This window comes from Pseudomonas sp. RW409, from assembly GCF_003184125.1.
In the GTDB taxonomy this organism is placed as follows: domain Bacteria; phylum Pseudomonadota; class Gammaproteobacteria; order Pseudomonadales; family Pseudomonadaceae; genus Aquipseudomonas; species Aquipseudomonas chlororaphis_I.
Genome location: NZ_QHHP01000041.1, coordinates 1082106 through 1138062 on the forward strand (window position 1 = coordinate 1082106; position 55957 = coordinate 1138062).

General features: G+C 62.6%; 56 protein-coding genes (1 of these 56 running past the window's edge). 20 read left to right on the forward strand and 36 right to left on the reverse strand.

The window, feature by feature from the left end; genetic code table 11:
* Nucleotides 1-52 precede the first annotated feature (52 nt).
* The 3 genes from cysN to DK261_RS25405 form a co-directional block, all read right to left on the reverse strand.
* The gene (gene cysN, locus DK261_RS25395) at nucleotides 53-1951 is read right to left on the reverse strand and encodes a sulfate adenylyltransferase subunit CysN (RefSeq protein WP_009047011.1); all 1899 of its coding nucleotides are present in this window, start codon (nucleotides 1949-1951) and stop codon (nucleotides 53-55) included.
* 12 nt (nucleotides 1952-1963) lie between these two features.
* Entirely contained in the window at nucleotides 1964-2881 is a 918-nt protein-coding gene (gene cysD / locus DK261_RS25400; protein ID WP_007929849.1) for a sulfate adenylyltransferase subunit CysD, read from the reverse strand.
* 226 nt (nucleotides 2882-3107) lie between these two features.
* Complete coding sequence (locus DK261_RS25405) at nucleotides 3108-3866, reverse strand: Nif3-like dinuclear metal center hexameric protein (protein ID WP_110176749.1); 759 nt, start codon at nucleotides 3864-3866, stop codon at nucleotides 3108-3110.
* Between the two features lie 102 nt (nucleotides 3867-3968).
* Between DK261_RS25405 and algW the strand changes: the two genes are divergently transcribed.
* Nucleotides 3969-5123, forward strand: coding sequence for a Do family serine endopeptidase AlgW (algW, locus tag DK261_RS25410; RefSeq protein ID WP_025806436.1), 1155 nt, complete (start codon nucleotides 3969-3971; stop codon nucleotides 5121-5123).
* A gap of 53 nt (nucleotides 5124-5176) precedes the next feature.
* Here algW and hisC read toward each other — a convergent pair whose 3' ends face one another.
* The 10 genes from hisC to DK261_RS25460 all read right to left on the reverse strand — a co-directional run bounded on the left by hisC (nucleotide 5177) and on the right by DK261_RS25460 (nucleotide 13141).
* A complete protein-coding gene (gene hisC / locus DK261_RS25415; protein ID WP_038630616.1) occupies nucleotides 5177-6229 on the reverse strand; it encodes a histidinol-phosphate transaminase in 1053 nt (350 codons plus the stop codon).
* Nucleotides 6230-6231: 2 nt separating this feature from the next.
* A complete protein-coding gene (gene hisD / locus DK261_RS25420; RefSeq protein WP_025806434.1) occupies nucleotides 6232-7560 on the reverse strand; it encodes a histidinol dehydrogenase in 1329 nt (442 codons plus the stop codon).
* A 123-nt stretch (nucleotides 7561-7683) separates the two neighbouring features.
* A complete protein-coding gene (hisG, locus tag DK261_RS25425; RefSeq protein ID WP_007929858.1) occupies nucleotides 7684-8319 on the reverse strand; it encodes an ATP phosphoribosyltransferase in 636 nt (211 codons plus the stop codon).
* A 127-nt stretch (nucleotides 8320-8446) separates the two neighbouring features.
* Nucleotides 8447-9712: a UDP-N-acetylglucosamine 1-carboxyvinyltransferase gene (gene murA, locus DK261_RS25430; RefSeq protein ID WP_007929859.1), complete on the reverse strand. Its 1266-nt coding sequence runs from the start codon at nucleotides 9710-9712 to the stop codon at nucleotides 8447-8449.
* A gap of 22 nt (nucleotides 9713-9734) precedes the next feature.
* Nucleotides 9735-9986 (reverse strand): BolA family protein, encoded by a 252-nt coding sequence (locus DK261_RS25435; RefSeq protein ID WP_007929860.1) that lies wholly within the window; start codon nucleotides 9984-9986, stop codon nucleotides 9735-9737.
* Between the two features lie 115 nt (nucleotides 9987-10101).
* Nucleotides 10102-10407: a lipid asymmetry maintenance protein MlaB gene (locus tag DK261_RS25440; protein ID WP_009047007.1), complete on the reverse strand. Its 306-nt coding sequence runs from the start codon at nucleotides 10405-10407 to the stop codon at nucleotides 10102-10104.
* Entirely contained in the window at nucleotides 10404-11057 is a 654-nt protein-coding gene (locus tag DK261_RS25445; protein ID WP_009047006.1) for a phospholipid-binding protein MlaC, read from the reverse strand. The genes DK261_RS25440 and DK261_RS25445 overlap by 4 nt, the downstream gene beginning before the upstream one ends.
* A gap of 10 nt (nucleotides 11058-11067) precedes the next feature.
* Complete coding sequence (mlaD, locus tag DK261_RS25450; protein WP_007929863.1) at nucleotides 11068-11535, reverse strand: outer membrane lipid asymmetry maintenance protein MlaD; 468 nt, start codon at nucleotides 11533-11535, stop codon at nucleotides 11068-11070.
* Nucleotides 11535-12332, reverse strand: a complete 798-nt coding sequence (mlaE, locus tag DK261_RS25455) for a lipid asymmetry maintenance ABC transporter permease subunit MlaE (protein ID WP_009047005.1) — start codon at nucleotides 12330-12332, stop codon at nucleotides 11535-11537. Before mlaE ends, mlaD begins: the two co-directional genes overlap by 1 nt.
* Nucleotides 12332-13141 carry an ATP-binding cassette domain-containing protein gene (locus DK261_RS25460; RefSeq protein WP_009042197.1) on the reverse strand — a complete coding sequence of 270 codons (810 nt, stop codon included), beginning with the start codon at nucleotides 13139-13141 and terminating at the stop codon, nucleotides 12332-12334. Before DK261_RS25460 ends, mlaE begins: the two co-directional genes overlap by 1 nt.
* Before the next feature lie 275 nt (nucleotides 13142-13416).
* Here DK261_RS25460 and DK261_RS25465 point away from each other — a divergent pair, with 275 nt between their 5' ends.
* The 10 genes from DK261_RS25465 (at nucleotide 13417) to DK261_RS25510 (ending at nucleotide 20440) form a co-directional block, all read left to right on the forward strand.
* Nucleotides 13417-14391 carry a KpsF/GutQ family sugar-phosphate isomerase gene (locus tag DK261_RS25465; protein ID WP_009047004.1) on the forward strand — a complete coding sequence of 325 codons (975 nt, stop codon included), beginning with the start codon at nucleotides 13417-13419 and terminating at the stop codon, nucleotides 14389-14391.
* Nucleotides 14391-14915, forward strand: coding sequence for an HAD family hydrolase (locus DK261_RS25470; RefSeq protein WP_007929867.1), 525 nt, complete (start codon nucleotides 14391-14393; stop codon nucleotides 14913-14915). Before DK261_RS25465 ends, DK261_RS25470 begins: the two co-directional genes overlap by 1 nt.
* 8 nt (nucleotides 14916-14923) lie before the next feature.
* Entirely contained in the window at nucleotides 14924-15496 is a 573-nt protein-coding gene (lptC, locus tag DK261_RS25475) for an LPS export ABC transporter periplasmic protein LptC (RefSeq protein WP_009047003.1), read from the forward strand.
* On the forward strand, nucleotides 15483-16028 hold the full coding sequence (lptA, locus tag DK261_RS25480; RefSeq protein WP_007929869.1) for a lipopolysaccharide transport periplasmic protein LptA: 546 nt from the start codon (nucleotides 15483-15485) through the stop codon (nucleotides 16026-16028). Before lptC ends, lptA begins: the two co-directional genes overlap by 14 nt.
* Entirely contained in the window at nucleotides 16028-16753 is a 726-nt protein-coding gene (gene lptB / locus DK261_RS25485) for an LPS export ABC transporter ATP-binding protein (RefSeq protein WP_007929870.1), read from the forward strand. The genes lptA and lptB overlap by 1 nt, the downstream gene beginning before the upstream one ends.
* Before the next feature lie 182 nt (nucleotides 16754-16935).
* Complete coding sequence (locus tag DK261_RS25490) at nucleotides 16936-18429, forward strand: RNA polymerase factor sigma-54 (RefSeq protein WP_009042194.1); 1494 nt, start codon at nucleotides 16936-16938, stop codon at nucleotides 18427-18429.
* A gap of 79 nt (nucleotides 18430-18508) precedes the next feature.
* Nucleotides 18509-18814, forward strand: coding sequence for a ribosome hibernation-promoting factor, HPF/YfiA family (gene hpf, locus DK261_RS25495; protein ID WP_007929872.1), 306 nt, complete (start codon nucleotides 18509-18511; stop codon nucleotides 18812-18814).
* A 12-nt stretch (nucleotides 18815-18826) separates the two neighbouring features.
* A complete protein-coding gene (gene ptsN / locus DK261_RS25500; protein WP_007929873.1) occupies nucleotides 18827-19291 on the forward strand; it encodes a PTS IIA-like nitrogen regulatory protein PtsN in 465 nt (154 codons plus the stop codon).
* Nucleotides 19292-19293: 2 nt separating this feature from the next.
* Nucleotides 19294-20151, forward strand: coding sequence for an RNase adapter RapZ (gene rapZ / locus DK261_RS25505; protein WP_009042193.1), 858 nt, complete (start codon nucleotides 19294-19296; stop codon nucleotides 20149-20151).
* A gap of 16 nt (nucleotides 20152-20167) precedes the next feature.
* Nucleotides 20168-20440 (forward strand): HPr family phosphocarrier protein, encoded by a 273-nt coding sequence (locus DK261_RS25510; RefSeq protein WP_009046999.1) that lies wholly within the window; start codon nucleotides 20168-20170, stop codon nucleotides 20438-20440.
* A 30-nt stretch (nucleotides 20441-20470) separates the two neighbouring features.
* On the opposite strand, the gene DK261_RS25515 is transcribed toward DK261_RS25510, so the two are convergent.
* From DK261_RS25515 to pmbA, 6 genes are all read right to left on the reverse strand, one after another.
* A complete protein-coding gene (locus tag DK261_RS25515; RefSeq protein ID WP_096373084.1) occupies nucleotides 20471-21364 on the reverse strand; it encodes a ZIP family metal transporter in 894 nt (297 codons plus the stop codon).
* A gap of 32 nt (nucleotides 21365-21396) precedes the next feature.
* Nucleotides 21397-22008 carry a superoxide dismutase gene (locus DK261_RS25520; RefSeq protein ID WP_053268219.1) on the reverse strand — a complete coding sequence of 204 codons (612 nt, stop codon included), beginning with the start codon at nucleotides 22006-22008 and terminating at the stop codon, nucleotides 21397-21399.
* A 1-nt stretch (nucleotide 22009) separates the two neighbouring features.
* Nucleotides 22010-22459, reverse strand: coding sequence for a hypothetical protein (locus DK261_RS25525; RefSeq protein WP_009046996.1), 450 nt, complete (start codon nucleotides 22457-22459; stop codon nucleotides 22010-22012).
* A gap of 27 nt (nucleotides 22460-22486) precedes the next feature.
* On the reverse strand, nucleotides 22487-23863 hold the full coding sequence (locus DK261_RS25530; protein WP_053268218.1) for an aspartate ammonia-lyase: 1377 nt from the start codon (nucleotides 23861-23863) through the stop codon (nucleotides 22487-22489).
* Complete coding sequence (locus DK261_RS25535; RefSeq protein ID WP_053268217.1) at nucleotides 23856-24251, reverse strand: hypothetical protein; 396 nt, start codon at nucleotides 24249-24251, stop codon at nucleotides 23856-23858. The genes DK261_RS25530 and DK261_RS25535 overlap by 8 nt, the downstream gene beginning before the upstream one ends.
* Before the next feature lie 176 nt (nucleotides 24252-24427).
* Nucleotides 24428-25774: a metalloprotease PmbA gene (gene pmbA, locus DK261_RS25540; protein WP_009046994.1), complete on the reverse strand. Its 1347-nt coding sequence runs from the start codon at nucleotides 25772-25774 to the stop codon at nucleotides 24428-24430.
* Between the two features lie 108 nt (nucleotides 25775-25882).
* On the opposite strand from pmbA, the gene yjgA reads away from it, so the two are divergent.
* Nucleotides 25883-26404 carry a ribosome biogenesis factor YjgA gene (gene yjgA, locus DK261_RS25545; protein WP_009046993.1) on the forward strand — a complete coding sequence of 174 codons (522 nt, stop codon included), beginning with the start codon at nucleotides 25883-25885 and terminating at the stop codon, nucleotides 26402-26404.
* A 48-nt stretch (nucleotides 26405-26452) separates the two neighbouring features.
* Here yjgA and tldD read toward each other — a convergent pair whose 3' ends face one another.
* The 8 genes from tldD to mreB all read right to left on the reverse strand — a co-directional run bounded on the left by tldD (nucleotide 26453) and on the right by mreB (nucleotide 37629).
* Nucleotides 26453-27895: a metalloprotease TldD gene (gene tldD / locus DK261_RS25550; RefSeq protein ID WP_007929903.1), complete on the reverse strand. Its 1443-nt coding sequence runs from the start codon at nucleotides 27893-27895 to the stop codon at nucleotides 26453-26455.
* 27 nt (nucleotides 27896-27922) lie between these two features.
* The gene (locus DK261_RS25555) at nucleotides 27923-28762 is read right to left on the reverse strand and encodes a carbon-nitrogen hydrolase family protein (RefSeq protein ID WP_110176751.1); all 840 of its coding nucleotides are present in this window, start codon (nucleotides 28760-28762) and stop codon (nucleotides 27923-27925) included.
* A gap of 58 nt (nucleotides 28763-28820) precedes the next feature.
* Nucleotides 28821-32624 (reverse strand): YhdP family protein, encoded by a 3804-nt coding sequence (locus DK261_RS25560; protein WP_110176753.1) that lies wholly within the window; start codon nucleotides 32622-32624, stop codon nucleotides 28821-28823.
* A gap of 73 nt (nucleotides 32625-32697) precedes the next feature.
* Nucleotides 32698-34155 (reverse strand): ribonuclease G, encoded by a 1458-nt coding sequence (gene rng, locus DK261_RS25565; RefSeq protein WP_007929907.1) that lies wholly within the window; start codon nucleotides 34153-34155, stop codon nucleotides 32698-32700.
* Nucleotides 34156-34212: 57 nt separating this feature from the next.
* A complete protein-coding gene (locus tag DK261_RS25570) occupies nucleotides 34213-34812 on the reverse strand; it encodes a nucleoside triphosphate pyrophosphatase (protein ID WP_053268213.1) in 600 nt (199 codons plus the stop codon).
* A 43-nt stretch (nucleotides 34813-34855) separates the two neighbouring features.
* Entirely contained in the window at nucleotides 34856-35332 is a 477-nt protein-coding gene (mreD, locus tag DK261_RS25575) for a rod shape-determining protein MreD (RefSeq protein ID WP_009042183.1), read from the reverse strand.
* Nucleotides 35332-36450: a rod shape-determining protein MreC gene (gene mreC / locus DK261_RS25580; RefSeq protein ID WP_080684153.1), complete on the reverse strand. Its 1119-nt coding sequence runs from the start codon at nucleotides 36448-36450 to the stop codon at nucleotides 35332-35334. The genes mreD and mreC overlap by 1 nt, the downstream gene beginning before the upstream one ends.
* 141 nt (nucleotides 36451-36591) lie before the next feature.
* Nucleotides 36592-37629 (reverse strand): rod shape-determining protein MreB, encoded by a 1038-nt coding sequence (gene mreB / locus DK261_RS25585; RefSeq protein ID WP_002555108.1) that lies wholly within the window; start codon nucleotides 37627-37629, stop codon nucleotides 36592-36594.
* A 210-nt stretch (nucleotides 37630-37839) separates the two neighbouring features.
* On the opposite strand from mreB, the gene gatC reads away from it, so the two are divergent.
* The 6 genes from gatC to DK261_RS25615 all read left to right on the forward strand — a co-directional run bounded on the left by gatC (nucleotide 37840) and on the right by DK261_RS25615 (nucleotide 43187).
* Nucleotides 37840-38127, forward strand: a complete 288-nt coding sequence (gene gatC / locus DK261_RS25590; protein WP_009042181.1) for an Asp-tRNA(Asn)/Glu-tRNA(Gln) amidotransferase subunit GatC — start codon at nucleotides 37840-37842, stop codon at nucleotides 38125-38127.
* A 16-nt stretch (nucleotides 38128-38143) separates the two neighbouring features.
* Nucleotides 38144-39595 carry an Asp-tRNA(Asn)/Glu-tRNA(Gln) amidotransferase subunit GatA gene (gene gatA / locus DK261_RS25595; RefSeq protein ID WP_016701702.1) on the forward strand — a complete coding sequence of 484 codons (1452 nt, stop codon included), beginning with the start codon at nucleotides 38144-38146 and terminating at the stop codon, nucleotides 39593-39595.
* 149 nt (nucleotides 39596-39744) lie between these two features.
* The gene (gene gatB / locus DK261_RS25600; protein ID WP_016701701.1) at nucleotides 39745-41190 is read left to right on the forward strand and encodes an Asp-tRNA(Asn)/Glu-tRNA(Gln) amidotransferase subunit GatB; all 1446 of its coding nucleotides are present in this window, start codon (nucleotides 39745-39747) and stop codon (nucleotides 41188-41190) included.
* Nucleotides 41191-41323: 133 nt separating this feature from the next.
* Entirely contained in the window at nucleotides 41324-41695 is a 372-nt protein-coding gene (locus DK261_RS25605) for a septal ring lytic transglycosylase RlpA family protein (RefSeq protein ID WP_016701700.1), read from the forward strand.
* A 59-nt stretch (nucleotides 41696-41754) separates the two neighbouring features.
* Nucleotides 41755-42810: a calcium/sodium antiporter gene (locus DK261_RS25610; RefSeq protein WP_016701699.1), complete on the forward strand. Its 1056-nt coding sequence runs from the start codon at nucleotides 41755-41757 to the stop codon at nucleotides 42808-42810.
* On the forward strand, nucleotides 42807-43187 hold the full coding sequence (locus DK261_RS25615) for a carboxymuconolactone decarboxylase family protein (RefSeq protein WP_009046984.1): 381 nt from the start codon (nucleotides 42807-42809) through the stop codon (nucleotides 43185-43187). Before DK261_RS25610 ends, DK261_RS25615 begins: the two co-directional genes overlap by 4 nt.
* A 93-nt stretch (nucleotides 43188-43280) precedes the next feature.
* Here the strand turns inward: DK261_RS25615 and DK261_RS25620 are convergent, their stop codons facing one another.
* From DK261_RS25620 to kdgD, 5 genes are all read right to left on the reverse strand, one after another.
* Complete coding sequence (locus DK261_RS25620) at nucleotides 43281-44222, reverse strand: AEC family transporter (RefSeq protein ID WP_009046983.1); 942 nt, start codon at nucleotides 44220-44222, stop codon at nucleotides 43281-43283.
* Between the two features lie 299 nt (nucleotides 44223-44521).
* Nucleotides 44522-46075 carry a galactarate dehydratase gene (garD, locus tag DK261_RS25625; protein WP_038630606.1) on the reverse strand — a complete coding sequence of 518 codons (1554 nt, stop codon included), beginning with the start codon at nucleotides 46073-46075 and terminating at the stop codon, nucleotides 44522-44524.
* Nucleotides 46076-46087: 12 nt separating this feature from the next.
* Nucleotides 46088-47452: an MFS transporter gene (locus DK261_RS25630; RefSeq protein ID WP_028681665.1), complete on the reverse strand. Its 1365-nt coding sequence runs from the start codon at nucleotides 47450-47452 to the stop codon at nucleotides 46088-46090.
* 98 nt (nucleotides 47453-47550) lie between these two features.
* Entirely contained in the window at nucleotides 47551-48996 is a 1446-nt protein-coding gene (locus DK261_RS25635; RefSeq protein WP_016701697.1) for an aldehyde dehydrogenase family protein, read from the reverse strand.
* A 67-nt stretch (nucleotides 48997-49063) separates the two neighbouring features.
* Complete coding sequence (kdgD, locus tag DK261_RS25640) at nucleotides 49064-49975, reverse strand: 5-dehydro-4-deoxyglucarate dehydratase (protein ID WP_009046979.1); 912 nt, start codon at nucleotides 49973-49975, stop codon at nucleotides 49064-49066.
* 236 nt (nucleotides 49976-50211) lie between these two features.
* Between kdgD and DK261_RS25645 the strand changes: the two genes are divergently transcribed.
* On the forward strand, nucleotides 50212-51849 hold the full coding sequence (locus tag DK261_RS25645; RefSeq protein WP_110176755.1) for a phospholipase: 1638 nt from the start codon (nucleotides 50212-50214) through the stop codon (nucleotides 51847-51849).
* A gap of 13 nt (nucleotides 51850-51862) precedes the next feature.
* Nucleotides 51863-52054, forward strand: a complete 192-nt coding sequence (locus tag DK261_RS25650) for a hypothetical protein (protein WP_009046977.1) — start codon at nucleotides 51863-51865, stop codon at nucleotides 52052-52054.
* A gap of 223 nt (nucleotides 52055-52277) precedes the next feature.
* Here the strand turns inward: DK261_RS25650 and DK261_RS25655 are convergent, their stop codons facing one another.
* The 4 genes from DK261_RS25655 to DK261_RS25670 form a co-directional block, all read right to left on the reverse strand.
* Nucleotides 52278-53027: a FadR/GntR family transcriptional regulator gene (locus tag DK261_RS25655; RefSeq protein ID WP_009042168.1), complete on the reverse strand. Its 750-nt coding sequence runs from the start codon at nucleotides 53025-53027 to the stop codon at nucleotides 52278-52280.
* Nucleotides 53028-53094: 67 nt separating this feature from the next.
* The gene (locus DK261_RS25660; protein ID WP_110176995.1) at nucleotides 53095-54822 is read right to left on the reverse strand and encodes an ABC transporter ATP-binding protein/permease; all 1728 of its coding nucleotides are present in this window, start codon (nucleotides 54820-54822) and stop codon (nucleotides 53095-53097) included.
* A 97-nt stretch (nucleotides 54823-54919) separates the two neighbouring features.
* Nucleotides 54920-55480 carry a response regulator transcription factor gene (locus tag DK261_RS25665; RefSeq protein WP_009046975.1) on the reverse strand — a complete coding sequence of 187 codons (561 nt, stop codon included), beginning with the start codon at nucleotides 55478-55480 and terminating at the stop codon, nucleotides 54920-54922.
* Nucleotides 55473-55957: the 3' portion of an ATP-binding protein gene (locus DK261_RS25670; protein ID WP_009046974.1), read on the reverse strand. 778 nt of this gene lie beyond the right edge of the window; the window shows 485 of its 1263 coding nt (coding positions 779-1263); its start codon lies beyond the right edge, outside the window — the gene reads right to left on this strand; its stop codon occupies nucleotides 55473-55475. The genes DK261_RS25665 and DK261_RS25670 overlap by 8 nt, the downstream gene beginning before the upstream one ends.

Consider the following 55957-nt stretch of genomic DNA (forward strand, 5'->3'; position numbering starts at 1 on the left):
AAAAGCCCGCCGTCGATCACTCGACGGCGGGCTTTTTATTGGACGCTAAGGCTTAGATCGCGCCGCGCTTGCGCAGCAGTTCCAGCACTTGCTTGACGCCTTCTTCCAGCGACACGGACTGGGTGTCGATCACCAGATCGGCATCCAGCGGCACGTCGTACGGGAAGGACTCGCCCGGGATGTTATCCCCACCCGCGGCGTACAGGCCCTGCGGATCACGCTCGGCGCAGACCGCCGGCGAAGCCTGGACGTAGACCGTCAGCAGACGCTCCTTGCCGATCAGCTCCCTGGCCTGTTCACGACCTTCCGCACTCGGTGCGACGAATGCCGCCAGGGTCAGCAGGCCGGCTTCGTTGAACTGACGCGCCACGTGCGCGGCACGCCGCCAGTTCTCGGTGCGCCCGGCGCGATCCTGGGGCAGGCCCTTGTTCAGGTCGTGACGCAGGTTCTGGCCGTCGAGGACGAACACCGCACGACCCATGTCGAACAGCTTGCGCTCGACCGCATAGGCCAGGGTGCTCTTGCCGGCGCCGGACAGGCCGCTGAACAGCACGGTGGCCGGTTGCTGGCCGAAGCGCTGGGCGCGCTCCTCGGTGGCGACATGGGCCAGCTTGCCATGGTGCGTGGCGCTGCCATGCACCACAGGCTGGGCGACGATCATGCCGGCGCCGACGGTGCCGTTGGTCAAGCGGTCGATGACGATGAAGGCACCGGTGGTGCGGTTGCTGTCGTAACCGTCGAGGGCGATCGGCGCATCGAGGGCGATCTTGACCTTGCCGATCTCGTTCAGCTGCAGAGCGCTGGCCGGACCTTCTTCAAGGGTGTTCACGTCGACTCTGTTGACGATGCTGGCGATGGAGCCCGGCACGTAACTGGTGGCGCGCTTGATGTCGTATTTCTTGCCCGGCAGCATCGGCTCTTCGGCCATCCATACCAGCATGGCTTCGAAGCTGTCGGTCACCGGCGGTACGTTGTCGGCATGCACCAGCAGGTCGCCACGGGAGATGTCGATCTCGTCTTCCATGGTCAGGGTCACGGCCTGGCCCGGGCCGGCATGCTCCAGCTCGCCTTCGAAGGTGACGATGGATTTCACTCGGCTGCTCTTGCCCGACGGCAGCACCACGACTTCGTCGCCCTTGTGCACGATGCCGCTGGCCAGGGTCCCGGCGAAACCACGGAAGTTCAGGTTCGGACGGTTGACGTACTGCACCGGGAAACGCAGGTCGGTGAAGTTGCGATCGCCCGCCACTTCCACGGTCTCGAGGATTTCCATCAGCGACTGGCCGGTGTACCACGGCGAGCGCTCGGACTTGTTCACCACGTTGTCGCCCTTGAGGGCCGACATCGGCACGAAGTGCAGGCTGGTGGGCTTCATCTTCAAGCCTTCGGCGAACTTCAGGTAGTCGGCCTTGATCGACTCGAACACGCCCTGGTCGAAGTCCTTGAGGTCCATCTTGTTGATGGCCACGACTATGTGCTTGATGCCCAGCAGGGAGGCGATGAAGCTGTGGCGACGGGTCTGGGTCTGCACGCCGTAGCGGGCATCCACCAGGATGATCGCCAGGTCACAGGTGGAAGCACCGGTGGCCATGTTGCGGGTGTACTGCTCATGGCCGGGGGTGTCGGCGATGATGAATTTGCGCTTGGCGGTGGAGAAGTAGCGATAGGCGACATCGATGGTGATGCCCTGCTCACGCTCGGCCTGCAGGCCGTCGACCAGCAACGCCAGGTCGATGTCGTCACCGGTGGTGCCGACTTTTTTCGAGTCGCGGGTAATGGCTTCCAGATGGTCTTCGTAGATCATCTTCGAGTCGTGCAGCAGGCGCCCGATCAGGGTGCTCTTGCCGTCGTCGACGTTACCGCAAGTCAGGAAGCGCAGCAGTTCTTTGCGTTCGTGCTGGGCCAGGTAGGCGAGGATGTCCTCGCTGATCAATTCGGATTGATGCGACATGTTAGACCCTACTTAGAAATAGCCCTGACGTTTCTTGTCTTCCATGGAACCGGCGCCATCGTGATCGATGACCCGGCCCTGGCGCTCGGAAGTTCGCGTCAGGAGCATTTCCTGAATGATGTCCGTCAGGCTTTCGGCCTCGGACTCCACCGCGCCCGTCAACGGGTAGCAGCCAAGGGTACGGAAACGCACCTTCTTCTTGACGATGCGGGCCTTCTCCTCGTCGGAGAGGTGCTCGAGGATGCGCTCGTCGTCGATCATGATCAGGGTGCCGTTCTTCTCGATCACTTCGCGCTCGGCGGCGAAGTACAGCGGCACGATCGGGATGCCTTCGAGGTAGATGTATTGCCAGATGTCCAGCTCGGTCCAGTTCGACAGCGGGAAGACGCGGATCGACTCGCCCTTGTTGACCTTGCCGTTGTAGACGTTCCACAGCTCGGGGCGCTGGTTCTTCGGGTCCCAGCGATGCTTGCTGTCGCGGAACGAGTACACGCGCTCCTTGGCGCGGGACTTCTCTTCGTCACGCCGGGCACCGCCGAACGCCGCATCGAAACCGTACTTGTCCAGCGCCTGCTTGAGGCCCTCGGTTTTCATGATGTCGGTGTGCTTGGCACTGCCGTGGGTGAAGGGGTTGATGCCCTGCGCAACGCCTTCCGGGTTGACGTGGGTGATCAGTTCCAGGCCCAGCTCCTCGACCATGCGATCGCGGAACTTGTACATCTCCTGGAATTTCCACTGGGTGTCGACGTGCATCACCGGAAACGGCAGCTTGCCCGGGAAGAACGCCTTGCGCGCCAGGTGCAGCATCACGGCGGAGTCTTTACCGATGGAGTACAGCATCACCGGGTTGTCGAACTCGGCGGCCACCTCGCGGATGATGTGGATGCTTTCCGCCTCCAGCTGTTTCAGATGCGTCAGTTTGTCGACCATGGCTACTCACGAAAGCTTTCTTATGGACGGCCTGCGGGCCGTGTTCGAGCGGGGCATGCTAGCACAGCGACCTCTTCTAATCAGGACGCCAGCTAGATCGAAACGGTATATGAATATACCCGCCTGTTTGCTGTGTTTACGCCTCTCTGTAGCCGCTGTCGCAGGCGTGCTCTGAAGGCCCTGGGGGCTTTGTTGCAGCCTGCGGCAGCGGCTACAGGACAAGGCTTTATATAGGGTTCGGGCAGTCGATGAACAAGTGCTCGAGGGCGAAGCGGCGGGCCAGGTAATCCCCCAGCGCCTGCACGCCGTAACGCTCGGTGGCGTGGTGACCGGCGGCGATAAAACTGATGTCGTTTTCCCGGGCGCTGTGGAAGGTCTGCTCCGAGGCCTCGCCGCTCAGGTACAGATCGACGCCGGCCTGCACCGCCTGGTCGATGTAGCCCTGGCCGCCGCCGGTGCACCAGCCGACACGCCGGATCATCTTGCTGCCTTCGACCACCAGCGGCTCGCGCCCCATCACCTCCTGGACCTTGCGCGCGAAGTCCCGCACGGTCATGGGCTCGGCAAGGGAACCGACCAGTCCGACGATCTTCAGGTTGTCCGGGTCCAGCGGGCCTTCCACAGTAATATCCAGTTGCCGCGCCAGTTGCACGTTGTTGCCGACGTCCGGGTGCAGGTCCAGCGGCAGGTGATAAGCCAGCAGGCTGATATCGTGCTTGAGCAGGGTTTTCAGCCGACGCTGCTTCATGCCGGTGATGCAAGGGTTCTCGCCTTTCCAGAAATAGCCGTGATGCACCAGCACCAGATCGGCATTGGCCTCCACCGCGGCATCGAGCAATGCCTGGCTGGCCGTGACGCCGCTGACGATGCGCAGCACCTGTGGACGACCTTCGACCTGCAGGCCATTGGGGCAGTAATCGGCAATTCGCGAACTGCCCAGGTAGCGGTCCGCCTCCTCTACCAGAGTGCTCAGGGCAACGGCCATAAAAGACTCCTAAATATCCCGTTCAGAGGCGCGCGCGGCCTCGTATAATGCGCGACATTATGGGCCGTCCCGGGCGGCCTGCAACCTCTCAGGACTTGCTCAATGCTCAAGGCTCTGCGTTTTTTTGGCTGGCCGCTGTTGGCCGGCGTGCTTATCGCGTTGCTGATAATTCAGCGTTACCCGCAATGGGTCGGCCTGCCCAGCCTGGACGTCAACCTGCAGCAAGCCCCGCAAACCAAGGCGCTTCGACAAGGCCCGGTGTCCTATGCCGATGCCGTGGCAATCGCCGCGCCGGCGGTGGTCAACCTGTACACCACCAAGGTCATCAACAAACCGGCGCACCCGTTGTTCGAGGACCCGCAGTTCCGCCGTTTCTTCGGCGACAACCTGCCCAAGCAGCAGCGCATGGAGTCGAGCCTGGGTTCCGGAGTGATCATGAGCCCCGAAGGTTATCTGCTGACCAACAACCACGTGACCTCCGGCGCCGAGCAGATTGTGGTGGCGCTCAAGGACGGTCGTGAAACCCTGGCCCACGTAATCGGCAGCGACCCGGAAACCGACCTGGCGGTCCTCAAGATCGACCTGAAGAACCTGCCCTCGATCACCGTCGGGCGCTCCGACAGCATCCGCATCGGTGACGTGACCCTGGCCATCGGCAACCCGTTCGGGGTCGGCCAGACCGTGACCATGGGCATCATCAGCGCCACCGGACGCAATCAGCTGGGCCTGAACAACTACGAAGACTTCATCCAGACCGACGCGGCGATCAACCCGGGCAACTCCGGCGGCGCGCTGGTGGATGCCAACGGCAACCTGACCGGGATCAACACGGCGATCTTCTCCAAGTCCGGCGGCTCCCAGGGCATTGGCTTCGCCATCCCGATCAAGCTGGCCATGGAGGTGATGAAGTCGATCATCGAGCACGGCCAGGTGATTCGTGGCTGGCTGGGCATCGAGGTGCAGCCGCTGACCCAGGAACTGGCCGAATCGTTCGGCTTGTCCGGGCGTCCGGGCATCGTGGTGGCGGGGATTTTCCGCGACGGTCCGGCGCAAAAGGCCGGCATGCAGTTGGGTGACGTGATTCTCAGCATCGATGGCGAACCGGCCGGCGATGGCCGTCGCTCGATGAACCAGGTGGCGCGGATCAAACCCAGCGACAAGGTCAGCATCCAGGTGATGCGCAACGGCAAGGAGCTCAAGCTCACCGCCGAAATCGGCCTGCGCCCGCCACCGGCGCCGGTCAAGGAAAAAGAGTAAAAGCATCGCCAGCCAGCTCGCTCCAACAGGAGAGAGCTGGCTGGCGATAGGGCTTACAGCTCGCCCAGGCCGTCGATCAGGGCCTGGTTCTGCTCCGGCGTGCCGATACTGATCCGCAGGAACTGGGCAATCCGCTCCTGCTTGAAGTGCCGGACAATCACCCCCTGCTCCCGCAGCTTGGCCGCCAGGCCCGCCGCATCGTGTTGCGGATGACGGGCGAAAATGAAGTTGGCGGCCGACGGCAGCACTTCAAAGCCCTTGGCACGCAGCTGCGCCACCACCTGCTCGCGGCTATCGATCACCAGCTGGCAGGTCTTGGCGAAGTACTCGCGATCCTCGAATGCCGCCGCAGCGCCGACGATCGCCAGGCGATCCAGCGGGTAGGAGTTGAAGCTGTTCTTGATCCGCTCCAGCGCCTCGATCAAGTCCGGGTGCCCCACCGCCAGGCCGACCCGCAGGCCCGCCAGCGAACGGGACTTGGACAGGGTCTGGGTCACCAGCAGGTTCGGGTAACGGTCCACCAAGCTGATGGCGGTTTCACCGCCGAAGTCGATGTACGCCTCGTCCACCACCACGACCGAATCCGGGCTGGCCTTGAGGATCTGCTCGACGGCCTCCAGGGCCAGCAGGCAGCCGGTCGGCGCGTTCGGGTTGGGGAAGATGATCCCGCCGTTCGGCCTGGCGTAATCGGCTGGGCGGATCTGGAACTGCTCGTCCAGCGGCACCGCGTCGAAGTCGATGCCATACAGGCCGCAATACACTGGATAGAAGCTGTAGCTGATGTCCGGGAACAGCAGCGGCTGGTCGTGCTGCAACAAGCCGTGGAAGATGTGCGCCAGCACTTCGTCGGAACCGTTGCCGAGGAACACCTGGCTGCTCTGTATCCCGTAATACCGGGCCACCGCCTGCTTGAGCAGGTCGCTGTTGGGGTCGGGGTACAGGCGCAGGTTATCGTTCAGTTCACCCTGCATCGCGGCCAGCGCCTTGGGCGAAGGGCCGTAAGGGTTTTCGTTGGTGTTGAGCTTGACCAGCTTGGTCAGCTTCGGCTGTTCGCCCGGCACATAGGGCACCAAGCCCTTGACGAACGGACTCCAGAATTTACTCATGCTTATTGCCCCTGTTCCTGGTCAGCGATGATCCGGTATTCCGCACTGCGGGCGTGGGCGCTCAGCGACTCGCCACGGGCCAGCACCGAGGCGGTCTTGCCCAGTTCGGAAGCGCCCTGCTCCGAGCAGAAAATGATCGACGAACGTTTCTGGAAGTCATACACCCCCAGCGGCGAAGAGAAGCGCGCCGTGCCGGAAGTCGGCAACACGTGGTTCGGACCCGCACAGTAGTCACCCAGGGCCTCGGAGGTGTGACGACCCATGAAGATCGCACCGGCGTGACGGATCTGCGGCAACCAGGCCTGCGGATCGGCGACGGACAGTTCGAGGTGCTCCGGAGCGATGCGGTTGGCCACTTCGATGGCCTGTTGCATGTCGCGCACCTGGATCAGGGCGCCACGGCCGTTGATCGACGTGTTGATGATTTCCGCGCGCTCCATGGTCGGCAGCAGCTTGGCGATGCTGGCGGCGACCTGATCGAGGAACGCCGCGTCCGGGCTGACCAGGATCGCCTGGGCGTCTTCGTCGTGCTCGGCCTGGGAGAACAGGTCCATGGCGATCCAGTCCGGATCGGTCTGGCCGTCGCACACCACCAGGATCTCCGAAGGACCGGCGATCATGTCGATGCCGACCTGGCCGAATACGTGACGCTTGGCGGTGGCCACATAGATGTTGCCCGGGCCGACCACCTTGTCCACCTGCGGCACGCTCTCGGTGCCATAGGCCAGGGCGGCTACGGCCTGGGCGCCACCGATGGTGAACACCCGGTCGACGCCAGCGATACAGGCCGCGGCCAGCACCAGTTCGTTAACCTCGCCGCGCGGGGTCGGCACCACCATCACCACTTCGGTGACGCCCGCCACTTTGGCCGGGATGGCATTCATCAACACCGAGGATGGATAAGACGCCTTGCCGCCCGGCACATACAGGCCGGCGCGATCCAGCGGCGTGACCTTCTGGCCCAGCACCGTGCCGTCGGCTTCGGTGTAGCTCCAGGAGTCCTGTTTCTGTTTTTCGTGGTAGCTGCGCACCCGCGCCGCGGCTTTTTCCAGGGCTTCGCGCTGGGCCACGGTGATCCGGGTCAGGGCCAGTTCCAGGCGCTCGCGCGGCAGGATCAGGTCGGCCATGGACGCCACTTGCAGGCCGTCGAAACGCTGGGTGAATTCCACCAGCGCCGCGTCGCCGCGCTCGCGCACCGCCTTGATGATGTCCAGCACCCGCTGATTGACCGAGTCGTCAGACACACTTTCCCAGCTCAGCAGATGATCCAGATGATGCGCGAAATCCGGGTCAGCAGCGTTGAGTCGGCGAATTGCAGTGGGAGCGGTCATAGCGAGGGCCTCATTGAATGGCTAATGCTCAGGCACCCTAAGCTACCAGTCCATTCGCGCGGGCACCTGAGAAAATTGGCTATGACACGGATAGACGGGCGCGGCTCGCGCCGCGCGAGTGAATCAACCGCGGTGTCGCGACTCCACTGCTTTGCGCAGGGTGTCGATCAGTGCCTGGATGCGGGCGTGCTGCATTTTCATGGAGGCCTTGTTGACCACCAGACGGGAACTGATCATGGAAATCAGCTCCTGGGGCTCCAGGCCGTTGGCCCGCAGGGTGTTGCCGGTGTCGACCACGTCGATGATCTTGTCGGCCAGACCGATCAGCGGCGCCAGCTCCATCGAGCCGTACAGCTTGATGATGTCGACCTGGCGGCCCTGCTCGGCGTAGTAACGCTTGGCAACGTTGACGAACTTGGTGGCGACGCGCAGGCGGCCCTTGGGCTCGACCGCGCCGATGGCACCGGCGGTCATCAGCTTGCACTGGGCGATCTGCAGGTCCAGCGGCTCGTACAGGCCCTGGCCGCCGTATTCCATCAGCACATCTTTACCGGCGACGCCGAGGTCGGCGGCACCATGTTCGACATAGGTCGGCACGTCGGTGGCGCGCACGATCAGCAAGCGCACGTCGGCCTGGGTCGTGGGGATGATCAGCTTGCGGCTCTTGTCCGGATTCTCGGTGGGCACGATGCCGGCTTCAGCCAGAAGCGGCAAGGTGTCATCAAGGATGCGGCCCTTGGACAGTGCGATGGTCAACATGGGAAACGTAAGTCCTTATCAGGATACTCATGCCCGGTCGCAAACAGCGCCAGACACGCATCGAGCCTGAACACAGGCTCGACTTGGAACGAAACCTTGGGGCACGTCCCTGTGCCCATCACGCAAACTAGCCCGGTACGCGGCGGATCTTGGCGCCGAGCATCTGCAGCTTCTCTTCGATGCACTCGTAACCACGGTCGATGTGGTAGATGCGATCGATCAGGGTGTCGCCTTCGGCCATCAGGGCCGAGATCACCAGGCTGGCCGAAGCCCGCAGGTCGGTGGCCATGACAGGGGCACCCTTGAGGATTTCGGTGCCGGTGACGATGGCGGTGTTGCCTTCGACCTGGATCTTCGCGCCCATGCGGTGCAGTTCGTAGACGTGCATGAAGCGGTTTTCGAAGATGGTCTCGATCACTGCGCCCGTGCCTTCGGCAATGGCGTTGAGCGAGATGAACTGGGCCTGCATGTCCGTCGGGAACGCCGGGTACGGCGCGGTGCGCACGTTGACCGCCTTCGGACGCTTGCCGTGCATGTTCAGCTCGATCCAGTCCTCGCCGGTGGTGACTTCGGCGCCGGATTCCTTGAGTTTCTCCAGGACGGCTTCGAGGATGGTCGGATCGGTGTCCTTGACTTTCACGCGACCGCCGGTCACGGCGGCGGCGACCAGGTAGGTGCCGGTTTCGATACGGTCAGGCATGACCTTGTAGGTCGCCGAGTGCAGGCGCTCGACACCGTCGATGGTGATGGTGTCGGTACCAGCGCCGGAAACCTTGGCGCCCATGGCGTTGAGGAAGTTCGCCAGGTCGACCACTTCAGGTTCACGGGCGGCGTTCTGCAGCACGCTGCGGCCTTTGGCCAGGGCAGCGGCCATCATGATGTTCTCGGTACCGGTCACACTCACGGTATCGAAGAAGAAGTGCGCACCGCGCAGGCCGCCTTCAGGCGCCTTGGCCTTGATGTAGCCGCCTTCGACGTCGATCACCGCACCCATGGCTTCGAGGCCACGGATGTGCAGGTCGACCGGACGCGAACCAATGGCGCAACCGCCAGGCAGCGCGACTTCGGCTTCGCCGAAACGGGCAACCATCGGGCCCAGCACCAGGATCGAGGCACGCATGGTCTTGACCAGCTCGTACGGCGCGACCAGGGTCTTGATGGTGCGCGGGTCGATTTCGACGCTGAGCTTCTCGTCGATCACCGGCTCAATGCCCATGCGACCGAACAGCTCGATCATGGTGGTGATGTCGTGCAGGTGCGGCAGGTTGGCGACCGTGACCGGGCCATCGCACAGCAGGGTTGCAGCCAGAATCGGCAGGGCAGAGTTCTTTGCCCCGGAAATGCGGATCTCGCCATCAAGACGAACGCCGCCGGTAATAATCAATTTATCCATAAGAATCTCGACGCCCTTGGGCTCAGGTGCGCTCGGCCCAGGCCGCGCTGCTGAAAAATTTCATAGTGACCGCATGGATGCTGCCATCGGCGATCCACGGGTTCAAATGGGCATAGATGCTCTGCTGACGCTTGACCGGACTCAAGGCCACCAGTTCGTCACTGATCACGTTCAGCTGAAAGTTGCAGCCTTCGCCCTCAACTTCTACCTGAACGGATGAAAGAGTCTCGGACAGCTTTCCTTCAAGGAAGCTCTTCACTTCGTTGGCCTGCATGCTCAACCTCAATCGGCGCCCTGTGCGCGCGGGTCGGACATCATACAAAAAAGCCCCGCGCCTGCGAACCCCGCATAGCAGGACTCTGACGGGGGGCTTGCTTGTCGATGGGTTACTAAGGCTGCGCCAGCAGCTCGGTCAAACCGGAAACCTCGGCGATTTCGCGCATGTCGTCAGGCAATGCACGAATGCTGACGGCCTTGCCGGCTGCCGCGGCATCGCGCATGAAGGCCAGCAGCAACGACAAGCCGACGCTGCTGGACTTCTCCACCGCCGAACAGTCGAGCACCAGCGCCGCCGCGGTGCTCGAGGCGATCAGGGCCTGCCCCTGCTTGCGCAGGCCCGGGCCGGAGCGATAGTCCAGCACACCGCTGATCAGCAATTCGCCGGCTTCACCCAGACGGACGGCCGACTCACTCATTGCGTGACCTTCTCAGGCGAGTTTTCGGTCGCTTCCTTGGCCTTGGCCACTTCGCCGGCCCAGTTGTTGATGGTCTTGTCCAGGTCGTTGCCGTTGCGCTGCATGGCATCGGCGAACTGATCGCGGAACAGCTTGCCGATATTGATGCCATTGATGATCACGTTGCGCAGCTTCCACTCGCCGTTGATCTTCTCCAGCGTGTACGACACAGGATAGATCGCGCCGTTACTGCCCTTGACCGTCATGCCGACGCTGGTACGGTCGCCCGACTCGTCCCTGGCAGGATCAACGACGATGCCCTGGTTGTTGTACTCCAGCAAGGCGTTGCCATAGAACTGGAACAGGCCCTTCTTGAAGTTTTCCTCAAAGGTGCGCATCTGTTCCGGCGTGGCTTTGCGCGAGTACTTGACCGTCATGATGCTTTTGGAAATACCTTCGGCATCCACGACCGGGCCCACGATGCTGTTCAGCGCCGCATAAAAGTCTTGCGGGTCCTGCTTGTACTTTTCTTTGTTGGCGGCCAGGTCGGCCAGCAGACGGTTGGTGGTGTCCTGTACCAGATCATGCGCGGAAGGCGCCGCCACGGCGTGAGCCATCAACGGCAATGCCGCCAGTAATACCAACAGGCTACGTCGCAAGGTAGAGATCATGAAAAAATCCTCATTTGGCGTCTTTGCTAACGGTATTGAGCAGGAATTTACCGATCAGGTCCTCAAGCACCAGTGAAGACTGGGTGTCGTGGATGGTCCCACCATCCTTGAGCAACGTGTCTTCGCCGCCGACGCTGATACCAATGTATTTCTCGCCGAGCAGCCCAGCGGTCAGGATAGATGCAGTCGAGTCGGTCGGCAGGTTATCTACGCGCTTTTCCAACTGCAGCGTGACCCGACCGGTGAAACTGTCGCGGTCCAGATCGATAGCCGTGACCTTGCCGATGGTCACACCGGCCATGGTCACCTTAGCTCTGACCGTCAAACCGGCGATATTGTCGAAATATGCGTAAAGTTTATAAGTATCGGTGCTCGAGGTCGGGGACAAGCCACTGACCCGCAAGGCAAGCAACAGCAAAGCCAGGATGCCAGCCAGCAGGAAAAGGCCGACACCGATTTCCAGGGTGCGGTTTTGCATCAGAAATCTCCAAACATCAAGGCGGTCAGAATAAAGTCCAGGCCGAGTACAGCCAACGAGGCGTACACAACGGTCTTGGTAGTGGCACGACTGATCCCCTCTGAAGTGGGCTCGCAGTCATAGCCTTGGAATACGGCGATCCAGGTCACGACAAAGGCGAAAACGATGCTCTTGATGATGCCATTGAGCACGTCCTCATTGAACGTCACGCTGTTTTGCATGTTCGACCAGTAGGAACCTTCATAGACCCCCAGCCAGTCGACGGCCACCCACGAACCGCCCCAGATGCCCACCACGCTGAAGATAATCGCCAGCAACGGCAGGGAAATGAAACCGGCCCACAGACGTGGCGCGACAATGTATTTGAGCGGGTCGACACCGATCATCTCCAGGCTGGAGAGCTGTTCGGTGGCTTTCATGTTGCCGATTTCCGCGGTCAGCGCCGAGCCGGCCCGGCCCGCGAAGAGCAATGCCGTGACCACCGGCCCCAGTTCACGCAGCAGGGTCAGGGCGACCATCTGCCCCACCGCCTGCTCCGAACCGTAGCTGGACAGGATATTGAAGCCCTGCAGCGCCAGTACCATGCCGATGAATATCCCGGAGACCACGATGATCACCAGCGACATCACCCCCACCGAATGCAACTGCTTGACCAACAGGCCGAAGCTGCCGCCGATACTGCCGCGACCGAACAACACATGAAACAGCATCAGGCTCGAACGCCCGAGCACCGCGAGAACGTCTATGCCCGAGTGACCGAACAGACGAATTCGCTCCAATAAAGATACTTTGCGCATCAGCGCTTCCCCAGAAGATCTGCGCGGTAATCCGGCGCTGGAAAGTGAAAGGGTACCGGACCGTCGGGATCGCCTTTCATGAACTGGCGGATCCGCGGGTTATCGGAATCCATCAACTCGTCGGGCGTGCCCTGCCCCAGCACCTGGCCATCGCCCACCACATAGATGTAGTCGGCGATGCTCGCGGTTTCCGCCAGATCATGGGAAACCACGATACTGGTGATACCCAGCGCATCGTTGAGCAGACGGATCAGGCGCACCAGCACGCCCATGGCAATGGGGTCCTGGCCTACGAACGGCTCGTCGTACATGAGGATCTGCGGGTCCAGGGCGATGGCCCGGGCCAGGGCCACACGACGCTTCATGCCGCCGGACAGCTCGTCGGGCATCAGGTCGATGGCACCGCGCAACCCGACCGCCTGCAACTTGAGCAGGACGATATCGCGGATCATTTCATCCGGCAGCTGGGTATGAACGCGCAGCGGAAAGGCGACGTTCTCGAACACATCGAGATCGGTGAACAGCGCGCCGCTCTGGAACAGCACGCCCATCTGCTTGCGGGCGTCGAACAGATCGCCGCGCGACAATTTGGGCAGGTTCTGGCCGTTGACCCAGACTTCACCGCTGCTGGGACGCAATTGCGCGCCCATCAACCGCAGGAGCGTGGTCTTGCCGCAACCGGAAGGCCCCATGATGCCGGTGACCTTGCCCCGCGGAATACGGATATCGACATTATTGAAGATGCTGCGCGCACCGCGCTTGAAGGACAGTCCCTTCAGCTCGACCGCGTAGGCGTTATCGGCACTCATCTAAACTCCTTGCGATGCAGCCTCTCACTCGGACGCTTGGCTCCCTGCCGGGAGTACATGCACCCAGGGCAGGCCGAACTGGCGGCGAACTATATCACTGCTGATACGGAGCCCCCAAGGCCGAAGCCATCCGTGTTCAGGATCACGACAGGCTAAAACGGGCTTCACAGAGCAATTCCAGCCTATAGAAGGACAAAGGCTGACGAACTTGCGTGAGGGAATCGATCATTACCGCTATAATCGCCGCCTTTTCATCAGGCTATACGATTTCTGACATGAGCCAATCCAGCGACCTGATTCAATCGGCACAACGCACCATCCGCCTCGAGATAGAAGCCGTACAAGGCTTGCTGCCACATATCGACGCAGATTTCGTACGCGCTTGCGAGATGATTCTGGCCAGCAAAGGCCGCGTAGTAGTGGTCGGCATGGGCAAGTCCGGGCATATCGGCAACAAGATCGCCGCCACCCTGGCCAGCACCGGCACCACCGCGTTTTTTGTCCATCCGGCCGAAGCCAGCCATGGCGACATGGGCATGATTACCCGGGACGACGTGATCCTGGCCCTGTCCAACTCCGGCTCGACCAATGAAATCGTGACCTTGTTGCCGCTGATCAAGCGCCTGGGCATCCAGCTGATCAGCATCACCGGCAACCCTGATTCGGCGCTAGCCAAGGCCGCCGAGGTCAACCTCAACGTCCAGGTCAAGCAAGAGGCCTGCCCGCTGAACCTGGCCCCGACCTCTTCGACCACCGCCGCCCTGGTCATGGGCGACGCCCTGGCCGTGGCGCTGCTGGAAGCCCGCGGCTTCACCGCCGAAGACTTCGCCTTCTCCCATCCGGGCGGCGCGCTGGGCCGGCGCCTGCTGCTGAAAGTCGAGAACGTCATGCATGCCGGCGAGCAGCTGCCGCAGGTCCAGCGTGGCACGCTGCTCAAGGACGCCCTGATGGAAATGACCCGCAAGGGCCTGGGCATGACCGTCATTGTCGAGGCCGACGGCCGCCTGGCAGGGGTCTTCACCGACGGCGACCTGCGCCGCACCCTGGACCGCACCATCGACATTCACCACACCACCATCGATGAAGTCATGACCGTTCACGGCAAGACCGCCCGCGCCGAAATGCTCGCGGCCGAAGCCCTGAAAATCATGGAAGACAATCGAATCAACGCACTGGTCGTAGTGGACAAGGACGATCGCCCGATCGGCGCCTTCAACCTGTCCGACCTGCTGCGCGCGGGAGTCATGTAATGAGCACGGATCTGCTGCAACGCGGCAAGAACATCAAGCTGGCGGTATTCGACGTGGATGGCGTACTGACCGACGGTCGCCTGTACTTCCTTGAAGACGGCAGCGAGTTCAAGACCTTCAACACCCTCGATGGCCAGGGTATCAAGATGCTGATGGCCACGGGCGTGCAGACGGCAATCATCAGCGGTCGCAAGACGCCGGTGGTCGAGCGCCGGGCGAAAAACCTGGGGATTCCCCATCTGTTTCAGGGTCGCGAAGACAAACTGGTGGTGCTGGACGGGCTTCTTGCCCAACTGGGCCTAAGCTATGAGCAGGTCGCCTACCTGGGCGACGACCTGCCGGACCTGCCGGTAATCCGCCGGGTCGGCCTGGGCATGGCCGTCGCCAATGCCGCCAGCTTTGTCCGTGAACACGCCCATGGCGTCACCCAGGCCCGTGGCGGCGAAGGTGCCGCCCGCGAGTTCTGCGAGTTGATCCTGCGCGCCCAAGGCAGCCTTGAAGCGGCCCACGCCGCCTACTTATAGAGCCTCCCATGCTGAGCAAAAAGATTCGCAACATCCTGATCTTCGGCATCATCACCGTGCTGTTCCTGGCGGTGGGGTACTGGAACATCAGCCCGGAACGCTTCCTCGACAAGCCGGTCGCGCAGGTCGACGAAAGCGCCATCGACTACTACGCCATCAACGCCCGTAGCGTGCAGTACCTGCCCGACGGCAAGCTGCAGTACGAAATGACGTCCGACAAGGTCGAACACCTCAAGGCCACCGAGGTGACACTGTTGACCAAGCCGGACCTGCAGATGTATCGCGGCACCGCCTTCCCCTGGCACGTCCAGAGCGAGCACGGCGAAGTCAACCCGGATGGCACCCAGGTCGAGCTGATCGATTCGGTACGGGTTTCGCGCACCGACGAGAAAAATCGCAACCTGCTGATCACCACGACCCGCATGACAGTATTCCCGCAGAAGCAATATGCGCAGACCGATCAAGACGTTAGAATCGACGGCGCCGGCGGCGTGACGACTGGCAAGGGAATGAAAGCGTATTTGAAAGACGGCAGGATGAACCTGCTATCGAACGTAAGAGGACAGTATGAGGCTCGTTAAAACCCTCCCTATTTTGCTCGGTCTGGGCGCAGCACTGGGAAGCGTGAGCGCCTGGGCTCTGCCGAACGATAGCCAGCAACCAATCCGCATCCAGGCCGACGACGCTCAACTGGACGACAAGAATGGCGTAGCCACCTACAGGGGCGACGTGATCATCACCCAGGGCTCGATGAAGGTCACCGGCAATACCGTGACCATCACCCGCACCCAGACCGGTGACATCGACGTGGTGACTTCGGTGGGCAACCTGGCCTACTTCGAGCAGATCCAAACCCAGGGCGATACCAAGCCGGTCCAGGGCTATGGCGTGACCATCCAGTATCACGCTGCGCAGAACCGCGTCGTGCTGATCGACCGCGCCAAGGTCGTCGACAAGGACGGCAACATCACCCAGGGCGAGAAAATCGTCTACGACACCAACAAGAAGCTGGCCAGCGCCGGTCGCGCTACCGGCAGCAAGGTCACCGAGTCGCGCCCACGGATCGACATGGTCATCCAGCCGAAAAAGAAAACTGACGAAAAGGCCCAGTAATGGCAACTCTGAAAGCTCAGCACCTGGCCAAGAGCTACAAGAGCCGCCAGGTCGTGCGTGACGTCAGCCTGTCCATCGACAGCGGCCAGATCGTCGGCCTGCTCGGCCCCAACGGCGCCGGCAAGACCACTTGCTTCTACATGATCGTCGGCCTGGTCCAGGCCGATCAGGGTCGCATCCTGATCGACGACCTGGATGTCAGCCACCAGCCGATGCACGGCCGTGCCCGCGCCGGGATCGGCTACCTGCCGCAGGAAGCCTCGATCTTCCGCAAGCTCTCGGTGGCCGACAACATCATGGCTATCCTCGAAACCCGCAAGGAGCTCGACAAGGCCGGTCGTCGCCAGGAACTGGAAAGCCTGCTGCAGGAATTCCACATCAACCACATTCGCGACAACCTGGGCATGAGCCTTTCCGGCGGTGAACGTCGCCGCGTGGAAATCGCTCGCGCACTGGCCACCGCCCCCAAGTTCATCCTGCTCGACGAACCCTTCGCTGGCGTGGACCCGATCTCGGTAGGCGACATCAAGCAGATCATTCATCACCTGAAGGCCAAGGGCATCGGCGTGCTCATCACCGACCACAACGTCCGTGAAACCCTGGATATCTGCGAAACCGCCTACATCGTCAACGACGGTCAGCTGATCGCCGAAGGCGACGCCGAAACCATCCTCGCCAACGAGCTGGTCAAGGAAGTTTACCTGGGCCATGAGTTCCGCCTGTAAGCCCTGAGGTGTTTGGCTGGTCGCCAGAGCGCCCGCCCCAATAAAACCCTGCTGTTTTTATTGTTACAGCGCTCTAGGCAAACACTTCAGTTTCAGGCATATAATTTGCTTATGTTTGGCGCTCACGCGCCCTGTAGTGGATGGCGCATGTGCGCCGGCGAATAAGGTGTTAAGCCCCTGCCATGAAACCATCGCTAGTCCTCAGAATGGGCCAGCAGCTGACGATGACACCGCAGCTGCAACAGGCCATCCGCCTGCTCCAATTGTCGACCCTGGACCTGCAACAGGAAATCCAGGAGGCCCTGGAGTCCAACCCGATGCTCGAGCGCCAGGAAGAAGGCGACGACTTCGATAACACCGATCCGCTGGCCGACAACGCTGAGCAGAAACCCAATACCGATATCCAGGAACCCTCCTACCAGGAAACCGCCCCGACGGTGGACAACCTCGAGGACGGTGAATGGAACGAACGCATTCCCAACGACCTGCCGGTCGACACCGCCTGGGAAGACGTCTACCAGACCAGCGCCAGCAGCCTGCCCAGCAACGATGACGACGAGTGGGACTTCACCACCCGCACTTCGGCCGGCGAAAGCCTGCAGAGCCATCTGCTCTGGCAGTTGAACCTGGCGCCCATGTCCGACACCGATCGCCTGATCGCCGTGACCCTGATCGACTGCATCAACAATCAGGGCTATCTGGACGAAACCCTCGAGGAAATCCTCGAAGCCTTCGATCCGGAGCTGGACATCGAACTCGACGAAATCGAGGCCGTCCTGCACCGCATCCAGCAATTCGAGCCCGCCGGCATCGGCGCCCGCAACCTGGGTGAGTGCCTGCTACTGCAACTGCGCCAGCTGCCCGCCAAGACCCCTTGGCTGACTGAAGCCAAACGCCTGGTCAGCGACTTCATCGATCTGCTCGGCAGCCGCGACTACAGCCAGCTGATGCGGCGCATGAAGCTCAAGGAAGACGAACTGCGCCAGGTCATCGAACTGGTGCAGAGCCTCAACCCACGACCGGGCTCGCAAATCGAATCCACCGAAGCCGAATACGTGGTCCCCGACGTCATCGTGCGCAAGGACAACGAACGCTGGCTGGTGGAGCTGAACCAGGAGTCCGTGCCGCGCCTGCGCGTCAACCCGCAATACGCCGGTTTCGTGCGACGCGCCGACACCAGCGCTGACAACACCTTCATGCGCAACCAACTGCAGGAAGCCCGTTGGTTCATCAAGAGCCTGCAGAGCCGTAACGAAACCCTGATGAAAGTCGCCACCCAGATCGTCGAGCATCAGCGCGGCTTCCTCGAGTACGGCGACGAGGCGATGAAACCGCTGGTCCTGCATGACATCGCCGAAGCGGTGGGCATGCACGAGTCGACGATTTCACGGGTGACCACGCAAAAATTCATGCATACCCCACGGGGCATTTATGAACTGAAATACTTTTTCTCCAGCCACGTAAGTACCTCCGAAGGCGGTGAATGCTCGTCCACGGCGATCCGCGCGATCATCAAAAAACTGGTCGCCGCGGAAAATCAGAAAAAGCCGTTGAGTGACAGCAAGATCGCTGGTTTACTGGAAGCACAAGGCATTCAGGTAGCCCGTCGTACCGTCGCCAAGTACCGCGAATCCCTGGGGATCGCGCCTTCCAGCGAACGGAAGCGGTTGATGTAACCGCCGGGCTCGCCACAGCGTTCCAGTGGCAGGTCAATCGACCTGCCGCTTTATGCACTGGCAACGAAGGAGAAGCTGTATGCAAGTCAACATCAGTGGACACCAACTGGAAGTGACCGAACCTCTGCGCGCTTACATCGGCGAAAAACTCGACCGACTGGAGCGGCACTTTGACAAGATTACCAATGTGCAGGTAACGCTGGCCGTCGAGAAACTGAAGCAGAAAATCGAGGCCACGCTGCACATCCATGGTGGGGAAGTCGTCGCCAATGCAGAACATGACGACATGTATGCCGCAATCGACTTGCTCACGGACAAGCTTGACCGCCAACTGAAAAAGCATAAGGAAAAGCAACTCCACCTTCTCCAAGGCACGGGTCGCTAACACTCCCCTCCCATGATCCGACTTGAAAGCATCCTGACCCCCGGCCGTTCCCTGGTGAACGTGCCGGGCGGCAGTAAAAAACGCGCCCTCGAACAAATTGCCAACCTGATCAGCCGCGAAGTGCCTGATCTGGAGATGCAAGATGTCTTCGAAAGCCTGATTGCCCGTGAAAAACTGGGGTCTACCGGTTTTGGCAACGGCATCGCCATTCCACACTGCCGCCTCAAAGGCTGTGAGTCGCCCATCAGTGCCCTGATGCACCTGGACGCCCCCATCGATTTCGACGCCATCGACGGCGCACCGGTCGACCTGCTGTTCGTACTGCTGGTCCCGGAAGCCGCCACCGATGCGCACCTGGAACTGCTCCGGCAGATTGCCAGCATGCTGGACCGCAAAGAGGTGCGCGACAAGCTGCGCAGCGCCACCAGCAATGAAGCCTTGTACAAGGTTGTCCTGGACGAACAGAACGGTCAGTAATCATGCGTTTGATCATCGTCAGCGGCCGGTCCGGCTCGGGTAAAAGCACCGCCCTCGATGTACTCGAGGACAATGGCTATTACTGCATCGACAACCTGCCGGCCGGGCTGTTGCCCGAATTGGCCGAGCGAGCGCTGATCCATACCGAGCTGACGCAGCCACTGGTCGCCGTGTCGATCGACGCACGCAACCTGCCAAGCCACCTGTCGCGCTTCCCCGAACTACTCGAGGAAGTGCGCAGCCGGCATATCCAGTGCGATGTGGTGTACCTGGACGCTGACGAAGAAACCCTGCTCAAGCGCTTTTCCGAAACCCGTCGCCGCCACCCCTTGAGCAGCAACAATCGCTCGCTGGCCGAGGCGATTCAAGACGAAAGCCACCTGCTGGGTCCGATTGCCGACCTCGCCGACCTCAAGGTCAACACCACCAACCTGAACCTGTACCAACTGCGCGATACCATCAAGTTGCGCCTGTTGAACCAGCCGGAACCGGGCACCGCCTTCCTGGTGGAGTCTTTCGGATTCAAGCGTGGCATGCCGGTCGACGCCGACCTGGTGTTCGATGTGCGCTGCCTGCCCAACCCGTACTGGAAGCCCGAGTTGCGCGCCCAGTCCGGGCTCGACCAGCCGGTTGCCGAATACCTGGCCGCCCAGCCGGACGTCGAGGAAATGTTCCAGGACATCTCCAGCTACCTGCTGAAATGGTTGCCACGCTTTGCCGCCAGCAACCGCGCCTACGTCACTATTGCCATTGGCTGTACGGGCGGCCACCATCGCTCGGTCTACCTGACCGAACGCTTGGGCCAAGTCCTGCAAAAGTCCCTGAAGAACGTCCAGGTTCGCCACCGCGACCTTAGCTGAAAGGATCTACCCCGCGATGCCTGCTCTGGAAATTGAAATCATCAACAAACTGGGTCTGCATGCCCGTGCCTCGGCAAAGTTCGTCGGCGTGGCCGGTCAGTTTCCTTGCCAGATCCGTGCAGGGAGAACGCCGGAGTCGATGGTCGACGGCAAGAGCATCATGGCGATGATGATGCTGGCCGCCGGCAAAGGCACCAAGATTCATCTGAAGACCGAAGGCGAACAGGAGCAGGAGGCGCTGGAAGCGCTGGTGGCACTGATCAATAACTTCTTCGACGAAGGCGAGTAAGGTCGGCGGGGCAAGCCCGCCGAAAGGCACTCAGGCGAGTGCCGTATCCATGACCATCATCAGGCAAAAGCCGACACACAAGCCCAGGCTCGCCAGCTTTTCATGACCGTTGCGTCGTGATTCGGGGATCACTTCGTGGGTCACCACCAGCAGCATGGCCCCCGCCGCCAACGCCAACCCGAGCGGCAACAGCATCTCGGCCAGGCTCACCAGCCACGCACAAAGCAAGGCGAACACTGGCTCCACCAGGCCCGAAGCGGCACCGATCAGGAATGCCTTGACCCGGGACATGCCGGCGCCAGCCAGCACCAGAGCAATCACCAGGCCTTCCGGTACATCCTGCAAGGCGATGCCCATGGCCAGGCTATCCGCCTCCGGCATACCGCCACCCGCGGAAACGCCCACGGCCATTCCCTCGGGAATGTTGTGGGCGATGATGGCAAACACAAACAGCCAGATTCGCGGCGGGATGACCGGGTGCTCAAGGGTGCCCACCAGTTTCTCCGGGCTGCCCCCCGACACCTTGCGATCCACTAGAAACAACCCTAAGGCACCGAGCATGATGCCGAAGCTGATCAGGCCGCTCGAAGCCCAGGGCGACAACCCGAGTTTTTCCGCCGCGGCGATCCCGGGCACGATCAGCGAAAAGGCCGTGGCCGCCAGCATCACCCCGGCGCCGAATCCCAACAGGGTGTCACTCAGCGCCAGCGGCATCTTGCGAATGACCAGCACCGGCACTGCCCCCAGCGCGGTTCCCAGGGCACACACCGCCCCGCCCTGCAACGCACGCAACAAGCGCGGTTCCAGCTCCAGCCAGGACAAGCCCTGGGCAACCAGCAATGCAGTACCCGCCAACAGCAACAGCGAACCGAACGCGTAACGAAACATCCGCCCGCTGCTGATCGTCAGTGTTTCAGTGCCCATAGTCAGCCTTAGGTCTTTTTATCGGTGGGGGCTCAAACCAGTGCGGCCTGATAGCGCTGGGCTACTTCAGGCCAATTGATCACGTTGTAGAACGCATTGATGTATTCCGGCCGCCGGTTCTGGTAACGCAGGTAATAAGCGTGCTCCCACACGTCCAGACCGAGAATCGGGGTATTGCCATTCATCAACGGGCTGTCCTGGTTACCGCTGCTCTCGACCACCAGGGTCTTTTGCGGGGTCACGCTGAGCCAAGCCCAACCGCTGCCGAAACGGGTGAGCGCGGCCTTGGTGAAGACTTCCTTGAAGCGCTCGAAACCACCCAACTGCTCATCGATTGCCTTGGCCAGCGCACCGTCCGGCTTGCCTCCGCCAGTTGGCGCCATCACTGCCCAGAACAACGAATGGTTGGCATGGCCACCGCCCTGGTTGATGACCGCCGCCCGCAGCTTCTCCGGCAACTGCTGGACCCCGGCCACCAGTCTTTCCACCGACCAGTCGGCCCATTCGGTGCCTTCCACGGCCGCGTTGAGGTTGTTGATATAGGTCTGGTGATGCTTGGTGTAGTGAATCTCCATGGTCTGCGCGTCGATGTGCGGTTCCAGGGCGTCGTAGGCGTAGGGCAATGCAGGCAAGGTAAAGGACATATCAATGTGCTCCGTAATGAGGGGCATTCGGGGTCGCGGCGCCGGAAGTCGATTGCGCGACATTGCGCTCCAGAAGGCGATGCGTACGGGGGTATTCACCGTACTCACTGATGAAGTTGAGCAACTCGACGTAGGTCTTGCTGCTCTGGCGCAACGCAGCTTCCCGCAGCGCTGGCGCCAGACGGTTGTCCTGCATGGTCTGCAACAGCCGCTGATGGATGGCGCAGAGGTATTCCGCGCTCTCCTCCGGCTGGTTCAGGCGCAGGTGCAGGTCCGCCAGGTTGTGATGGGAGATGACACAGGCCGCGACCGCTTCATCGGCATCGCTCCAGCGCTCGAACAACACCTGCGCCAGGGCCAGGGCCTGCAAGTAATACTCACGGGCGTCCACCAAGTCGCCCTGCATGAAGAAACGGTTTGCCCTTTCGATCGTGCGTTTCCAGTGCTCCATGGTGAACCTCCAAAGCAATGTCGGGATTTACACGCCGCCCGCGGTGAGTTTTTCCGGGTCGAGCAGAATCTCCAGCTGGCGGCGTGACAGATCAGTGTGTTCAAGGGCGACGTCGATTACCGGGCGCCCCTGCTTGTAGGCGGTCTTGGCGATTTCAGCGGCCTTCTGGTAACCGATGATCGGGTTGAGCGCCGTGACCAGGATCGGGTTGCGCGACAGCGCCTCCTTGAGCTTGGGCTCGTTGACCTTGAAGCTGGCAATCGCCTTGTCCGCCAGCAGGCGGCTGGAGTTGGCCAGCAGCTCGATGCTGCTCAACAGGTTCTGGGCGATGATCGGCAGCATGACGTTCAGCTCGAAGTTGCCCGACTGCCCCGCCACCGTGATCGTGGTGTCGTTGCCGATCACCTGGGCCGCCACCATCGCCGTGGCTTCCGGAATCACCGGGTTGACCTTGCCCGGCATGATCGAGGAACCCGGTTGCAACCCTTCCAGCTCGATCTCGCCGAGGCCGGCCAGAGGCCCGGAGTTCATCCAGCGCAGGTCGTTGGCGATCTTCATCAAGGTGACCGCGATGGCCTTGAGCTGGCCCGAGACCGCCACCGCGGTGTCCTGGGAACCGATCAGGGCAAACAGGTTCTTGCCCGGCGTGAACTGCACCTGGGTCAGGCTGCTCAGTTGCCGGCTGAAACCCACGGCGAACTGCGGGTGGGCGTTGATCCCGGTGCCCACCGCGGTACCGCCCTGGGCCAGGGATTGCAGGCTCGGCAGCAGATCCTGCAGATGACCGATATTGGCCTTGAGCTGCTGCGCCCACCCTTCCAGCACCTGGCTCATGCGCACTGGCATCGCGTCCATCAGGTGAGTGCGACCGGTCTTGATGAACGGATGGACCTCGACCGCCTTGCGTTCGATGACCTGTACCAGATGCACCAGCGCCGGCAGCAGTTGTTCATGCAAGCCCAGCGCGGCGCTGACGTGAATAGTGGTCGGGATGATGTCGTTGCTGCTCTGCCCGCAGTTCACATGGTCGTTGGGGTTGACCGGCTCGCCGAGCAGACGGCTGGCCAGGGTGGCGATGACTTCGTTGGCGTTCATGTTGGAACTGGTGCCGGACCCGGTCTGGAAGATATCCACCGGGAAGTGCTGCATGAAATCGCCTTCCAGCAGGCCCTGGGCGGCATCGACTATGGCCTTGCCCTGGGATTCGCTCAGTTGTTTGAGTTCGACGTTGGCCTTGGCCGCGGCCGCCTTGGCCAGGATCAGCGCGCGGATGAACTGCGCCGGCATGCGCTGGTGGCTGATGGGAAAGTTATCCACTGCACGCTGGGTCTGTGCGCCATACAGCGCCTGCTCCGGAACATGCAGCTCGCCCATGCTGTCGCGTTCGATACGGGTATTACTCATCGGGAAATCCTTGCACCAGTTCGATAAGGGGAATGGATGGCAGCAACGAGCAGGTCGCCAGTTGCCAGGCATGGCTTTGCCAGCGCTTGAGCCGGCATTTGCAGAAAGACAGGCGTTCCAGGTCACGCAACGGACGCCAGGCCTGGTCCAGGCACTGGCTGCGCCAATGCCAGGGCAGCGCGATATCGGTAGCGGTATCGAGCAACAGGCGGAATGAGGTTTCGGCGATCAGCCAGGGCGAGGTGGCGGTGCAACACGCCAGGTAGCGCCCTTCGGCCAGGTAATGCTCGATCAGGCGCGGCTCGTCCGGATCGAGGGCACAACGGATCTGGCGGCTCATCCAGCGCCAGCTTTCGAGGTAAGGCTGCTCGTGCAAGGCAGAACTCATGACCTGGGCTCATTCGATAATGAGATTTATTATTATATGATATTGAGAATCAAAACAAGCTCGAGACCAAGCGAGCCCTGCACAGGTGGCTAGGGTTGGTCAGTGTTCAAAAGCCGGGCAATAAAAAAGCGCGCGCCCCCGGACGGGACGCGCGCTTTCGTTGCCGCTGCTGCGATTTAGCTGCCGGCGACCGTCATGCGTTCGATCAATACCGAACCGGTGCGGATGTTGCTGCGCAGCTCCAGATCGTTACCCACGGCGATGATCTGCTTGAACATGTCGCGCATGTTGCCGGCAATGGTCACTTCCTGGACAGCGAACTGGATTTCTCCATTTTCGACCCAGAAACCGGCCGCGCCCCGAGAGTAATCGCCGGTGACCATGTTCAGCCCGTGGCCCATCAGCTCGGTGACCAGCAGGCCCCGGCCCATGCGGCGCAGCAAGGCCGCCTGGTCTTCCTCGCCATGGGTCACGAACAGGTTGTGCACGCCACCGGCATTAGCGGTGCTAGGCAGGCCGAGCTTGCGCCCGGAATAAGTCCCCAGCACGTAGGACACCAGTTCGCCGTTCTCGACGAAAGGCTTGGCGTAGGTAGCCAGGCCATCGCCATCGAAGGCCGAACTGCCCAGGGCGCGCATCAAGTGCGGACGCTCATCGATGGTCAGCCACTCGGGGAACAGCCGCTGTCCCAGCGCGCCCTCGAGGAAGGACGACTTGCGGTACAGGTTGCCGCCGGAAATCGCCCCCAGGAAACTGCCGAACAATCCACCAGCCAGTTCCGCGGAAAACAGCACCGGCACTTCGCAGGTCGGTACCGGGCGCGCGCCCAGGCGGCTCGCGGCCCGTTGCGCGGCGCGCTGGCCGATGGTCACCGGGTCCGTCAGCAGATGGCCCTGGCGATTGACGTCATACCAGTAGTCACGCTGCATCTGGCCGTCGGCCTCGGCGATCATCACGCAGCTCAAGCTGTGTCGGGTCGAGGCGTAACCGCCGATAAAACCGTGGCTGTTGCCGTACACACGGCAGCCCTGGTGGGTGCTCAGGGTAGTGCCGTCGGCGTTCTTGATCCGGCTGTCGGCGGCAAAGGCCGCGGCTTCACAGGCCAGTGCCCGTTCGATGGCTTGCTCCGGGGTAATGTCCCAAGCGTGAAACAGGTCGAAGTCCGGCACGTCCCGGGCCATCAGCGCGGCATCGGCCAGCCCCGAGCTTTCGTCTTCCGAGGTGTGCTTGGCGATGGCCAGGGCCGCGGCAACGGTTTCGCGAATCGCCTCGGGACCACTGGCCGAAGTGCTGGCCGAGCCCTTGCGCTGACCGACGTAGAGCGTGATGCCAAAACCCTGGTCGCGATTGAATTCGACGGTTTCCACTTCCCGCTGGCGAACCGAAGTCGACAGGCCCTGCTCCAGAGAAACCGCCACTTCGCAGGCACTGGCGCCCTGGCGCTTGGCCTCGGCGATGATCTGCTCGACTTGTTCCTGCAGTGCCGGCAAAGCCTGCGGGCCGACGCTTTGTGCTGCACTCATGGTTTTCTCCACTCAAATTCTGCTTTCGGTTAAGGCCTTCGAGCGACCGGGCCGGACAAGCGGCCCCCGACTGGTTATCATGGCGGCGTTTCTTTGCGGACTGCCACCATGGTTGATTCTTACGACGACTCCCTCGATGGGGAGAAAAGCAAATCCCAGGTCAAACGCGAGCTGCATGCTCTGGTTGACCTCGGCGAGCGCCTTACAACACTCAAGCCCGACTTGCTGAACAAACTGCCGTTGACCGACGCCCTGCGCCGGGCCTTGGCGGATGCGCCCAAGCATGTCGCCCATATCGCGCGTAAACGCCACCTGCAATTCATCGGCAAGCTGATGCGCGATCAGGACACCAGCGCGATCCTGGTGCTGCTGGACCAACTCGACGCCTCGACTCGCCAGTACAACGAACGTTTCCATGGCCTGGAGCGCTGGCGCGATCGCTTGATCGCCGGCGATGACGCGGTCCTGGAGAAGTTCGTCGCTGACTATCCGGAAGCGGATCGTCAGCAGTTGCGCTCCCTGATTCGTCAGGCCCAGCATGAGGTGGCCCATAACAAGCCGCCTGCCTCCAGCCGTAAAATCTTCAAATACATCCGCGAGCTGGACGAGACTCAACGCGGCCTGCGCTGAGCCTCGATTCGGGTGGGTTGCCCTGCAACTCACCCGCCGCTTCACGCCTCAAGCGCCCGTGCCACCCACGGTGATCGCATCGATCTTCAAGGTCGGCTGGCCGACACCCACCGGCACCGACTGCCCATCCTTGCCACATGTCCCCACGCCACTGTCCAGCGCCAGGTCGTTACCGACCATCGACACCCGGCTCATGGCTTCCGGCCCGTTGCCGATCAGGGTCGCGCCTTTGACCGGCGCGGTGATCTTGCCGTCTTCGATCAGATACGCCTCACTGGTGGAGAACACGAACTTGCCACTGGTGATGTCCACCTGACCGCCACCCAGGTTGGCGCAGTAGATGCCTTTTTTCACCGAGGCGATGATTTCCGCCGGATCGCTTTCGCCACCCAGCATGTAGGTGTTGGTCATGCGCGGCATCGGCAGGTGCGCATAGGATTCGCGGCGACCGTTGCCGGTGCGGGCCACGCCCATCAGGCGGGCATTGAGCTTGTCCTGCATGTAGCCCTTGAGCACACCGTTCTCGATCAGGGTGGTGCATTCGGTCGGGGTGCCTTCGTCGTCGATACTCAACGAGCCACGCCGCCCGGCCAGGGTGCCATCGTCGACGATGGTGCAGAGTTTCGAGGCCACCATCTCGCCCATGCGCCCACTGTAGGCCGAGCTGCCCTTGCGGTTGAAATCGCCTTCCAGGCCGTGACCCACCGCTTCGTGCAACAGCACGCCGGACCAACCGGAACCCAGTACCACCGGCAGAGTGCCAGCTGGCGCAGGGATGGCTTCCAGGTTGACCAGGGCCTGACGCAAAGCCTCACGGGCGTAACCCATGGCGCGGTCCTCACTGAGGAAATAACGGTAATCGGTGCGCCCGCCGCCGCCATGACCGCCACGCTCGCGGCGGCCGTTCTGCTCGACGATTACGCTGACGTTGAAGCGCACCAAAGGCCGCACATCCGCCGCCAGGCCACCGTCGGTGGAAGCGACGAGAATGCGTTCCCAGACCCCGGCCATGCTGACGCTGACCTGCTGGATACGTGGGTCGAGGGCACGGGTCGCGGCGTCGACACGCTTGAGCAGCTCGACCTTTTCCGCGCGGCTGATGACTTCCAGGGGGTTGTCCGGCGCATACAGCTGGGCCACGTCCTGGGTGGTAAAGGCCTGCACGGTGCCGTTCTGCCCGGCACGGGAAATCGAGCGCGCGGCCCGGGCAGCCAGGCCGAGCGCTTCGAGGGTGATGGCATTGCTGTAGGCAAAACCGGTTTTCTCACCCGACTGCGCCCGCACGCCAACGCCCTGGTCCAGATTGAAGCTGCCTTCCTTGACGATGCCGTCTTCCAGCGACCAGGACTCGGAAATCTGCCCCTGAAAATACAGGTCGGCGGCATCGATGCCCGGGCCGGCCAGATCGCCGAGCACGCCCTGCAGGCTTTCCAGGGTCACGCCGCCGGGCGCCAGAAGGTGTTCACTGACTGAAGATAACAACCCGCTCATATGCTTTACGCCTTAAATTCGTCGTTCTTAAGCAAGTCGCTGCGCGCCTTGCGAGAAAAAGCGCCGGTGACTGGCCACCGGCATGCGCGCCCGGATGGACGCCTGTTCGCTGCTGTCGCGCTCGGCCAGCAGCACGGCCTCGCCTTGATTCTGTTGCGCCAGCACCCGGCCCCAGGGGTCGACGATGGCCGCATGGCCGAAGGTCTCCCGGGGTCCCGGATGAATGCCGCCCTGCGCCGCCGCCAGCAGGTAACACTGGGTTTCGATGGCCCGGGCACGGATCAGTACGTCCCAATGCGCCGCGCCGGTCACGGCGGTGAACGCCGAAGGGGCGCTGATCAGTTCCGCCCCGGCGGCTCGCAATTCGCTGTACAGCTCGGGGAAACGCAGGTCGTAGCACACGGTCAGGCCAACCCGGCCCACCGGCGTATCCGCCACCACCACCTGCTCTCCATGAGCATAGTCATCCGACTCCCGGTAACGGCCGCGATTGTCGGCCACGTCCACGTCGAACAGATGCAGCTTGTCGTAGCGCGCCACTTGCTCGCCGTGCTCGTCGATCAACAGCGAACAGGCACGGGCCTTGGCCTCCGGCTGGTCCACCGGGGGCAGCGGCAAGGTGCCGGCCACTATCCATAACTTGAGGTCGCGGGCGGTCTGTTTCAACCAGGGCAGGATCGGACCTTCGCCCCGGGCCTCGGCACGACCGATGGCCGCTGCGTCGCGACGCCCCATGGCGGCGAAGTTCTCTGGCAGTACGGCCAGCCGCGCACCGCCGGCAGCCGCCTGTTCCAGCAGGCTGCGCACCTGCTGCAAATTGGCCAGCACGTCGCTCTGGCTGACCATTTGAATCACCGCAAGAGACATGGCGCACTCCAGGTTGGATATGTGGCCATGCTACTCCATAGGCCCGGGCCGCGGTTTTTCAAAAAGGCTTGTCGAAGGTGATTTTCGGGTCCTTCCAGGGCCCCTTGACGCTGTACTGGACGCTGGCGAAGCGCGACACCCGGTCGCCGATCAGCTTGTCGATCAGGAACAGCGCCCCGCCGACCGCCGGCGCACCGACGATCAGCGCGGCGATCGGCAGGTTGTTGGTCACCGGCAGCGTCACCAGCAGCTTCGAGTCCACCTGGTCGGCCACCAGGTCCAGGGTGCCATTGAGCTCCAGGTTGCTCGACGGCCCGGTCAGGGTGATGGGTTCGCGGGTCACGTAGACACCGTTGCTGGCCACCAGCAAACCCTTGACCCGGTCGTAGCTCAGGCCCTTGCCGAACAGGTCGGAGAAGTCCAGGCGCAGGCGCCGGCCGATGGAGTTGAAGTTCAGCAGGCCGAAGACCCGCAGGGCCTGCGCCCCGCCTTCGACTTCCACGAACTGGCCTTTGCGCAGGGTCGCATCCAGGCTGCCCGAGAACCGCTTGAGCCCGACCCAGGCCGGCGACCCGGGCCAGCGCCCGTCCACATCCATATGGAATTCTTCGCTGGTCACGGTCGGCGCAAAGCCCCAGCCCTTGAGCACGTCCGCCAGGTTCTTGCCGCCCAGGCGGCCCTTGTACCAGCTGGTGGCCGCGCCGGGTTCGCCTTCCCAGCCGCCGGCGCCTTGCAGGACCATGCCCTTGAGGCCCAGGTCGAGGCTGTTGAAGGCCATGCCCTTGGCGGTCGGGCGCACTTTCAGCGACCAGGCGCCGATCAGGTCGTTGCCCTGGTACAGCTGATTGATCGAGAGATCCAGCGCCGGGACTTTCTTCGGGTCGACCGAGGCCAGCGGGTCCGGTGCGTTCTCGTCGGCCTGCACCGTCGGATCGGCGGCTGGCAGGCGCACGTACTGCAGATTGACCGCCATCGGCGCGGCCTTGGCATCGGGAATCGCCACGTTGCCCTTGGCCTGCTGGCTGTCGAGCTGCAGGGCCCAGGAGGATGGCTTGCGCGTCAACTGCACACGGGCCTCATCCAGGGTTGTGCCAAAACCGCTGAGCTTGCCGACCCGGAAGTCGGCGCCACTGAGCAGTTGCTTGGCGCTACCGCCCGCGTCCTGCCCGGCATAGCGATCGACCAGCGCCTTCCACGGCTCCACATCCAGTTCCGACAGCACACCGCGCACCCGCAGGCCCTTGCCCCCCGGCAACACGGCGTCGCCCTCGCCGAGGAACAACTCGCCACGGCCATCGGCAAAATTGCCGCTCGGCGCAGCGAAGGTAAAGTTGGCCAGATCGCCGTAATCGAACCAGTAACGCCGCTCGGCGCCCTGCAAGGTCATGCGCAATACACTGTCACGCCCCTGGCTGGCCGCTATGCCGAAAGGCGCGGGCAAGTCGACGGCAACCCCCTTGAGGCTGGAACTGACCATCAGTTGGCTGTCCGCACCGTCGAGGTTGAGCTGCAGCTGGTAGGGAATATCGCCGGAAACCGGCAACGGCTGGTTGTATTTCAGCCACTCCGTGAGCTTATTGACCGACACCTGGCCCTTGGCGACAACCCGGGTATCGAGCTTGCCGGGACGGCCATCGGCAAAGATCTGCGCGGTCACCGGGCGCTCGAAGGCCTGGGCGCTGATGCCCTGGCCGCTCAAGCCTTTGCTGCTGTCGAAACGGAAATCGCCCTTGAGCTGGCTCAACTCCAACTCCGGTTCGCTCAACTTGAGCCGTGCCTTGTTGGTCTTGAAGTCCACCAGCACCTTCGGCTCTTCGCCCTTGACCAGCGGGATATCCAGCTTCAGCTTGCCCTGCAGGTCGCCCTCGCCCTGCCAGCCGGCAAAAGTCGGGCCCGTGCCGATCGGCGCTTCCTGAAGAATTTTCAGACCATCACCCAGGCCGCCGGCGAACTCGCCGTCGATGAACATATGGGGGCTTTGCCCCGCGGGTACATGGGGAATATTGACGTAGACGTCGCTCACCTGGGTGTCGAGCAACTGGCCCTTGCTGGCCAGGATGCGCACACCGCTGTCCTCGATGAACACATCGCCGCTGACCTTGCCGATATGCGGCCAGCCCGGCTGGAAGGCCAGCTCGGCATCGTGCACCTTGAAGAACAGGCTGATGCTGCGCGCGGTGTCGGCCGCGCCATGGTTCAGCGAACCCTGGTACTGGAAGAAACCTTCATCCACCGCGCCCTTGAGGATCGCCGTGCGCAGCCATTCGTCCAGGGCCGGGCTGAGCACTTCGGGCAGGTACTTGGCAGTATAACGACCGTCGCCATCGACCAGGCCGACCCGCAGGTCCATATAGTCTTCCTGGGTGTGGTCGAAATGCAGGCGGATCAGGAAGTCGCCGGCGATCTTGCCCTCCTCGCCCAGGACCTTGAGGTACGGCGCGATCAGGGTGAAACCCTGCTGGTCGAGCTTCCAGGTCAGCCGGGCATTGGCCTGGAGGTACTGCCAGGGCTTGGCGAAGATCGGGTCCAGGTGCAAGGCAAAGTCCTTGCTGTCCATGCGCAACTCGCCCTGCCCCAGGTCGCCGCTGATGCTGCCGCTGACGTTACGGGCCGCCGGCGCGCCGTGATAGGCGTTGAACCCGACCTGTTCCAGGTTGGCAGCAAAACTCAGGCGCTGATCGCCGCTGACCTGCGGCCGGAAGTCGAACAGGATGTTGCGCAGCGCGCCCGTGACCTTGAGGTTGTCGATGATGGTCGCGACCTTTTCCGGCAACGGCGCCCAGGCATCCAGGACCGGCGTGAGCGGCGTCAGGTCGAGGCGGTCGGCCTGCAAGTGCCAGAGCTCTTCGGCACTGTTGACGGTACCGGTCTGTTGCAACTGCAGGCGGGACTCCCAGCGCGTCTCGCCGATGTTCATGGCCAGCGAGTCGAAGGCGACGCTGAGGCCCTGGTCGTTGCGCTGGAAATAGGCATTGAGCGCCAGGTTCTTCACGGTGATTGGTTTGCGCTCGTCATAGGCCCCGCTGACCTGCGGTGCATTCAGGCGCGCGACCAGGCTCTGCAATAAACCATCGCCCCAGCTGAGCCAGAAATCGCCACCGGCCTTGAGCTCGGAGAACTTCCACTGCTGGGTCACGTGCGGCGGCAGCCATTTCGCCCAGTCGCTTTGTGGCAGGCTCAGGTAAGCGTCGACCTGCCCTTCGCGCCAGGCGCTGGCGCGGATTCGCGTGCGCAAGCTGACCGCCAGAGGCTGGCCGTCCGGCAGGGTCAGGCGCGCATCCAGGCGTTGACGGCTGGGGCCGGCACGCAGATTGAGGCCAACGTAGGTCAAGGCGATCGCGGGATGGTCGAGCGGTTGCAGGGTCACCTGACTGTCGAGCACCGACAGCTCACTGACCATCTGCATGCGGTTGAGCAACTGCTCGGGGTCGATAGGCTGGTTATCCCGCACTGGCAGGCCTTCGAGCGCCCAGCGCCCATCCAGACCTTCCTTCAGGCTCAGGTTGAGGCCACTGAACTCAAGATGCTTGATCCGCAGCTGGCGCGCCAGGGCGCTGCCGGGCAGATCGGGCGCCACCCGCACCTGATCCAGGCGCAAGGCATTGGCGCCCTCGCCGACTATCACGTCGCGGGCCAGCAGGATCGGCGAAAAACCGCTCCAGCTGCCTTCCAGCCGGCCGACCTGCACCGGCATGCCCAGGGCTTCCTGAGCCTTGGCCTGGACCTCGGCCTGATATTCAGCCACCAGCGGGGTCAGTTCCCGACCCAGGCTGACGTACAAGGCCGTCAGCACCAGCAGCAATGCACAAAGCCCCAGCCCCCAGCGGGTCAGAGCAGCGAGAAAGCGCATCAGACGCTCCATGTCAGTTGGCCCCCGTGGCAAGAGTCATGCACAACGAGGCCAGCTGTATCCGGTAAATGTAAGGTACGCGGACTCAGAGCAGCACCACGTCGTATTGTTCCTGGGAATACATGGTTTCGACCTGAAAACGGATGGTCCGGCCGATAAAAGCCTCCAGTTCCGCGACGTTACCCGACTCTTCGTCGAGCAGCCGGTCGACCACTTTCTGGTTCGCCAGGACCCGATAACCTTCGGCCTGATAGGCCCGCGCCTCCCGCAGGATTTCCCGGAAGATTTCGTAGCAGATGGTCTCCGGGGTTTTCAGCTTGCCGCGGCCCTGGCAGCTGCTGCAGGGTTCGCACAGCACCTGCTCCAGGCTCTCCCGGGTACGCTTGCGGGTCATCTGCACCAGGCCCAGCTCGGTGATGCCGATGATGTTGGTCTTGGCATGATCGCGCTCCAGCTGTTTTTCCAGGGTGCGCAGCACCTGGCGCTGGTGTTCTTCATCCTCCATGTCGATGAAGTCGATGATGATGATCCCGCCCAGATTGCGCAGGCGCAGCTGGCGGGCAATGGCGGTCGCCGCTTCGAGATTGGTCTTGAAGATGGTTTCTTCGAGGTTGCGGTGACCGACGAAAGCCCCGGTGTTGACGTCGATGGTGCTCATGGCTTCCGCCGGGTCGACCACCAGGTAACCACCGGACTTGAGCGGCACCTTGCGCTCCAGGGCTTTCTGGATTTCGTCTTCGACGCCATACAGGTCGAAGATCGGCCGCTCGCCCGGATAGTGTTCCAGGCGATCGGCGATTTCCGGCATCAGTTCGGCGACGAACTGCGTGGTTTTCTGGAAGGTTTCCCGGGAGTCGATGCGGATCTTCTCGATCTTCGGGCTGACCAGGTCGCGCAGCGTCCGCAGGGCCAGGCCCAGGTCTTCGTAAATGACGCTGGGGGCGCCGATGGTCTTGATCTGCGCGCCGATCTGGTCCCACAGGCGGCGCAGGTAACGGATGTCCATCATGATTTCGTCGGCGCCCGCGCCCTCGGCGGCGGTACGCAGGATAAAACCACCGGCTTCCTTGATGCCTTCCTGGGCCACGCAATCGCTGACCACCTGTTTCAGGCGCTCACGCTCCGCTTCGTCCTCGATCTTCAGCGAGATGCCGACATGGGCGGTGCGCGGCATGTACACCAGGTAACGCGAAGGGATCGACAACTGGGTAGTCAGGCGCGCGCCCTTGGAGCCGATCGGGTCCTTGGTCACCTGCACCACCAGGCTCTGCCCTTCATGGACCAGGGCGCCGATGCTTTCCACCGCCGGCCCTTCGCGCAGGGAGATTTCCGATGCATGAATGAACGCCGCGCGATCCAGGCCGATATCGACGAACGCTGCCTGCATGCCGGGCAGAACCCGAACCACCTTGCCTTTATAGATATTGCCGACAATTCCGCGACGCTGGGTACGCTCGACATGGACTTCTTGCAGCACACCGTTTTCGACCACCGCCACGCGCGACTCCATCGGCGTGATGTTGATCAGAATCTCTTCACTCATGGCAGGGTCTCGTTCAGGCATATTCACTATGGATGGCCGCATCAGCAGGTACGGCGCTTAGCGCACTGCAAGGTTTTGCCAACAGGGTATGCCGAAATGGCCAAGTAGTTCTGCGGTTTCGCATACCGGCAAGCCGACGACAGCGGAATAACTGCCATTGAGCCCTGCCACGAATATCGCCGCAAGTCCCTGGATGCCATAGCCGCCGGCCTTGTCACAGGGCTCGCCGCTGGCCCAGTAGCGGGCTGCCTCGTCATCGCCGATCGCCCGGAAGCGCACCAGGCTGCGCACCACCCGCGACTCGCAGCGCTGGCCATCGAGCACGGCAATGGCGGTCAGCACTTCATGTTCGCGATCCGACAGGGCCATGAGCATCGACTGCGCATCGGCCTGGTCCAGGGGCTTGCCAAGAATTCGCCCATCCAGGACCACCGCGGTGTCGGCGCCCAGGACACAGGCCGCAGACGGGTCATCGGCGATCAGCGCATACCCGGCCGCCGCCTTGTCGCGCGCCAGGCGCTCGACATAGGCCACCGGGCTTTCATCGGGGAAAGGAGTTTCGTCGATATCCGCGCTGATGGCGGTAAAAGGCACGCCGATCTGCGTGAGCAGTTCCCGTCGACGGGGCGAGCCTGAGGCGAGGTAAAGCGATTTCATCAAGACATCTCCCTGTCGAGGTACGGGCAAATGCCTGACCGAATCAGTTGATTTTGAAACGTCGGCGCAACCCGCGCAAACCGAAGCTGACCCAAGGCCAGAGCAAGGCACTGACCAATGCCGGCAGAACCAGCGCAAGGGTCGGTTGACGGTTGCCGGTCAAGGCGCTGAGCCACAGCTGGACCAGTTGCGCCAGGCCGAAGATCACCAGGATCACCAGGCTTTGCTGCCACATCGGGAACATGCGCAAGCGTTGTTGCAACGACAGCACCAGGAAAGTGATCAGGGTCAGGATCAGCGCGTTCTGCCCCAGCAATGTGCCGTACAGCACATCCTCGGCCAGCCCCAGGCACCAGGCCGTGACCATGCCGACCTTATGCGGCAGGGCCAGGGCCCAGAACGCCAGCAGCAAGGCCAGCCAGAGCGGGCGCAGGATTTCCATGAATTGCGGCAAGGGGGACACGCTGAGCAGCATGCCGATGGCGAAGGTCAGCCAGACCATCCAGCCGTTTCGGGACATTATTCTCTTCCTCCCGTGGAGGCCGGGGCCGCGGCAGGCGGCTTGGGCGCGGCGGATCTGGTGACGGCTGGCTTGACCGGAGCCGGATGGGCCACGGGCTTGACCGGGGTCGCGGCGGCGGGTGTCGCGGGGGCAACGGCTGGAGCAGCCGGAGCAGCTGGAGCGGTCGCGGCCGCTGGCGTCGCGGGCACGACAGGCTTGGGCACCGTGGCCGGAATCACTGGCGTGACAGCACCGCCCTGCTGATCCTGCGCTTCCTGAGCCTGGGCGGCATCGTTGGCACGCTCTTCGGCGGTGCGGTTATCGCTGAACACCAGCAGCAGGTAACGGCTGCGGTTCAAGGCGGCCGTCGGCACGGCGCGCACTATGGCAAATGGCTGGCCGGAGTCATGGATCACCTCCTTGACCGTTGCCACCGGGTAACCCGCCGGGAAACGCTGGCCCAGGCCGGAGCTGACCAGCAGGTCGCCTTCCTTGATGTCCGCGGTGTCGGCCACATGACGCAGCTCAAGGCGCTCCGGGTTGCCGGTGCCGCTGGCAATCGCCCGCAGACCGTTGCGGTTTACCTGGACTGGAATGCTGTGGGTGGTGTCGGTGAGCAGCAACACGCGGGAGGTGTAAGGCATCAGCTCGACCACCTGCCCCATCAGGCCGCGGGCATCGAGCACCGGTTGCCCGAGCACCACGCCGTCGCGCTCACCCTTGTTGATGATGATGCGATGGGTGAAGGGGTTGGGGTCCATGCCGATCAGCTCGGCCACTTCGACCTTCTCATTGACCAGCGCGGAAGAGTTGAGCAACTCGCGCAGGCGAACGTTCTGCTCGGTCAAGGCGGCGAGCTTTTGCATGCGGCCCTGGAGCAACAGGTTTTCGGTCTGGAGTTTTTCGTTTTCGGCGACCAGCTCGGTGCGGCTGCCAAACTGACTGGCCACGCCCTGCCATAGCCGTTGCGGCAGGTCGGTGATCCAGTAGGACTGCATCAGCACCAGCGACATTTGGCTACGCACTGGCTTGAGCAGTGTGAAGCGGGCATCGACCACCATCAGCGCGACCGATAGCACGACCAGCACCAACAGGCGTACGCCCAATGAGGGGCCTTTGGCGAAAAGCGGTTTAATAAGCCGCTCCTCCCAGGCAAATGTTCTCTTTATTCATACGGCTTCAAACCGGCCTGGAGCAGAATGACAGAAGATAAACGCCAACAGGCAGCACTGCAAAGTGCTGCCTGCGAGCGGAACACATGGATGCACCCGGCGCGATTATTCGCTGGAGAGCAGGTCCATGGTGTGTTTGTCCATCATTTCCAATGCACGGCCACCGCCGCGGGCTACGCAGGTCAGCGGGTCTTCGGCGACGATCACCGGCAGACCGGTTTCCTGGGCCAGCAACTTGTCCAGGTCGCGCAGCAGGGCGCCACCACCGGTCAGCACCAGGCCACGCTCGGCGATGTCCGAAGCCAGTTCCGGAGGCGATTGCTCCAGCGCGCTTTTCACGGCCTGAACGATGGTTGCCAGGGACTCTTGCAGAGCTTCCAGCACTTCATTGGAGTTCAGGGTGAATGCGCGTGGCACGCCTTCGGCCAGGTTACGGCCACGAACGTCGACTTCACGGACTTCGCCGCCCGGGTAGGCAGTACCGATTTCCTGCTTGATGCGCTCGGCGGTGGATTCGCCGATCAGGCTGCCGTAGTTGCGACGCACGTAGGTGATGATCGCTTCGTCGAAACGGTCGCCGCCGACACGTACGGATTCGGCGTACACCACACCGTTCAGGGAGATCAGGGCGATCTCGGTGGTACCGCCACCGATATCCACGACCATCGAACCGCGGGCTTCTTCGACCGGCAGGCCGGCACCGATCGCGGCCGCCATCGGCTCCTCGATCAGGAACACTTCACGGGCACCGGCACCGAGGGCCGATTCACGGATGGCACGACGCTCAACCTGGGTGGACTTGCATGGAACGCAGATCAGCACACGAGGGCTGGGCTGCAGAAAACTGTTTTCGTGAACCTTGTTGATAAAGTATTGCAGCATCTTTTCGCAGACACTGAAGTCGGCGATCACGCCGTCCTTCATCGGACGAATGGCAGCAATGTTGCCCGGAGTACGACCGAGCATGCGCTTGGCTTCGGTACCGACAGCCACGACACTTTTCTGATTACCGTGGGTCCGAATGGCCACAACCGATGGTTCATTCAGGACAATACCGCGCTCGCGCACGTAAATAAGGGTGTTGGCAGTGCCCAGGTCAATGGAAAGATCGCTGGAAAACATGCCACGCAGTTTCTTGAACATGGGAAAGGGACCCTAGGCAACGCGTGGGTAAAAAAGTGCGGCAAACTCTAACAACGACAGGGATTTTGGGCAAGGCGCCAATATGTTAAATTGACTGCTTTTCTGTGCACCAACCCCCACAATCGCGGCCTTATGACCGTAGAAATGCGGTAGTGTTCCGACAATCTAACACACGGACGAGATCCGTTCTGTTTTCCACTGGAGAATCCCATGGCGCTTGAACGCTCCGACGTGGAAAAAATCGCTCATCTGGCCAGCCTTGGCCTCAATGAAGCCGATCTTCCACACATCACCTCCGACCTGAACAGCATTCTCGGGCTGGTGGATGCAATGCAGGCAGTCGATACCGACGGTATCGAGCCCCTGGCCCACCCGCTGGAAGCCAGCCAGCGCCTGCGCGCAGACGTTGTGACCGAGTCCAATCATCGCGAGGCCTATCAGTCCATCGCACCAGCGGTCGAAAACGGCCTGTACCTGGTTCCGAAAGTCATCGACTAAAGGGAAAGAGCCTGCAATGCATCACATGACCCTGGCCGAGATCGCCCGCGGACTCGCCGACAAGAAGTTTTCCTCCGAAGAGCTGACCAAGACCCTGCTGGCGCGTATCACCCAGCTCGACCCGCAGCTCAACAGCTTCATCAGCCTCACCGAAGATCTCGCGCTGCAGCAGGCCAAGGCCGCTGACGCCCGTCGCGCGAACGGTGAGAGCGGCGCCCTGCTCGGCGCGCCGATAGCCCACAAGGACCTGTTCTGCACCCAGGGCATCCGCACCAGCTGCGGCTCGAAGATGCTCGACAACTTCAAGGCGCCCTACGACGCCACCGTGGTCGCCAAACTGGCCGCCGCCGGAACCGTGACCCTGGGCAAGACCAACATGGACGAATTCGCCATGGGCTCGGGCAACGAGACCAGTTATTACGGCGCGGCGAAAAACCCATGGAACCTGGAACGCGTTCCGGGCGGTTCGTCCGGCGGTTCGGCCGCCGCAGTGGCCGCGCGCCTGTTGCCTGCCGCCACCGGCACCGACACCGGCGGCTCGATCCGCCAGCCGGCGGCACTGACCAACCTCACCGGCCTGAAGCCGACCTACGGTCGCGTTTCGCGCTGGGGCATGATCGCCTACGCCTCCAGCCTCGATCAGGGCGGCCCGCTGGCGCGCACCGCCGAAGACTGCGCGATCCTGCTGCAAGGTATGGCTGGCTTCGACCCGCAGGACTCCACCAGCATCGACGAGCCGGTTCCGGACTACAGCGCCAGCCTCAACGGCTCGCTGCAGGGCCTGCGCGTCGGTGTACCCAAGGAATACTTCAGCGCCGGCCTCGACCCGCGCATCGCCGAGCTGATCCACAACAGCGTCAAGGAGCTGGAAAAGCTCGGCGCCGTGATCAAGGAAATCAGCCTGCCGAACATGCAGCACGCGATCCCGGCGTACTACGTGATCGCTCCGGCGGAGGCCTCCTCCAACCTGTCGCGCTTCGACGGCGTGCGGTTCGGCTATCGCTGCGAAGATCCGAAGAACCTCACCGACCTGTACAAGCGCTCCCGCGGAGAAGGTTTCGGCAGCGAAGTGCAGCGCCGGATCATGGTCGGTGCCTACGCCCTGTCGGCCGGCTACTACGACGCCTACTACCTGAAGGCGCAGAAGATCCGTCGCCTGATCAAGAACGACTTCATGGCTGCCTTTAATGAAGTCGACATCATCCTTGGCCCGACCACGCCGAACCCGGCCTGGAAAATCGGCGACAAGAGCAGCGACCCGGTCGCTGCGTATCTGGAAGACGTTTACACCATCACCGCCAACCTCGCGGGTCTGCCGGGCTTGTCCATGCCCGCCGGCTTCGTCGACGGCTTGCCGGTCGGCGTGCAACTGCTCGCCCCGTATTTCCAGGAAGGCCGTCTGTTGAACGTTGCCCACCAGTATCAGTTGAACACTGACTGGCACACCCGCACCCCACAGGGTTTTTGAAACGGCTGCGCTCGGTAATGCTGCGTTGAAAACTGGCTCGTAATGCTCATTGACTGACGTCAACTCCGCTTACTCGCCAGTTTTCGCCTTGCCTTACCTTCGCTCGCGGCGCTTCAAAATCCCCTGTTATGACTTCTGAGGAGAAACACATGCAATGGGAAGTCGTGATCGGGCTGGAGATTCACACCCAGCTCACCACCAAATCGAAGATTTTCTCCGGTAGCTCCACCGCCTTCGGTGCCGAGCCCAACACCCAGGCCAGCCTGGTAGACCTGGGCATGCCCGGCGTGCTGCCGGTGCTGAACCAGGAAGCGGTGCGCATGGCGGTCATGTTCGGCCTGGCCATCGACGCCGAGATCGGCCAGCACAACGTGTTCGCCCGCAAGAACTACTTCTACCCCGACCTGCCCAAGGGCTACCAGATCAGCCAGATGGAACTGCCGATCGTCGGCAAGGGCCACCTGGACATCCCGCTGGAAGACGGCACGGTCAAACGCGTCGGCATCACCCGCGCGCACCTGGAAGAAGACGCCGGCAAGAGCCTGCACGAAGAGTTCAACGGCGCCAGCGGCATCGACCTGAACCGCGCCGGCACCCCGCTGCTGGAAATCGTTTCCGAGCCGGACATGCGCAGCGCCAAGGAGGCCGTGGCCTACGTCAAGTCGATCCACGCCCTGGTGCGCTACCTGGGGATCTGCGACGGCAACATGGCCGAAGGCTCCCTGCGCTGCGACTGCAACGTCTCGGTACGCCCGAAAGGCCAGGCCGAGTTCGGCACTCGCTGCGAGATCAAGAACGTCAACTCGTTCCGCTTCATCGAGAAAGCCATCAACTCGGAAGTCCAGCGCCAGATCGAGCTGATCGAGGACGGCGGCAAGGTCATCCAGCAGACCCGCCTGTACGACCCGAACAAGGACGAAACCCGTCCGATGCGCAGCAAGGAAGAAGCCAACGACTACCGTTACTTCCCCGACCCGGACCTGCTGCCAGTGGTCATCGAGGACTCGTTCCTCGACCAGGTACGCGCCACCCTGCCGGAACTGCCGCCGCAGAAACGCGAGCGTTTCCAGGAGCAGTTCGGCCTGTCGGTCTATGACGCCAGCGTACTGGCCTCGAGCCGTGAGCAGGCGGACTACTTCGAGCAAGTAGTGAAGATCGCCGGTGACGCCAAGCTGGCGGCCAACTGGGTCATGGTCGAGCTGGGCAGTCTGTTGAACAAGCAAGGCCTGGAAATCGACGAGGCGCCAGTCTCGGCCGAACAACTGGGCGGCATGCTGCTGCGCATCAAGGACAACACCATCTCCGGCAAGATCGCCAAGACCGTGTTCGAAGCCATGGCCAATGGCGAAGGCCAGGCCGACGAGATCATCGACAAGCGCGGCTTGAAACAGGTCACCGACACCGGCGCCATCTCCGCCGTATTGGACGAAATGCTGGCGGCCAACGCCGAGCAGGTCGAACAGTATCGCGCCGCCGATGAAGCCAAGCGCGGCAAGATGTTCGGCTTCTTCGTCGGCCAGGCGATGAAGGCCTCCAAAGGCAAGGCCAACCCGCAACAGGTCAACGAACTGCTGAAAAGCAAACTCGAAGGCTGATAGCGGCGTGGATGGCGGGCATTCGATAGTGCGCCGCCCTGTGCAGGAGCGAACTTGCTGGCGATACGTTGTCTCAGACACAACGCTATCGCGAGCAAGTCCGCTCCTGTATCTGCATTTAGGGCTCCCTTTTATGAAGTCGCTACTGGCTGCCTGTTCCCTGCTCTTTCTCCTGGCCGGCTGCGCCAGCCATGTCGTCGACCCGCGGGGTTACGACAAGACCGGCGTCGCCTCCTATTACGGTGCCAAGCATCACGGCAAACGCACCGCCAGCGGCGAACCCTTCAACCAGCACGGCATGACCGCCGCGCACCGCGAGCTGCCATTCGGCACCCGCGTCAAAGTCACCAACCTCAATAACGACAAGAGTGTCGTGGTCCGGATCAACGACCGTGGCCCGCATACCCGTGGCCGCCTGATCGATTTGTCGCGTGCCGCCGCGCAACAGTTGGGTATGATCAGAAGCGGCACCGCCAAGGTGCGCGTGCAAGCCATCAGCGACTGACCCACGGAGCCCTGATCATTTTCGGATTAACCGATTTACCGCTGCTCAGCGTCCTTCAATTGTTCAGCGGCCTGGTCCTGCTGGTCGCCGGCGCCGAGTTGCTGGTACGCGGCGCGGTCCGCCTCGCCGCCCGCCTGCGTGTACGGGCACTGATCATCGGCCTGAGCATCGTCGCCTTCGGCAGCAGCGCGCCACAGATGGCCGTCAGCCTGCAAGCCACCCTCGCCGAAAACACCGACATCGCCGTCGGCAGCGTGATCGGCAGCGGCATCTTCAACATCCTGGTAACCCTCGGCCTGTCCGCCCTGATCATTCCGCTGCGGGTATCGCGCCAGCTGGTGCGGCTGGATATCCCGTTGATGATCCTCGCCAGCCTGCTGGTGTTCACCCTGGCCTACAACGAAGAACTGACGCCCCTCGACGGCCTGATCCTGCTGGCGACCCTGATCCTCTACCTCGGGTTGCTGCTGCGCCAGTCGCGGCACTCGGCGCGCCCGCCTTCCCAGCAAGCCCCCGACGTGCCCCGCGCGCACTGGCTGAGCAGCCTGCTGTGGATGATCGGCGGCCTGCTCCTGTTGGTGTTCGCCGGCCACCTATTGGTCGAAGCGGCGGTGGAAGTCGCCACCGACCTGGGGCTGTCCGAACGCATCATCGGCCTGACCATAGTCGCCGTCGGCACGTCCCTGCCGGCCCTGGCCACCTCGCTGATCGCAGCCTTGCGTGGCCAGCGCGACATTGCCGTGGGCAACGTCATCGGCAGCAACCTGTTCAATCTGCTGGGGGTCCTGGGTTTCACCGCCCTGGTGGCACCGACGCCCCTGTCGGTATCGCCCAACGCCGTGGACTTCGACCTGCCGGTGATGCTCGGCGTCGCCGTGCTGTGCCTGCCGGTGTTCTATTCGGGTTATCGGGTCACTCGCGCCGAAGGCCTGCTGTTTCTCGGCCTGTACCTGGCCTATGGGCTGCACGTGGTGTCCTTCACCACCGGCATGCCGCTGGCCGGCAAGCTGGAAGACCTGATGCTGTTTTTCGTCCTGCCAGTGCTGGTGGCGTTCCTGCTGTTCAGTTCGCTGCGGGCCTGGCGCCGCCAACATAAAAAAGGGGAAGCGCAATGACCGAGAATAAAAAGCAGGGCGTGGAAATGCGCCGCCAGGTGATGGGCGATGCCTTTGTCGAACGCGCCCTGGGCAACGCCACCGAGTTCAGCCAGCCGCTGCAGGACTTCGTCAACGAGCATGCCTGGGGCAGTGTCTGGAACCGCGAAGGCCTGCCGCTGAAAACCCGCAGCCTGATCACCCTCGCCGCCCTGACCGCGCTCAAGTGCCCGCAGGAACTCAAGGGCCATGTCCGCGGCGCCCTGAATAACGGCTGCACGGTGGAAGAGATTCGCGAGGCGCTGCTGCATTGCGCGGTGTACGCCGGCGTACCGGCGGCGATCGACGCGTTCCGCGCCGCCCAGGAAGTGATCGACACTTACCAGAAACCCGAGTGATCGGTAGGAGCGAGGCTTGCCCGCGATAGCGACCTGCCTGACACACCGTTATCGCGGGCAATCGAGCGTCGACCGACCGCTCCTACAAGAGCACTAGATCCACCCGCCCCACTGCAGCAGGAAGATCCCGATATTGGTGGTCACCGCCGCCATCAGCGTGGTGATGACGATGATCGCTGCCGCCAGTTCATGATTGCCATTGGCTGCCCGGGCCATGACAAAGCTCGCCGCAGCGGTCGGGCTGCCGAAATACAGGAACAGAATCCCCAGCTCCGCCCCGCGGAATCCGCAGAGCCAGGCCCCCAGGGTGGCGAGGACCGGCAGGCCGACCATTTTCACCAGGCTCGAACTCAGGGCCAGGTCACCGCTCTCGCGCAGCGCCGCCAGGGACAGGGTGCCACCAATACAGATCAATGCCAGCGGCAGGGTCATCTGCGCCAGGTACTGGCCGGACGTCTCCAGCCAGGTCGGCAGGCCGATCTGGAAAACCGCGAAAGGCGTGGCCGCCAGGACGCTGATGATCAACGGGTTGCTGACCACGCTTTTGCAGATGCTCCACGGATCGGACTTGATCACCGGGCTGTACACCGCCAGGACGATGGTCGACAGGGTGTTGTAGAACAGGATCACCAGCGCCGCGAGAATCGCCCCGAGGGAAATCCCGTAGTCGCCATACATGCTGGCCGCGAGCGCCAGGCCGATGACCCCGTTGTTGCCGCGAAACGCGCCCTGGGTGTAGATGCCCCGGTCTTCCCGCGGGCAACGCCAGATCGCCCAGCCCCAGGCGAAGGCAAAGCTGGCCAGGGTGGCCACGGCGAAATAGATCAGCAGCCCCGGCTTGAGCGCCGAATGCAGGTCGGCATGGAGAATCCCGAGAAACAGCAGCGCCGGCATGGTGACGTTGAACACCAGGGCCGACGCCGTGTGGATAAAACCGTCGTTGATCCAGCCGATGCGCTTGAGCAGCACACCGAGAAACAACATGGCGAATACCGGCGCGGTGATATTCAGCGTTTCGAGAAAAATGGCCAGCATGCCGGGTCAACCTTGAACCTGTCGTTAGGCGGCTAATGATAAGCCAGCCCGCGCCCTTAAGCCCGATGGATTTGCCCTAACCGCAAGCAGATCCATCGGACCGCAGGCGTTCGCGGCTATCAAACGCCACGCCCGCGCTGCACGCCGATCGCAGCCTTCGGCAGCAGCCACACGGATTGCGACATGCCATTCAACGGATCCTGACACGGACTCTGTAGCCGCTGCCGAAGGCTGCGATCGCCCCGAAGGGGCGTTGGCGCCCCCACCTACGCTGCAGATCCTGCGGCAGCGACTACCGATCAGGTAATCGGCGCCGGATTGAACAAGGTGATGTCGTTGTGCAGCTTGTGCCGCTCGGCCCAGGTCTGCTGCTTGCCACTGGCCACATCCAGGTAGAAATGGAACAGCTCCCAGCCCAGCTCTTCGATACTCGCCCGCCCGGTGGCGATGCGCCCGGCGTCGATGTCGATCAGGTCCGGCCAGCGCTGGGCCAGTTCGGAACGGGTCGAGACCTTGACCACCGGCGCCATCGCCAGCCCGTAAGGCGTGCCACGCCCGGTGGTGAACACATGCAGGTTCATCCCCGCCGCCAGTTGCAAGGTCCCGCAGACGAAGTCGCTGGCCGGCGTCGCGCAGAAGATCAGGCCTTTGCGGGTGAAGCGCTCGCCCGGCCCCAGCACGCCATTGATCGCGCTGCTGCCGGACTTGACGATGGAGCCCAGGGACTTCTCGACGATGTTCGACAACCCGCCCTTCTTGTTGCCCGGCGTGGTATTGGCACTGCGGTCGGCCTCGCCCTTGGCCAGGTAACGGTCGTACCAGTCCATCTCGCGCACCAGCTCCCGGGCCACCTCTTCGGACTCGGCGCGGGAAGTCAGCAGATAGATGGCATCGCGCACCTCGGTGACTTCGGAAAACATCACCGTCGCGCCGGCCCGCAACAGCAGGTCCGAGGCATAGCCCAGGGCCGGATTGGCGGTGATCCCGGAGAAGGCATCGCTGCCGCCGCACTGCATGCCGAGGACCAGCTCCGAGGCCGACACGGTTTCCCGGCGCCGCTGATCGAGCTTGCGCAAACGCACCTCGGCCAGTTCCATGATCTGCTCGATCATCTCGGTAAAACCCTGGCTGGAGTCCTGCAGGCGGTACAACCAGGGCTCGCTGAGGTCCACCGAACTGTCGCCTTCGTGCATCACCTGCCCGGCCTGCAGCTTCTCGCAGCCCAGGCTGATCACCAGGGCCTCGCCCCCCAGGTTCGGGTTGCGCGCCAGGTTACGCACGGTACGGATCGGGATATAGGCATCGGTGGCGGTGATCGCCACACCACAGCCATAGCTGTGGGTCAGCGCCACCACATCGTCGACGTGGGGATACTTGGGCAGCAGTTCGTCCTTGATCCGCTTGACCGCATGGTCGAGCACCCCGGTCACGCATTGCACGGTGGTGGTGATGCCCAGGATGTTGCGCGTGCCGACCGTGCCGTCGGCATTGCGATAGCCCTCGAAGGTGAAACCTTCCAGGGGGGCCTGGGCCGCCGGCACTTCGGTGGACAGCGGCAGGCTGTCCAGCGGCGGCGCGCTGGGCATGCGCAACTGCTCCTCCCTGACCCAACTGCCGCGGGCGATCGGCTGCAAGGCATAGCCGATGGTCTGGCCGTAGCGAATCACCGGGCCGCCTTCGGCGATGTCCTCCAGCGCCACCTTGTGGCTCTGGGGGATGAAGTCCAGGGTCACCAGGCCGTCGGCGAACGCGGTGCCCGCCGGCACGCCCTGGTCATTGACCACAACCACCACGTTGTCCCGCTCGTGCAGGCGGATGTAGCGCGGCGAATCGGAATGTTCAATCAACTGCATGACGCCGCCCCTTCAGGAATGCGCTTGGGAAAGTTGGGTCAGCTCGGGGCCGTTGCTCGGTGGCTCCTTGAGCACCACGCGCTTGATCGGACCGACGATCACCAGGTAGCTGAACACCGCCAGCAGCGCGTTGCAGCCGACGAACACCAGCGCCCATTTGAACGAGCCGGTGGAACTGATGATGTAGCCGATGACAATCGGCGTGGTGATCGACGCCAGGTTGCCAAAGGTGTTGAACAGGCCGCCGCTCAAGCCGGCGATCTGCTTCGGCGAGGTATCGGACACCACCGCCCAGCCGAGCGCGCCCACGCCTTTGCCGAAGAACGCCAGGGCCATGAAGCCCACCACCATCCATTCGATGTCCACATAGTTGCAGGCCACGATGCTGCTGGAGACCAGCAGGCCGGCGATGATCGGCGCCTTGCGGGCGAAGGTCAGGGAATGCCCCTTGCGCAGCAGGTAGTCGGAAATCACCCCGCCGAGCACCCCACCGATAAAACCGCAGATGGCCGGCAAGGAGGCGATGAAACCGGCCTTGAGAATGGTCATGCCACGCTCCTGCACCAGGTACACCGGGAACCAGGTCAGGAAGAAATAAGTGATGCCGTTGATGCAGTACTGGCCCAGGTACACGCCGAGCATCATGCGGTTGGTCAGTAACTGGCGCAGGTAGTCCCATTTCGGGCCGTCGCTGCGTTTGCCCCGGACCTTGTCCTGGTCCATGTCGACCATGCCGCCGTTGTCGGCGATGTGCTTGAACTCGGCCTCGTTGATCAGCGGGTGCTGGCGCGGGCTGTAGATCACCTTGAGCCAGACCAGCGAGAAGACGATGCCGATCGCGCCCATCACGATGAACACGTGCTGCCAGCCGAAGTGATAGACGATCCAGCCCATCAGCGGCGCGAACAGCACCGTGGCGAAGTACTGCGCCGAGTTGAAGATCGCCGAAGCCGTACCGCGCTCGGCGGTCGGGAACCAGGCCGCGACAATCCGCGCGTTGCCGGGGAAGGATGGCGCCTCGGCCAGCCCCACCAGGAACCGCAGCATGAACAGCGCCACCACCGCGGTGGAGATGCCGAACTCACCGACATAACCTTGCAACACGGTGAACAGCGACCAGGTGAAGATGCTCAGGGCATAGATTTTTTTCGAGCCGAAGCGGTCGAGCAGCCAGCCGCCGGGGATCTGCCCCGCCACATAGGCCCAGCCGAAGGCAGAGAAGATATAACCGAGGGTGACGGCGTCGATGCCGAGGTCTTTTTGCAGGCTGGAGCCCGCGATGGCGATGGTGGCGCGGTCGGCATAGTTGATCGTGGTCACCAGGAACAGCATGAACAGGATCAGGTAGCGGACGCGAGTCGGCTTGGTCGCTTGCATATGGATGTACTCCCACTAATTATTTTTATGCGGGTAAAACATTCGCTTCATCGACCCCGCCGGGCCTCAGGCAAAGGCTGGCGGGGGTACAGCGGGGCTTACGATCCGATGTAGGAGGTCTTCACCACGGTGTAGAACTCCTGCGCGTAGCGACCTTGCTCGCGGGAACCATAGGATGAACCTTTGCGACCACCAAAAGGCACGTGGTAATCGACGCCGGCCGTCGGCAGGTTGACCATGACCATCCCCGCCAGGGAGTGGCGCTTGAAGTGGTTGGCGTATTTCAGCGACGTGGTGGCGATGCCCGCCGACAGGCCGAATTCGGTGTCGTTGGCCATGGCCAGCGCCGCCTCGTAGTCGGCAACGCGCACCACGTTGGCCACCGGGCCGAAGATCTCTTCGCGGCTGATGCGCATCGAGGCCTGGCTGTCGGCGAACAGGGTCGGCGCGAGGAAATACCCCTCGGTATCGCAGGTCACCAGGCCGCCACCGCTGACCAGCCGCGCCCCTTCGGACTGGCCGATATCGATGTACTTCAGGTCCTGTTCGAGCTGCGCCTGGGACACCACCGGGCCGATATCGGTACCGGCCTTCAGCGCATGGCCGACCTTGATCGAGCGCATGCGCTCGGCCATCGCCTCGACGAACCGGTCATGGATGCCCGCGGTGACGATCAGCCGGCTGGAAGCGGTGCAACGCTGCCCGGTGGAATAGAAGGCACTCTGTACCGCCAGCTCCACCGCCTGCTTGAGGTCGGCATCGTCGAGGATGATCTGCGGGTTCTTGCCGCCCATTTCCAGCTGCACCTTGGCCTGGCGCGAGACGCAGTTGACGGCGATCTGCCGGCCCACGCCCACGGAACCGGTGAAGCTGATGCCGTCGACTTTCGGGCTGTTGACCAGGGCGTCGCCGACCAGCCGGCCGCTGCCCATCACCAGGTTGAACACCCCGGCCGGGAAACCGGCACGGGAAATGATTTCCGCCAGGGCCCAGGCACAGCCCGGCACCAGCTCGGCGGGCTTGAGCACCACGCAGTTACCGTAGGCCAGGGCCGGGGCGATCTTCCACGCCGGGATGGCGATCGGGAAGTTCCACGGGGTGATCAGGCCGACCACGCCCAGGGCTTCGCGGGTCACTTCGACGTTGACGCCCGGACGCACCGACGGCAGGTAATCCCCCGAGAGGCGCAGGCATTCGCCGGCAAAGAACTTGAAGATATTGCCGGCGCGGGTCACCTCGCCGATGGCTTCGGGCAGGGTCTTGCCCTCCTCCCGGGCCAGCAGGGTGCCGAGTTCTTCACGACGGGCGAGGATCTCGCTGCCGACCTTGTCCAGGGCATCGCTGCGCGCCTGGATACCGGAGGTCGACCAGGCCGGGAATGCATCGCGCGCCGCATCGATCGCGGCATGCACCTGAGCCAGGTCGGCCTTGGCGTATTCGCCAATGACATCGGACAACTCGGACGGGTTGATATTGGTCGAGTAGTCGGCACCGGCAAGCCACTGGCCACCGATGTAGTTATCGAAGCGTTTTACCTCTGCCACGCGCCCTCTCCTTACACAAAAGCCTTACGCAAAAGGCCGCTGATCGCTCAGCGGCCCCGGGGATGGATTACTGCGCGCCCTGGGCATCGATCAACGCCGCCAGCGCTTCATATTCTTCCGGCAACAGATCGGTCAGCGGCGCCCGCACCGGGCCCGCGTCATGGCCGACGATGCGGGCTCCGGCCTTGACGATGCTCACCGCGTAACCGGCCTTGCGGTTGCGGATATCCAGGTAAGGCAGGAAGAAGTCATCGATGATCTTGCCGACCGTGGCGTGATCTTCCCGGGCAATGGCGTGGTAGAAATCCATCGCGGTTTTCGGGATGAAGTTGAACACCGCCGAGGAGTACACCGGCACGCCCAGGGCCTTGTAGGCCGCAGCGTAGACTTCGGCGGTCGGCAGCCCGCCCAGGTAGCTGAAGCGATCGCCGAGGCGACGGCGGATCGACACCATCAGCTCGATATCGCCCAGGCCGTCCTTGTAGCCGATCAGGTTCGGGCAGCGCTCGGCCAGGCGCTCCAGCAGCGGCGCGGTCAGGCGGCAGACGTTGCGGTTGTAGACCACCACGCCGATCTTCACCGATTTGCACACCGCCTCCACATGAGCGGCGACCCCATCCTGGCTGGCTTCGGTCAGGTAGTGCGGCAACAGCAACAGCCCCTTGGCCCCCAGGCGCTCGGCCTCCTGGGCGTATTCAATGGCCTGGCGGGTCGAACCGCCGACCCCGGCCAGGATCGGCACGCTGGTGGCGCAGGTGTCGACCGCGGTCTTGATGATTTCCGAATATTCGCTGGCCGCCAGGGAGAAAAACTCACCGGTGCCGCCTGCGGCGAACAGCGCCGAGGCGCCGTAAGGGGCCAGCCATTCCAGGCGCTTGATGTATCCCGCGCGATGGAAATCGCCCTGGGCATTGAAATCGGTCACCGGGAAAGACAGCAAGCCGGAGGAGAGGATGGACTTCAGTTCTTGTGGATTCATTATTCGAACACCCTGGGACGCACATTGTGATGAGAAACACATCAGCCTTGGCCGAAGTTGTAAGTCATCGTACAACTTAAAAAACAATCGTCAACAGCAATTCGTCAGCCACCGCCAAAATACGCGGCAAAAAATACCTGCTTGACGGGTCAGGATTTTGCTTTATGCTCGCAAAACAACTGTATATGCATACAGTTGTATTTTTGAAATACCTACGACATATCAAGGAGCTAGAAATGTCAGGTCTACACACTCAGCAGCGGGAACAGCTGCAGCACAAAAGCCAGATCGTTGCCGATCTGGACAGCCTTTTCAGCGAACGCGGCATTGCCATTTCCGGTGACGGCGACCATCTGGTACTGATCGCCGACGGTCATCACACCATCAAGTATCACAAGCCCGGGATCCTCCCCGCGGCACCGGGCAAAAACCTCAAGGCCCTGCCCCAGCTGCGTTTCGAGGGTGGCGAGCACACCGCCATCGGCGACGCCACCCTGTTGCGTTTCGTCAAGGACGCCCCCGGTGTTCCGGCCTGGCAGGTCGAATTGCACCTGCCCAACGGCCTGGCCCTGACCTACGGCCAGGTGGTGGCGCTGGGTGGCGATTTTTATGGCATCCCCGACCAGCCGATCTGCGAAGGCGCGACGCAGGAGGATCGTTTGCAGCGTTTTACCGCCGCGTTCAACTCGCTTGCCGTGTTGCCGGCGGCCAAGGACGAGGCGAAACAGATTCTCGCGGTGATGCAGAAGGAAATCGCCGCCGCCAACCAGGCGCTCAAGGACGGCCGACAACCTCACGAGGCGTATGACGCCCTGGGAGATACGTTGTCCGAAGAGTGGAACAAGATCACCGGCGGCGGCAGTTTCGTCTCGGCGCTGTTCCCCCTCGGTCGCTACCTGAAGCTGGCGGCCAACAATGCCGACCATTTCGGCGAATGGGCGCTGCTGGCCTATATCGCCGGGCACACCGCGGCCCTGCAGCAGGCGGTGCTGGCGCACAAGAACGCCGACGAGAAGCAGCTGGAACTGGCCTACGCCATGAACGCCTTCGCCGATCACTTCCTCACCGACCTGTTCTCCGCCGGCCATGTGCGGGTACCGCGCAAGCAGCTGGCGGCGGTGGTCACGCCGAGCGACCTGGGTTCGCTGATCACCCGCTTCATGCACGACGAAGACAGCAAGTTCGGCCTCAACGTCAGCAACGCCCAGGGCGACCGCTGGCATGCCTATGGCGACAAGCGTTATTTCGACACCATCGACAGCAACAACCGCAAGCAGGTCAAGCTGGCGGTGCAGCGCTCGGCGGACGAGATTTTCGAAAGCTACCTCAGCGGAACGGCCCCGACGCCCGGCAACTTCACGGCGCTGAAGCTGCTGCCGGACCTGAACGCTGCCAAGAGCGGCAACTTTTCACCGCTGTTCGTGATGCAGGGCGACAAGGTGCTGCGACGCAGCGACGTGAACAACCTGAACGATACCAAGACCATCGACAACTGGTGGGGCTGGAGCACTTACCTGCTGCTCAAGGACTACAAGCCCAACAAGCCGGCGGGCTACCTGGAAGCACCGACGCTCGCCCCGAGCATCCAGGCCAATGGCTGGCAGAGCCAGGCACCCAGCGAACCCAACTGGTTGCCGGGCAATGCCGTGCGTTATGCCTTCAGCTACACCAACGGTTTGAACGAGTCGTACATCGGCCCCTGGTCCGCCTACGCCGAACTGAGCGACCGCTTCCAGCCAACCCTGAATGTGCCGGTGGATACCGGCAGCGGTTCCAGCGGGCGTAACCTCTTTCGCCAGTTCCGCGGCGGCTCGCCGGAGTTGATCGCCTCGATCGACAAGACCGCCACCACCTACATCGACCGCAATGCCTGATAAGGACATCGACATGGCTATCAATCTGACTCTAGAACTGGCCTCTGGCCAATCCCTGCAGGGCGCGCCCCTGGAACTGCTGGTCAACGGCGCTCCCGTCGCGCGGGCAACCGTCGACCAGCAAGGGCGCGTGGCTTTCGATGCCAAGCCCGCTGCCGGGCAACTGGCCGTGAGGGTGGACCGCTCGATTCTCAAAGGCCGCTAAAAGCAGCACGAGCACGCTTCGCGCCTACCGAAGACGAACAGTGTTTCTGTAGGAGCGAGCGGGCGGCGATCCGACTTGCCAGCGATAAAGGCTGCCCAGGCGATGATTTTCTGCCGGCAGAACAGCGCTAGCCCTTTAGGACGCTGCTACGCATTCGATGGAAAGCCTGCTCGCGACAGCCGACAACAGGCGCCAACCCTCCCCGGTCTGGCGCCTGTTGCATTTACCCGCGCTGCGCTTCTGCCTCTTCATGGGCATGGCGCAGCCGTTCGCGGCTGTTGGTCAGGTGCAGGCGCATGGCCGCTCGGGCCGCATCCGAATCCTGGCGGGCAATGGCTTCATAGATTTCTTCGTGTTCACGGCTCAGGCGGCTCATGTAGTGCTGCTGATCGTCGTGAGCCAGGCGCGCCGAATTCAGGCGGGTGCGCGGAATGATGCTGGTCCCCAGGTGGGTCATGATGTCGGTGAAATAGCGGTTGCCCGTGGCCAGGGCAATCTGCAGGTGGAACTGGAAATCCGAGGCCACCGCATCGCTGTCGTGGGCCGCGCTTTCATTGAGGGCATCCAGCGCCGCGCGCATCGCCGCCAGTTGCTCGGTGCTGCGCCGCTGCGCGGCCAGCCCGGCCGACTCCACTTCCAGGCTGATGCGCAGTTCCAGGATCGCCAGCACATCGCGCAAGGTCACCACGGTCGCCGGATCGATCCTGAAGCCGCTCGGGCTCGGCGTGTCGAGCACAAAGGTGCCGATGCCATGGCGGGTTTCCACCTGGCCGGCGGCCTGCAACCGGGAAATGGCTTCGCGCACCACGGTCCGGCTGACGCCATGGGCCTCCATGATCGCCGACTCGGTGGGCAACTTGTCACCGCGCTTGAGCTGACCGTCGCGAATCTGCTCCGACAGCACGGTCACCAGTTCCTGGGCGAGGCTACGGCGCTTGCGTGGAAGGCGGGGCGCCGTGTTCTGGTTGTCCATGGTGAAGATCTTTCTCCGAAAACTGATGACGCATCATAGCTCAGCCAAGTTGTACGATCACTGTTGACTACACCGTCACCGCCTGGTCGACCAGATGCCCGCGCTCGATGCGGATGTGCCGCGGGTGGAAACGCTTGAGGCTGCTGCGATGCCCGACGCTGACAATGCTCAGCCCCGGAAGCTGGTCGATCAGCGCCTGGTACAGGGTCGCCTCGTCTTCTTCGTCCATGGCCGAGGTGGCCTCATCCATGTACAGCCATTGCGGCGCATAGAGCAACGCACGGGCAAAGGCCAGGCGTTGCTGCTCGCCCGGGGACAACATGCGCTGCCAGTGATTGCTCTCGTCCAGGCGGGACACCAGGTGCGGCAGGCGGCAGGTTTCCAGCACCTGTGCATAACGCTCCTGCGGGTAGGTATCGCCCGACTGTGGATAACTCAAGGCTTCGCGCAGGCTGCCGATCGGCAGGTAAGGCTTCTGCGGCAGGAACAGATAACGCTCGGCGGGCATGCGGATGCTGCCGTGACCAGCCGGCCAGAGCCGCCCCATCGCCCGCAGCAGGGTACTCTTGCCGCTGCCGGAGCGACCGCTGAGCATCAGCCGCTCGCCGGGGCTCACGGTCATCTCGGCACCGGCCAGCAGGTGCCGGCCATCCGCCAGATCCAGGCCGAGGTTATGCACTTGCAGGGTTTCGCCCTGGTTCTGCACGTCGATGGCGGGCGCGCGCTCTTCGTTTTCGCTCATGGCCTGGCGGAAGCTCAGCAGACGGTCGCAAGTGGCGCGCCATGCCGCGAGCTCGGAATAGGCGGTGATGAACCAGCTGAAGTTCTCCTGGACGTTGCCGAATGCCGAGTTGATCTGCATCAGCTCGCCCAGCTCGATCTTGCCTGTCAGGTAACGGGGGGCCGCGACGATGAAGGGGAAAATGATCGCGATCTGGCCGTAGCCCGAGGTGAAGAAGGTCAGGCGCTTGGACACTTTCATGATGTCCCAGAAGTTGTGCCAGACCATGCCGAAGCGAGCGCTCAAGCGTTTGTTCTCGTTCGGCTCGCCGTCATACAGGGCGATGCTCTCGGCATTCTCGCGCACGCGCACCATGGAGAAACGCAGGTCCGCCTCGAAACGTTGCTGGTTGTTGTTCAAGCCGATCAGGCGTCGACCGATCAGGTGGGTCAGCCAGCTGCCGACGGCGGCGTACACCAGGGCGCACCAGAACATGTAGCCGGGAATGGTGTAGCCGAAGACTTCGATACTGCCCGACACGCCCCACAGGATGATCGAGAACGACACCAGGCTGACCACGGTACGCAGCAGGCCCAGGGCGAGCCCCAGGGTATTGCTGGTGAAACTGTTGAGGTCTTCGGAAATCCGCTGGTCCGGGTTATCGGTGTAGCCGCCCTGCTCCATCTGGTAGTAATTCTTGTGGCCCAACCAGCGGGCGAAGTGTTTTTCCGTGAGCCAGGCGCGCCAGCGGATGGTCAGCATCTGGGTCAGGTAGAGCCGGTAGACCGCGGCCAGGATGGCCACCGCGGCAATCCCGCAGAAATACAGGATCAGTTGCCAGAAGGCTGCTTCATCCTTCCTTTGCAGGGCGTTGTAGAAGTCCTTGTACCAGCTGTTGACCCACACCGAGATCGCCACGCTGAACAGGGTCAGGGCGACCACCGCGAACAGCAGCAGCCAGGCCTTGCCCTTCTCCTCGCTGCGCCAGTAAGGCGTAGTCATTTCCCAGACACGACGGAAAAACTGCCCGCGCACAGTATCGTTGACCGCGGAATACTCAGCGTTCTGATTCATCATCAAGGCTCGATTGTGATAAGGACAAGCATCGAGCCGATCATAGAGGATCGGCTCGCTTTTTCACTCGTCCCGAGGACATTCGTTCAGTCGCGGTTCAGCGACGAACCGGGCGCTTCTGCAACTTGCGCTGCAGCGTTCGGCGGTGCATGCCCAGGGCGCGGGCAGTGGCGGAGATATTGCCTTCGTGTTCGGTCAGCACCCGCTGGATATGCTCCCATTGCAGGCGGTCCACCGACATCGGGTTTTCCGGCACCAGGGTGTCGAGGTCGGCGTGCTCGGAGAGCAGCGCGGCCAGCACGTCATCGGCATCGGCCGGTTTGCACAGGTAGTTGCAGGCGCCGCGCTTGATCGCTTCGACCGCGGTGGCGATGCTCGAATAACCGGTGAGGATCACCACGCGCATTTCCGGGTCAAGCTCGAGCAGCTTGGGCAGCAGCACCAGGCCGGAGTCGCCGTCCATCTTCAGGTCCAGCGCGGCGAAGTCCGGCAGGTCCTGCTGGGCGAGGGCCAGGCCTTCCTCGGCGGAACCTGCGGTGCTGACGCGAAAGCCGCGACGGCTCATGGCCCGCGCCATCACCCGGGTGAAGGTGGCGTCGTCATCCACCAGCAACAGATGCGGCAGTTCTTCGCCTTCGACTTGGATTTCGTCACTCATGTTGGTCTCCTCGGGCGCCGTGGGGCAGACGCAGCTCGGTGAGCGTGCCGCCTTCCTCATGACTGTAGAGTTTCACTGAGCCGCCGGCGCGTGTCACGCTGGCTTTGCTCAAAAACAGGCCCAGGCCGAAACCTTTGCCCTTGGTGGTAAAAAACGGTTTGCCGATCTGCTCGGCGATGGCCAGCGGCACACCGGCGCCGTGGTCGCGAATGCTGATGGTCAGGGTCTCGGCGTCCCAATCCAGTTGCACTTCCAGCCCTTCCGGACAGGCGTCGGCGGCATTGTTCAGCAGGTTGAGCAGCGCCTGGGTCAGGTCCGGCGGCGGCGCTACCCGCGGCATCGGGCCCTGGCCCAGCAACTGGAAACGATAGGTGGCTTCGGGGCGCATCAGGTGCCAGCGGTTCAGCGCTTCATCGAGCCAGACGGTGACATCCTGCATTTCCACGGCCATCCGGCGGTTGGCCTCGGCGGCGCGCA

Excerpts from the sequence above, each read along its gene's own strand:
- mlaD (WP_007929863.1), bottom strand. The coding sequence starts at position 11,535 with ATGCAAAACCGCACCCTGGAAATCGGTGTCGGCCTTTTCCTGCTGGCT.
- mreB (WP_002555108.1), bottom strand. The coding sequence starts at position 37,629 with ATGTTCAAGAAACTGCGTGGCATGTTTTCCAGCGATCTTTCCATTGAC.
- DK261_RS25510 (WP_009046999.1), top strand. The coding sequence starts at position 20,168 with ATGCCTGCTCTGGAAATTGAAATCATCAACAAACTGGGTCTGCATGCC.
- DK261_RS25525 (WP_009046996.1), bottom strand. The coding sequence starts at position 22,459 with ATGGAGCACTGGAAACGCACGATCGAAAGGGCAAACCGTTTCTTCATG.
- rapZ (WP_009042193.1), top strand. The coding sequence starts at position 19,294 with ATGCGTTTGATCATCGTCAGCGGCCGGTCCGGCTCGGGTAAAAGCACC.
- DK261_RS25555 (WP_110176751.1), bottom strand. The coding sequence starts at position 28,762 with ATGTCTCTTGCGGTGATTCAAATGGTCAGCCAGAGCGACGTGCTGGCC.
- gatA (WP_016701702.1), top strand. The coding sequence starts at position 38,144 with ATGCATCACATGACCCTGGCCGAGATCGCCCGCGGACTCGCCGACAAG.
- DK261_RS25560 (WP_110176753.1), bottom strand. The coding sequence starts at position 32,624 with ATGGAGCGTCTGATGCGCTTTCTCGCTGCTCTGACCCGCTGGGGGCTG.
- DK261_RS25630 (WP_028681665.1), bottom strand. The coding sequence starts at position 47,452 with ATGCAAGCGACCAAGCCGACTCGCGTCCGCTACCTGATCCTGTTCATG.
- pmbA (WP_009046994.1), bottom strand. The coding sequence starts at position 25,774 with ATGAGTGCAGCACAAAGCGTCGGCCCGCAGGCTTTGCCGGCACTGCAG.
- algW (WP_025806436.1), top strand. The coding sequence starts at position 3,969 with ATGCTCAAGGCTCTGCGTTTTTTTGGCTGGCCGCTGTTGGCCGGCGTG.
- gatC (WP_009042181.1), top strand. The coding sequence starts at position 37,840 with ATGGCGCTTGAACGCTCCGACGTGGAAAAAATCGCTCATCTGGCCAGC.
- garD (WP_038630606.1), bottom strand. The coding sequence starts at position 46,075 with ATGCAGTTGATTGAACATTCCGATTCGCCGCGCTACATCCGCCTGCAC.
- DK261_RS25440 (WP_009047007.1), bottom strand. The coding sequence starts at position 10,407 with ATGAGTGAGTCGGCCGTCCGTCTGGGTGAAGCCGGCGAATTGCTGATC.
- hisD (WP_025806434.1), bottom strand. The coding sequence starts at position 7,560 with ATGACCGCTCCCACTGCAATTCGCCGACTCAACGCTGCTGACCCGGAT.
- murA (WP_007929859.1), bottom strand. The coding sequence starts at position 9,712 with ATGGATAAATTGATTATTACCGGCGGCGTTCGTCTTGATGGCGAGATC.
- DK261_RS25665 (WP_009046975.1), bottom strand. The coding sequence starts at position 55,480 with ATGAGTGACGAAATCCAAGTCGAAGGCGAAGAACTGCCGCATCTGTTG.
- DK261_RS25435 (WP_007929860.1), bottom strand. The coding sequence starts at position 9,986 with ATGCAGGCCAACGAAGTGAAGAGCTTCCTTGAAGGAAAGCTGTCCGAG.
- DK261_RS25405 (WP_110176749.1), bottom strand. The coding sequence starts at position 3,866 with ATGGCCGTTGCCCTGAGCACTCTGGTAGAGGAGGCGGACCGCTACCTG.
- DK261_RS25660 (WP_110176995.1), bottom strand. The coding sequence starts at position 54,822 with ATGAATCAGAACGCTGAGTATTCCGCGGTCAACGATACTGTGCGCGGG.
- DK261_RS25535 (WP_053268217.1), bottom strand. The coding sequence starts at position 24,251 with ATGAGTTCTGCCTTGCACGAGCAGCCTTACCTCGAAAGCTGGCGCTGG.
- DK261_RS25530 (WP_053268218.1), bottom strand. The coding sequence starts at position 23,863 with ATGAGTAATACCCGTATCGAACGCGACAGCATGGGCGAGCTGCATGTT.
- lptC (WP_009047003.1), top strand. The coding sequence starts at position 14,924 with ATGCTGAGCAAAAAGATTCGCAACATCCTGATCTTCGGCATCATCACC.
- DK261_RS25465 (WP_009047004.1), top strand. The coding sequence starts at position 13,417 with ATGAGCCAATCCAGCGACCTGATTCAATCGGCACAACGCACCATCCGC.
- DK261_RS25460 (WP_009042197.1), bottom strand. The coding sequence starts at position 13,141 with ATGAGTGCCGATAACGCCTACGCGGTCGAGCTGAAGGGACTGTCCTTC.
- mlaE (WP_009047005.1), bottom strand. The coding sequence starts at position 12,332 with ATGCGCAAAGTATCTTTATTGGAGCGAATTCGTCTGTTCGGTCACTCG.
- cysD (WP_007929849.1), bottom strand. The coding sequence starts at position 2,881 with ATGGTCGACAAACTGACGCATCTGAAACAGCTGGAGGCGGAAAGCATC.
- mreD (WP_009042183.1), bottom strand. The coding sequence starts at position 35,332 with ATGTCCCGAAACGGCTGGATGGTCTGGCTGACCTTCGCCATCGGCATG.
- DK261_RS25515 (WP_096373084.1), bottom strand. The coding sequence starts at position 21,364 with ATGGGCACTGAAACACTGACGATCAGCAGCGGGCGGATGTTTCGTTAC.
- DK261_RS25645 (WP_110176755.1), top strand. The coding sequence starts at position 50,212 with ATGTCAGGTCTACACACTCAGCAGCGGGAACAGCTGCAGCACAAAAGC.
- hpf (WP_007929872.1), top strand. The coding sequence starts at position 18,509 with ATGCAAGTCAACATCAGTGGACACCAACTGGAAGTGACCGAACCTCTG.
- DK261_RS25605 (WP_016701700.1), top strand. The coding sequence starts at position 41,324 with ATGAAGTCGCTACTGGCTGCCTGTTCCCTGCTCTTTCTCCTGGCCGGC.
- cysN (WP_009047011.1), bottom strand. The coding sequence starts at position 1,951 with ATGTCGCATCAATCCGAATTGATCAGCGAGGACATCCTCGCCTACCTG.
- ptsN (WP_007929873.1), top strand. The coding sequence starts at position 18,827 with ATGATCCGACTTGAAAGCATCCTGACCCCCGGCCGTTCCCTGGTGAAC.
- DK261_RS25445 (WP_009047006.1), bottom strand. The coding sequence starts at position 11,057 with ATGATCTCTACCTTGCGACGTAGCCTGTTGGTATTACTGGCGGCATTG.
- hisC (WP_038630616.1), bottom strand. The coding sequence starts at position 6,229 with ATGAGTAAATTCTGGAGTCCGTTCGTCAAGGGCTTGGTGCCCTATGTG.
- gatB (WP_016701701.1), top strand. The coding sequence starts at position 39,745 with ATGCAATGGGAAGTCGTGATCGGGCTGGAGATTCACACCCAGCTCACC.
- DK261_RS25490 (WP_009042194.1), top strand. The coding sequence starts at position 16,936 with ATGAAACCATCGCTAGTCCTCAGAATGGGCCAGCAGCTGACGATGACA.
- yjgA (WP_009046993.1), top strand. The coding sequence starts at position 25,883 with ATGGTTGATTCTTACGACGACTCCCTCGATGGGGAGAAAAGCAAATCC.
- DK261_RS25620 (WP_009046983.1), bottom strand. The coding sequence starts at position 44,222 with ATGCTGGCCATTTTTCTCGAAACGCTGAATATCACCGCGCCGGTATTC.
- DK261_RS25655 (WP_009042168.1), bottom strand. The coding sequence starts at position 53,027 with ATGGACAACCAGAACACGGCGCCCCGCCTTCCACGCAAGCGCCGTAGC.
- lptB (WP_007929870.1), top strand. The coding sequence starts at position 16,028 with ATGGCAACTCTGAAAGCTCAGCACCTGGCCAAGAGCTACAAGAGCCGC.
- DK261_RS25520 (WP_053268219.1), bottom strand. The coding sequence starts at position 22,008 with ATGTCCTTTACCTTGCCTGCATTGCCCTACGCCTACGACGCCCTGGAA.
- lptA (WP_007929869.1), top strand. The coding sequence starts at position 15,483 with ATGAGGCTCGTTAAAACCCTCCCTATTTTGCTCGGTCTGGGCGCAGCA.
- DK261_RS25615 (WP_009046984.1), top strand. The coding sequence starts at position 42,807 with ATGACCGAGAATAAAAAGCAGGGCGTGGAAATGCGCCGCCAGGTGATG.
- DK261_RS25650 (WP_009046977.1), top strand. The coding sequence starts at position 51,863 with ATGGCTATCAATCTGACTCTAGAACTGGCCTCTGGCCAATCCCTGCAG.
- hisG (WP_007929858.1), bottom strand. The coding sequence starts at position 8,319 with ATGTTGACCATCGCACTGTCCAAGGGCCGCATCCTTGATGACACCTTG.
- DK261_RS25470 (WP_007929867.1), top strand. The coding sequence starts at position 14,391 with ATGAGCACGGATCTGCTGCAACGCGGCAAGAACATCAAGCTGGCGGTA.
- tldD (WP_007929903.1), bottom strand. The coding sequence starts at position 27,895 with ATGAGCGGGTTGTTATCTTCAGTCAGTGAACACCTTCTGGCGCCCGGC.
- rng (WP_007929907.1), bottom strand. The coding sequence starts at position 34,155 with ATGAGTGAAGAGATTCTGATCAACATCACGCCGATGGAGTCGCGCGTG.
- DK261_RS25570 (WP_053268213.1), bottom strand. The coding sequence starts at position 34,812 with ATGAAATCGCTTTACCTCGCCTCAGGCTCGCCCCGTCGACGGGAACTG.
- kdgD (WP_009046979.1), bottom strand. The coding sequence starts at position 49,975 with ATGAATCCACAAGAACTGAAGTCCATCCTCTCCTCCGGCTTGCTGTCT.